The organism is Halomonas sp. MMSF_3323 (genome assembly GCF_030733595.1).
GTDB classification, from domain to species: Bacteria; Pseudomonadota; Gammaproteobacteria; order Pseudomonadales; family Halomonadaceae; genus Halomonas; species Halomonas litopenaei.
In genome coordinates this window covers 57,672-115,342 of record NZ_JASHIT010000014.1, presented here as the reverse complement: position 1 = coordinate 115,342, position 57,671 = coordinate 57,672, and the positions used below count along the sequence as shown (strand labels likewise).

Sequence of the window (57,671 nt, the reverse complement as noted above, 5' to 3'; positions counted from 1 at the left end):
CGACTCGGGCGGCGGCAACTGGCGCCAGCGCGGTCGAGCGCTGGCCAACATGGCGCCGTTCTCGATCATCATCTTCTCGGTGCTGGGGCTGATGATGCTGGGGGTGGCGACGCCGTCTGAGTCCGCCGCCACCGGTGTGCTCGGGGCCATTCTGGTGGCCTTCTACTACCGCAAGTTCAGCCTCAAGATGGCCGGACAGGCGCTGCTGTCGTCGCTGTCGATCAGCGCCATGATCATCACCATCCTGGCCTGCTCCAAGCTGTTCAGTCAGCTTCTGTCCTTTACCGGGGCCACCTCCGGGCTGGTGGCCGCCGCCACCGCCATGGACCTGGACACCGGCCTGATGCTGCTGCTGTTGATGCTGATCCCGCTTATCGCCTGCATGTTCATCGACCAGATCGCCTTCATGATGGTGGTCATCCCGATCTACGCCCCGCTGGTCAAGGCCTACGGGTTCGACCCGGTGTGGTTCTGGACGCTGTTTCTGATCAACCTGGCGGTGGGCAGTCTGACCCCGCCGTTCGGCTACAACCTGTTCGCGGTCAAGGGCGGGGCACCCTCGGTGTCGATGCCGACCATCTACGCCGCCGCCTGGCCGATCGTGCTGTGCTTCCTGTTCGGCATGCTGATGCTGTACTGGGTGCCGGGACTGATCACCTGGCTGCCGAGCCTGATATAAGGAAAAACGCTGTGTACACCATCGCCGACCTGCCCGCCCCGCTGGACCCCGCCCGCCATCAGCGCCTGCTCGAGTGCGAGACCGCCACCATCGGCCACTTCCGCGAAGAGGGCTTTATCGACCCCGAGATCCGCTGCCAGCTCGACGCGGTGCGGGTAGCCGGGGTCGCCGTGACCCTGTCGCTGCCGCCGGGAGACGGCACCCTGCTCAACCACGCCATGCGCCTTCTGCGTCCCGGCGATGTGCTGGTGATCGATCGCCAGGGCGATCGTCGTCACGCCTGCTGGGGCGGGGTGCTGACCGAGGTCGGCTCGCACCTGGGACTGGCCGGGGTGATCATCGACGGCACCGCCACCGACCTTGCGACCCTGCGCGCAAAGCGCTTCCCGGTGTGGAGCCGCGGCGTCTCGTCGCTGACCACCAAGCTCGACGACCAGGGCGGCGCCATGAACCTGCCGGTCAGCGTCGGTGGGGTGGTGGTGTCCGCCGGCGACGTGGTGCTGGCCGACGAGAACGGCGTGGTGGTGCTGCCACCGTCGGAGGTCGACGCGGTGATCGACCACACCCTGGAACTGCAGCGCCAGGAAGAACGCATCCTCGAGCGACTGGCCCAGGGGGAGTGCCTTCCGGACATCAGCGGAGCAAGTTCAATGGTGGAACGTCGACTGACGCCGTCGAACTGACATTGGTCTCTCCTGCACGACCAACAGGCCAAAAAAAACTGCCCCGAAGGGGGCGGCATGTGTCCTGTGTCGGGGATGCGCTGAAGTGATGTCGACCGTCGTCAAGCAGGGTGCCGTGACACACCATCGTGATGCTACGGCGTACTGGTGGACGGCGATCAATAACCAAAAAAAACCGCCCCGAAGGGCGGCAGGCTAGTCACGACCTTCCTGGTCGTGGACACCGCGGCCAGGGAAGCCAGACGGTGTCTTCAGGGAACACGGCTTTGTCGTGGTCGGGGGCTCGACCTTACTGACGAATCAGGTAGTCGAAGGCGCCGAGGGCGGCGGTGGCACCTGCCCCCACGGCGATGACGATCTGCTTGTAGGGCACGGTGGTGACGTCGCCGGCGGCGAAGATACCGGGGACCGAGGTCATGCCGTGGGCGTCGGTGATGATCTCGCCGCGTTCGGACAGCTCGATCGGCGAGTCCTTGAGCCATTCGGTGTTGGGCACCAGGCCGATCTGCACGAACACACCTTCCAGCTCGACCTGCTTGAGCTCGCCGCTGGCGCGCTCTTCATAGCTCAGGCCGGTGACGCGGTTGCCGTCGCCGTTGATCTCGGTGGTGCGGGCACCGGAGATGATCTCGACGTTGGGCAGACTTCGCAGCTTCTTCTGCAGCACGGCGTCGGCACGCAGCTCGTCCATGAACTCGAACAGGGTCACGTGGGCGACGATGCCGGCCAGGTCGATGGCCGCCTCGACGCCGGAGTTGCCGCCGCCGATGACCGCGACGCGCTTGCCCTTGAACAGCGGGCCGTCGCAGTGCGGGCAGTAGGCCACGCCGCGGTTGCGGTACTCGGCCTCGCCGGGCACGTTCATCTCGCGCCAGCGGGCGCCGGTGGCCAGGATCAGCGTCTTGGCGCGCAGGCTGGCGCCGGAGGCGAAGCGCACCTCGTGCTCGCCGCCCGGCTCGCTTGACGGCACCAGAGCTTCTGCACGCTGCAGGTTCATGATGTCGACGTCGTACTGCTTGACGTGCTCTTCAAGCGCGGTGGCAAGCTTGGGCCCTTCGGTCTCCTGCACCGAGATGAAGTTCTCGATGGCCATGGTGTCGAGCACCTGGCCGCCGAAGCGCTCGGCGGCGACGCCGGTGCGGATACCCTTGCGCGCGGCATAGATGGAGGCGGCTGCTCCGGCGGGACCGCCGCCGATGGTCAGCACCTCGAAGGACTCCTTGGCGCTGATCTTCTCGGCTTCACGCTTTTCGGCGCCGGTGTCGACCTTGGCCAGGATCTGCTCGAGGGTCATGCGGCCCTGGTCGAAGGGCTCGCCGTTGAGGTAGACACTCGGCACCGACATGATCTCGCGGGCCTCGACCTCATCCTGGAACAGGGCGCCGTCGATGGCGTCGTGGGAGATCCGCGGGTTGAGAATGGCCATCAGGTTCAGCGCCTGGACCACGTCCGGGCAGTTCTGGCAGGACAGCGAGAAGTAGGTCTCGAAGTGCATGTCCGCGTCCAGCGCCTGGATCTGTTCGATCACCTCGGCGCTGGCCTTGGGCGGATGCCCGCCGACCTGCAGAAGTGCCAGCACCAGCGAGGTGAACTCGTGGCCCATGGGGATGCCGGCGAACACCACCCCGGTGGGGGCGCCATCACGATAAAGGGCGAACGACGGCGTGCGTGGGTCCGTGCCTTCGGTGGACAGGCTGATGTGGTCGCTGAGCGCGGCGATGTCGCTGAGCAGGCCGTGGAGTTCCCTGGACTTGTCGCCGTCATCGAGGGTGGCGACAAGCTCGAAGGGGCGGGTGACACGTTCGAGATAGGCTTTCAGCTGTTGCTTGAGAGAGTCGTCCAACATGACAGCGGCAATCCTGATAAAAATCGGAAAATGGTAGTCTGCGGCGGGAGCGTAGTGCCGGTATCGGCGAACTGGCCGATCATTGGGCCGCAGAATCCCCACCGGGCCGAAGGGCCCGATCTCGCATAAGCGACTGGTAGGACGACCGAGACGAACGACCCGGTGGGGAAAAGGGTGTCACCTCAGGGGTGACGGGCGCCTCTGGCGAGGCGCCGTGACTGCGACAAGGGACACTAAGGCTGAGTCAGCCAGCCTTGGCGCAGTCACATCTTGCTCAAGACACTTTCGGTCAAGTGTCAGATCTGGCGGACAAGTGTCAGATCTTGCGGACAAGGCTTAGATCTTGCCGACGAGGTCCAGGGACGGCGCCAGGGTCTCTTCGCCTTCCTTCCACTTGGCCGGGCACACCTCGTTGGGGTGGGCGGCGACGTACTGGGCAGCCTTGACCTTGCGCAGCAGCTCTTCGGCGTTGCGGCCGATGTTGCCGGCGTTGATCTCGACGATCTGGATCTTGCCCTCGGGGTCGATGACGAAGGTGCCACGCTCGGCCAGGCCGTCTTCCTCGATCAGTACCTCGAAGTTGCGCGAGATGGTCAGGGTCGGGTCGGCGATCATCGGGAACTGCAGCTTGCCGATGGTCTCGGAGCTGTCGTGCCAGGCCTTGTGGGTGAAGTGGGTGTCGGTGGAGACGCTGTAGATCTCGACGCCCAGCTTCTTGAATTCTTCGTAGTTGTCCGCCAGGTCACCAAGCTCGGTCGGGCAGACGAAGGTGAAGTCGGCCGGGTAGAAGAAGACGATGCTCCACTGGCCTTTCATGTCGTCGCTTGAGACGTCGACGAACTCGCCGTTGTGGTAAGCGGTGGCCTTGAACGGCTTGACTTCGGTGTTGATCAGGGACATTCCCGTCTCCTTTGAGCGATGGGTGTATTGTCTGAAGACAGGGCTCACCTTACGCAGAAACGAGCAATTGGATAAATTGAATGGTCCGATAATCCTGATAAGAGATGGCTATGGGGTGGCTGTTCCCTTTAGTCGGCCGCTCTTTCTAACCTGCCGTTTTGCCGGTGGTTTTCTTCTTTCGCTTTCTTCTTTCGCTTTCTTCGCTGAGTTGTCGGAGCGGCTCAGTGCTCGCTTAATCGCGCGCGCAGTCGGCTCACCGCCTGGCTATGGATCTGGCACACCCGGGACTCGCTGACTCCCAGCACGGCGCCGATCTCCTTGAGGTTGAGCTCCTCCTGGTAGTAGAGCGCCATCAGCAGTTTTTCCCGCTCGGGCAGCTCGGCGATGGCGGCGACCAGCGCCTCGCGGCGTTCGCCGTCGAGCAGTTCGGCCAGCGGCGCCATGCCGATCTGGTCGCTGAAGCGATGCTCGTTGCCTTCGGCGAGCAATTCCTCGAAGGGCATCAGCTGGCCATTGTTGACGTCGCTCAACAGGCGTCGGTAGCTGACCAGGTCCATGTCCAGCGCCTCGGCGATCTCGTGTTCCTCCGGGGGGCGGCCGAGGCGCTGCTGCAGCTCGCGGGTGGCCTCGTCCAGTGCCCGGGCCTGGCGGCGTACGCTGCGCGGCAGCCAGTCGCGGCTGCGCAGTTCGTCGAGCATGGCGCCGCGCACCCGCTGGCTGGCGAAGGTCGTGAACTGGGCGCCCTGGCTTGCATCGAAGCGCCCCAGCGCCTCCAGCAGGCCAACGATGCCGGCCTGGATCAGGTCATCCAGGTCGACCCCGGCGGGCAGCTTGACCTGCAGCGCCAGGGCCTGGCGACGCACCATGGGGAGGTAGGCTTCGAGCTGGGACTGATGCTCCATTCTGCCTTGTGCGGTGTACATGGCACTTTCCTCTGGGACAGCCTCAACGGTGGTTGACGATCACGCTCATGCCGTCGACAACGAGCGGCGACTCACCATCCAGGAGACGAAAACGAAAGACGAAGGGGCCGGCGGCGTCGAGGCCGGCGAAGTGTTCGGTGCTGCCGTGGGCGGCCTTAAGGCGAAGGCAGCGCTGTCCATGGCACAGGCGACCCTGCAGGCGGGCGCCAGGCGCTGCGTGGTAGCGCCACACCACCCGTTCGATCACACCCTCGACGCTGGCGGAGGGCGGGCTCAGCGGTCGCGACGACTGGTCGAGCTGGCTCGAGGCGACGGTCATGCGCGGGGCGTTGGCGGTCCAGGCACCGGGGAAGGCCTGGGCGCCGCTGGCGATCAGCCACAGTGCCAGCAGGGCGAGTGTCGCCAGGCGTCTCGGCGTAATCCGGGTTCTCCGGGCAAGGATCAAGGTTGGGAGCATGGTCACATTCCCCCGACCTGATGGGTGACGCGCAGCATGCGGTCGTCGGGGATCTCGGCCTGGGACATCACCACCAGGTGGCGCAGTCGACGGCGCAGGAAGCGTGCCAGCACCGGGCGCAGGCTCGGGGTGACCACCAGCACCGGCGGCTCGCCGGTGGCCTCGTGGCGACCCAGCGCCGCCTCGGTCTGGTCCATCAGGGTCTGGGCCAGGCCCGGCTCCAGGGCGCCGTTGCCGTTCATGGCCTGGTGCAGCACCTGTTCGAGCTGGGGCTCGAGGCCGATGACGTTGAGCGATTCCTGGCCGGCGAACCACTGCTGGGTGATGGCGCGGCCGAGCGCGATGCGCACCAGGGCGGTCAGCTCGGTGGGGTCCTGCTGATGGGGTGCGTGCTCGGCCAGGGTATCGAGGATGGTGCGCAGATCGCGGATCGACACGTCCTCGTCCAGCAACTGCTGCAGTACTCGGGTGAAGGCAGTCAGCGACAGCGCCTTGGGCACCACCTCCTCGACCAGCGACTTCTGCTCTGCGCTGAGCTTGTCGAGCAGCTTCTGCACCTCCTGGCGCCCCAGCATCTCGGAGGCGTGGCGGTGCAGCAGGTGGTTCAGGTGGGTGGCGACCACGGTGCTGGCGTCGACCACGGTGTAGCCGTAGACCTGGGCGCGTTCGCGCTGGCTGGCGTCGATCCACACCGCCGGCAGGCCGAAGGCCGGGTCCTGGGTCGGGGTGCCGTCCAGCTCGCCGGACACCTGGCCGGGGTCGATGGCCAGCCAGCGCCCGGGCCAGGCCTCGGCGCGGCCGATCTCGGCGCCCTTCAGGGTGACCCGGTAGGTGGAGGCGTCCAGCTCCAGGTTGTCGCGGATATGCACCACCGGTGGCAGGAAGCCGACCTCCTGGGCGAACTTCTTGCGCACGCTCTTGATCCGGCCAAGCAGTTCGCCCTGCTGGCGCGCGTCGACCAGCGGAATCAGCCGGTGGCCGACCTCCAGGCCCAGGGTATCGACCAGCTGGACGTCGTCCCAGCTCGCCTCCGGGGCTTCCGGGGGTGGCGGCGGGGCGGCGCTTTCCTGCTCTTCGACCAGGCGCTTCTCGGACTGGCGGGTCAGCCACCAGGCCAGGGTCGCAAGCAACCCGGTAAACAACAGGAACACCAGGTTGGGCATGCCCGGCACCAGGCCCAGCAGACCCATCACCCCGGCCGCCAGGATCAGCACCTTGGGATTGACGAACAGCTGGCTGATCATCTGCTGGCCGACGTCCTGGTCGGTGTTGACCCGGGACACCGTGACGCCGGCGGCGGTAGAGATCACCAGCGCCGGGATCTGGGCCACCAGGCCGTCGCCGATGGTCAGCAGGATGTAGGTGCGGGCGGCGTCGGAGAAGGCCATGTCGTACTGCATCAGGCCGATCATCAGCCCGCCCAGCACGTTGACCACCATGATGATCAGGCCGGCCATGGCGTCGCCGCGCACGAACTTGCTGGCGCCGTCCATGGAACCGTAGAAGTCGGCCTCCTGGGCCACCTCGGCGCGCCGTCGCTTGGCGTCTTCCTCGCCGATAAGACCGGCGTTGAGGTCGGCGTCGATGGCCATCTGCTTGCCCGGCATGGCGTCGAGCATGAAGCGTGCGCCCACTTCGGCGATGCGCCCGGCGCCCTTGGTGATGACCATGAAGTTGATGATCACCAGGATCAAGAACACCACCAGACCCACCGCGAAGTTGCCGCCGACCAGAAACTGGCCGAAGGCCTCGATGACCTTGCCGGCGGCGTCGCCGCCTTCGTGGCCATTCATCAGCACCACCCGGGTGGAGGCCACGTTGAGCGATAGCCGCAGAAGGGTGGTGAACAGCAGCACCGCAGGGAAGGCGGCGAAGTCCAGCGGCTTTTCGGTGAACATGCTGACCAGCAGCACCATCACCGCCAGGGCGATGTTGAAGGTGAACAGCACATCCAGGGCGAAGGGCGGCAGCGGCAGGATCATCATCGCCAGGATCATGATGATCAACAGCGGGCCGGCCAGCACCTTCATCGGGATCTCGGCCATCCAGTCGCGGCGGGTCAGGTACTGGGACAACGGCTTCATCCGTGGTCTCCCGCCGGGCTGGCGATGGCGCTGTGGTCAGGCGCTGGGGTCATGGTTGTCTCTCGTCTGCTGTCACATTGCGCTCTGGCGTGGAGGCGGCCACGGCAAGCTCTGCCGGCACCTGGATGGATTCTGGGGCGGGCGGCGGCGTCTCGCCTTCGCTGGCGGCGCGTTTGAGGCCGAAGGCCCAGGCCAGCACCTCGGCCACCGCGGTGTAGAGCTCCATGGGAATCTCGCGATCCAGATCCACGTGGCGGTACAGGGTGCGCGCCAGGGGCGGCGCCTCGAGCAGTGGCACGCCGGCCTCACCGGCCAGCTCGCGGATGCGCGCGGCCACCGCGTCGGCGCCCTTGGCGACGACCCGTGGTGCGCCCATGCTGCCTTCGCGGTAGCTCAGCGCCACCGCGTAGTGGGTGGGGTTGGTGACCACCACGTCGGCGTCGGGCACCTGGCTCATCATGCGGCCTCGGGCCATGGCCTGCTGCTGCTGGCGGATGCGGCCCTTGACCTGGGGGTCGCCCTCGGACTCCTTGTGCTCCTGCTTGATCTCTTCCTTGCTCATGCGCAGCTTCTTGGCGTGGCTCCATAGCTGGTAGGGCACGTCGATCAGGATCACCACCACCAGGGTCAGCACCATCAGCGCGCTTGCCTCGGCGGCCAGCTTCATCGATGCCGCCAGCGCCGCCGCGATGGGCAATTCCATCAGGCTCAGCGCCTCGCCCCGATGCAGGTAGACGAAGCCCAGGCCGACCCCGCCCACCAGCACCGACTTGGCGATGGCCTTGCCCAGCTCCGCCAGGGCCTGGGTGGAGAACATGCGCTTGAGGCCCTTGACCGGGTTCAGCTTCGACGCCTGGGGCTTGAGCGCCTTGGCCGACACCAGCCAGCCGCCGAGCAGCGCCGGCGCCACCAGCGCGATCAGGGTCAGCAGCAGAAACAGCGGAATCAGGCTAAGCAGGGTGCGACTGCCCAGGTCCAGCGCCTGGGACAGCATCGGCATGGTCTCCATGGCCTCGCGGCGCTCGAACAGGAAGGCCTGCTCCATCACGCTGCCCAGCTGGCCGTAGAGCATGGCACCCATGGACCACAGCCCGACCACGCCGCCGAGCAGCAGCATGAAGGTGGCGAGTTCCCGCGAACGCGCTACCTGGCCTTCCTCGCGCGCCTTCTCAAGGCGTCGCGGGGTGGCCTCTTCGGTCTTTTCCTGATCGCTGGAGCTGTCGGCCATGGGGGATCAACGGGCACAAGTTCTGGTATGGCCCATTGTCCCTTGGGCAGGCCAGTTCAAAGGCCCGAAAAGGTGACGAGAAAGAGGGCTTACCCCCTGATGGGGGAAGCCCTGTGTGATCCCGGGAAGGGATGGTAGGCGCGCGGCCCTTGGCGAGGCGGCTAGAAACCCAGTTCGTCGAGCAGGTCGTCGACCTGGTCCTGGCTCGCCACCACGTCGTTGCTCTCAGGCTTGACCTGGGGGCCGTTGAGCAACGAATCCTCGTTGCGCCGGCGCAGGCTGTCACGGGCTTCGCTCTCGGGCACGCTGTCGATCAGCACCTGCACCAGCTGGTCCTCGATCTCGCGGATGACGTCCATCATGCGCTTGATCACCTGGCCGGTCAGATCCTGGAAGTCCTGGGCCATCAGGATCTCCAGCAGCTCCTTCTGGGTGGCCTGGGTGTTCTCCGGCACCATCGTCAGGTAGGCACGGGTGTCGCTGACCAGGTCGCGGGCCTCGTCGAGCTCCTTGGGGGCGTCGAACCACTGCTGCCAGCGATCGTCCAGCGCCTTGGCGTGTTCGCTCAGACTATCCTGCAGCGGCTGGGCGCGGTCGATGGCGTTGAGCGAGCGTTCTGCCGCCTGTTCGGTCATGGTGGCAACGTAGCTAAGGCGGTCACGGGCGTCGGGGATGGCCTCTGCGGCCTTTTCGATCTCCTTGTCCAGGCCCAGCTCGCGCATGCTTTCACGCAGCATGCGGGTCAGTTGGCCGATGCGCTGGACCAGGTCGTCGCCCTGGGCGTTGGGCCCGGGGGCGGCGCTGGCGATCTGCTGTTGTGTCATCGTTGTCTCCTCGTGGCGCCAGGGCGTCACATACCGAGCTTTTCGAAGATCTTGTTGAGTTTTTCTTCGAGGGTGGCGGCGGTGAACGGCTTGACCACGTAACCGTTGGCGCCGGCTTGCGCCGCGGCGATGATGTTTTCCTTCTTGGCCTCGGCGGTCACCATCAGGACCGGCAGTGACTTCAGGGCATCGTCGCCACGGATGGCCTTGAGCATCTCCAGGCCGTCCAGGTTGGGCATGTTCCAGTCGGAGACCACGAAGTCGAAACCGCCTTCACGCAGTTTTGCCAGGCCGTCCTGGCCGTCCTCGGCCTCTTCCACATTGGTGAAGCCCAGCTCCTTGAGCAGGCTGCGCACGATGCGGCGCATGGTGGGAAAGTCGTCCACCACCAGGATGCGCATGTTCTTGTCGGCCATTGATACGGGTCCTCGTCGTCGTTATCGCTTGGGGTGGAGGCCTAGAAGGCCTCCCATTCGGTTTCGTCGTGTCGCTGGCTCGCGCGGGCCTCGGGCTCGCGGCGACCATCGCTGCTGTCTGTGCTGCGGCCATCGTTATCAAGGTCGTCAGGGCCGCTGCCAGTTCTCGCGGTCAGCGGCTGCCCCGGCGCGCTTGACGGCATGTCAGGGCCATCTGTCTCGAGCCCTGCTGGCAGGCGGAACACTTCCACCTCGGCGGCCAGCTGGCGCGCCTGCAGTGCCAGGTCTTCGGCGGCGCGTGACACCTGCTGCACCAGCGAGGCGTTCTGCTGGGTGGTCTGGTCCATCTGTACTACCGCCTGGCCGATCTGTCCGATGCCGTCGCTCTGCTCGCGGGAGGCCACGGCGATCTCGTCGACGATGTCGAGCACCCGGCGCACCGAGCTGACCACCTCTGCCATGGTCTCGCCGGCCTGGCGGGCGAGTCGGGTACCACCGTCGACGCGGCTGGTGGAGGTCTCGATCAACGACTTGATGCGACCGGCGGCCTCGGCGCTGCGACTGGCCAGGCTGCGGACCTCGCCGGCGACCACCGCGAAGCCGCGGCCCTGTTCGCCGGCCCGTGCCGCCTCCACCGAGGCGTTGAGCGCCAGGATGTTGGTCTGAAAGGCGATGGCATCGATCATCCCGGTGATCTCGCTGATCTGGCGCGAGTCCTGGCTGATGGTTTCCATGGTCTCCACCACCTGGCTGACCACCTGGCCACCCTGCTCGGCGGTGGTTGAAGCCTGGCTTGCCAGATGGCGTGCCTGGCCGGCGTTGTCGGCGTTCTGGGACACCGTGGTGGTGAGCTGCTCCATGCTGGCGGCGGTCTGTTCGATGGAGGCCGCCTGCTGTTCGGTGCGGGTCGCCAGATCGACATTGCCCGAGGCGATCTCGTGGCTGCCGCTGGCCATGCGGGTGCCGCCCCGGCGAACCTCGCTGACGGTCTGGCCAAGCTTGTGCTGCATTTCCTGCATGGCACGAAATAGCTGGCTGATCTCGTTGTCGCCCCGCACCTGGATCGGTCGCGACAGGTCGGCGTGGGCGATGGCGTCCAGGCTCTCCACCGCCCGTGCCAGCGGCTTGATCACCAGGCTTTTCAACAGCAGGTAGGCGCCGGCGATGGCCAGCAGGATCATCGCCAGGGCCGCCAGCTCCAGCCCGCGGTCCAGGCGTGACTGACGCTCGAAGTCGCTGACGATGGTGTTGCCGCGGGCGTCGGCGTAGCTGCTGAACGCATCGAGTGCCTGGTTGAGCTCGGCAAGTTCGGGGGCAAGCGCCAGGCTACCGGCCTCGAAGCCTTCGCTGTTGCCCTCGCGCAGTGCCTCGATCAGCTTGACGGCGCCGTCCATGACCACCGGGTAGCGGTCCTCGATGCGCCCGCCGACGGCCTCGCCCTGGGGGGTGCGCGGCACCGCTGCGAAACGGTCGAAGTGGGACTCGGCACTGACGATCAGCTCCTGGGCCTTGTCCAGCCGATCCAGTTGCTGGCTGGTGGCGGCGACCTCGATCTCCAGCAGTGCCTCATTGAGCAGGGCGTCACCGCGATTGACCGCGTTGAGCTGCTCGACGTTGATGCGGTTGAGCAGCGACAGGGTGTCGGCAGCCTTGTGACTGCTCAGCATGCCGATCCCCAGGCCGATGACCGAGGCGACCAGCAGGCTGGCCAGCATCACGACCATCAGGGTGTGCAGGCGAATATTGCGTAGTAGTGACACGGTGAACTCCTTGAGCGAATACGCCCGTCCCTGGGCGACCATCAGACGCGCTGGGCACGGCCAGCGGCGGCGACCAGCGCGAGAATCCTCGGCGCCACTTCAGGCAAGGCGACGGTTTCGTCCGCCCCTCCCAGGGCGATGGCTTCCCGCGGCATGCCGAACACCACGCAGCTGGCTTCGTCCTGGGCCAGGGTGGAAGCGCCGGCCTGGCGCATCTTCACAAGGCCGGCGGCTCCGTCCTTGCCCATGCCGGTGAGCAGTACGCCCACCGCGTTGGCGCCCGCCAGGCGTGCCACCGAGTCGAACATCACGTCCACCGAGGGGCGGTGGCGATTGACCGGCGGTCCGTCGTGCAGCCGGGCGATGTAGTTGGCGCCACTGCGGGCCAGCTCCAGGTGCATGTCACCCGGGGCGATGTAGGCGTGGCCGGGCAGCAGGCGCTCGCCGTCGCTGGCCTCCTTGACCGAGATCTGGCACAGCCGGTCCAGGCGCTCGGCGAAGGAGCGGGTAAAGCCGCCGGGCATATGCTGGGTGATGATGATGGCGGGGCTCGCCGCCGGCAGCGGCTCGAGCACCTGGCGGATGGCCTCGGTACCGCCGGTGGAGGCGCCGATGGCGACCAGCTTCTCGCTGCCGATGATGGGTGCCGACAGGCGCCTGGGCGGCTCCTGGTTCGGTCGCGTCTGGCGGGGGCGCGAGCGTGCCGCGGCGCGGATCTTGGCGGCGATGTCATTGGCGTAGTCGAGCATGCCGTCGCGGATGCCCAGGGTCGGCTTGGCGACAAAGTCCACCGCACCCAGCTCCAGCGCGCGCAGGGTGATGTCGGAGCCGGCCTGGGTCAGCGACGACACCATCAGTACCGGCATCGGGCGCAGCCGCATCAACCGCTCGAGAAAGTCGAGGCCATCCATGCGCGGCATTTCCACGTCCAGGGTCAGCACGTCCGGGTTATGGCGCTTGATCAGATCCCGCGCCACCAGCGGATCGGGCGCCACCGCCACGACCTCCATGTCCGCCTGGGACTGGATGATTTCCTTCAACAGGTTGCGAATCAGGGCCGAGTCATCGACGCACAACACCTTGATCTTGGGGGCGCTCAAGCAGCTCTCCTAGGGGGATGGGCCAGTATCTGTGTTATCGGCTGCCGGGGAGGGATCTTTAGGCGTCGTTCAGCGCCCGGCCAGTCGATAGACGGTCTGGCCACGCAGACGGAAGGCGTCGCTGATCTGGGAGAAGTTCTCTGAATGGCCGGCGAACAGCAGGCCGTCGGGCTTGAGCAGCGGTGCAAAGCGTTCGAGGATCCGCGTCTGGGTCGGCTTGTCGAAGTAGATCATCACGTTACGGCAGAAGATCGCGTCAAACTTGCCTTCCAGGCCCCAGCTCGGGGCGAGCAGGTTGAGCGACTGGAACGCAACACGTTGGCTGACGTCGGGATGAATCCGCGCCATGCCCTCGTGGCGGCCCTTGCCGCGCAGGAAGTGGCGCCGCTTGAGGCCCTCGTCCAGCCGCGCGAGCTGCTCGATGCTGTAGACCCCGGCGCGGGCCCGGGCCAGGGCGTCGGTGTCGATATCGGTGGCGATGACCTCGAACTTGCCGGTATTGCCGCTGAAGGCGTCGCTCAATGTCATGGCGATGGAGTAGGGCTCCTCGCCGGTGGAGGCGGCGGCACACCACACTCGGTAACCGCCGGTACGGCCACTGGCGTGCTCGGCCAGCAGTGGAAAGTGGTGGGCCTCACGGAAGAAGGCCGTCAGATTGGTGGTCAAGGCATTGGTGAACGCCTCCCATTCCCTGGCATCCGGACGTCGTTCGAGTCTTTCCAGATAGTCGCTGAAGCGGGTCAGACCATGATGGCGCAGGCGCTTGGCCAGACGGCTGTAGACCATCTCGCGCTTGTGCTCGGCCAGCACGATGCCGGCCCGCTCATGGATCAGCTGACGAATGCGGCTGAAGTCGCGCTCGGTCAGCAGCAGGTCACGCTCGAGCGAGGGGATCCCCTCGCTCGTGCTCCAGCTGCCTGGTGGTGCCAGGGGCTCGTTCAAAAGGCTTCCCACTCCTCATGGTGTGTCTGGGTGGCTGGCGCCGGCTCGCGTCGCGGCGCACTGTCGTCGGTGCGTGGGTCCTGACGCTCGCGCTTCTCGCTCACCGTTTCCTGGGCCGAGCCCTTCAGGCGGAAGGCGCGAATGGCGAAGGCCAGTGCCTCGCTGTGGGCGCGCAGCTGGTAGGCGGCGGCGGCGGAGGTCTGGACACGGGCGGCGTTCTGCTGGGTCACCTGGTCCATCTCGGTCACCGCCTGGTTGATCTGGACGATGCCGTTGCTCTGCTCGTTGGAGGCGGCGGTAATTTCCGCCATGATGTCATTGACCCGGGTGGTGGCTTCCATGACCTCGGTCATGGATGCCTCGGCCTGGCGCACCAGTTCGGCCCCGCCGTCGACCCGCTGGTTGGCGTCGTCGATCAGCCCACGGATCTCGCTGGCGGCGTCGGCGCTGCGGCCGGCCAGCTTGCGTACCTCGCCGGCCACCACCGCAAAGCCACGACCCTGCTCGCCGGCCCGGGCGGCTTCCACCGAGGCATTCAGCGCCAGGATATTGGTCTGGAAGGCGATGGCATCGATGGTGGAGATGATCTCCGCCATCTTGCGCGAGCCCTCGGTGATCTCGCCCATATTGCCCACCAGGCGCTGCATCAGCTCGCTGGTGGCCTGGGTGCGCTCGGCGTTGTCCGAGGCCAAGCCGCTGGCCTGACGCGCGTTGTCGCTGTTGTGGGCGACGGTGGTGGTCATCTCTTCCATGCTGGCGGCGGTCTGCTGCAGCGACGACGCCTGCTGCTCGGTACGCGCCGACAGGTCCTCGTTGCCCCTGGCGATATCGGCTACCGCCGGGGTGACCTGGCCGATGGCCTTGTTGACGTCGCCGATGATGCTGCCGAGGCTCTTGCGCATCACGTCGAGGCCGGCGATCACGCGGCCCATCTCGTCGCGCCGGGCGCTGGGCACTTCGGCGCCCAGGTTGCCTGAGGCGATCTGCAGGCTGAAACGCTCCACTTCGCGCAGCGGCTTGAGCATGGCACGCAGGGTCAGGCCACCGATCAGCACCAGCAGCAAAAGGCCCGCACCGAGCACCCCGGCCAGCACCATCAGCATGGTCTGCTGCATCTGGCTGGCTTTTGCCGCCAGGGCGTTGGCGGCGGCCTGCTTGTCCTGGATCAAAGTGGTGACCCGGTCGGACAGCGCCTTGCCCTCGGCCTCTACCACACCGATGTGGTTGGGCAGGGCGACGAACACCTCGTAGCTGTCTTCACCCGTGAGGATCTCGATCGACTTGCCCAGGGAGTTCTCCAGGTACTCATTGAGCTGGCGCTCGAAGATGTCGGCCAGGGCGGTCTGGTTGACCTCGCGCTCGCGATAGCGCTCCCACAGTCCGCCGAGGCTCTGCTGGATCACCGAAAGCTCGGCGGCGTGCTCCTCACGCTTGTCCATCAGCGCCATGCGCTCCTTGCCCACCAGCGACGAATACCCCTGGGTGATCAGTTGATCCATGCGCTGCAGGCTGGCCACGTCCTGCAGGCCGTCCTGGTGGATGGACGCCAAATAGCCCACCGACTGACGCTCGGCGTAGAGCCCGATCGCACCGCTGGCCGCCAGCAGCACCGCCGCCACCCCGATCAGCCCGATCAGACGCGCCTTCATGCTCTTGAGGTTCAGTCGTCCCAGGGCACCGAAAAGCCCGCGCCGGCGCAGCTGGCCCTGGCGCAGGGCGTAGCGGGGGCGGCGCTTGCCGGCGCGGTAGTCGGCGTAGGCGCGCTCGGCCAGGGCGATCTCGTCGCTAGATGCCTTGACCCGCACCGAGGCGTAGCCGACCACCTCGCCGCCTTCTTCCAGCGGCGAGACGCTGGCCCTGACCCAGTAGTAGTCGCCGTTCTTGCGGCGGTTCTTGACCAGCCCCTGCCAGGTCCTGCCGGCCTGCAGGCACTTCCACAGGTCGGCGAAGGCGGCCGGCGGCATCTCGGGGTGGCGCACCACGTTGTGGTGTTCGCCGATCAGTTCGTCGCGGGCAAAGCCGCTGACCTCGACGAAGGCCGGGTTGGCGTAGGTGATCCGGCCCTGGAGGTCGGTGCGGGAGATCAGGAAATGATCGTCGTCGAGCACGAATTCCCGCTGGGTGGTCGGTTGATTGTTTCGCATCTTGCCCCCTGCATGGTCGTTTTCTTGTGTGGTTGTCGCGGGCGCTGCCCGGGGTCGTTAGGGGCGACCCCGGGCAGCCCGGAGTGAGGTCGTCAGAACGACTCCCACTCGTCGTCGCTGCTGCTGTCGTGCTGGCTGGTGCTGGTGCTGGTGTTGCTGTTGGTCTGGCCGGCTCCGGGTCTTTGCCCGGCGTGGCGGCTGGCCTCGGCGTCGCGCTGGTTCGATCGCAGTGCCGGCATCCAGCGGGCCAGTTCGTCCTGGCTGTTGTCGGCATCGGCCCCGCTGTCGGCCAGCTGGAAGCGGCTCATGGTGGCGGTCAGACGGCTGGCCTCGGCCTCGAGCTGGTTGGAGGCCGAGGCGGCCTGCTGCACCATCTGGGCGTTCTGCTGGGTCACCTGTTCCATCTGGTTGATGGCGTCGTTGACCTGGCCGATGCCGTGGCTCTGCTCGCTGGTGGCCGAGGCGATCTCGTCCATGATGTCGCTGACGCGAGTGACCGAGGTGACCAGTTCCTGCATCACCTGGCCGGCCTCATCCACCAGCTCCGTGCCCGAGCCGACCTGATTCAGCGAGGCGTCGATCAGCTCGCGAATCTCGCGGGCCGCCTCCGACGAGCGGCTGGCCAGCTTGCGCACCTCCTCGGCGACCACTGCAAAGCCGCGGCCGTGCTCGCCGGCACGCGCCGCCTCCACCGAGGCGTTCAGCGCCAGGATGTTGGTCTGGAAGGCGATGGCGTCGATGGTGCCGACGATGTCGGCGACGCGATGAGAGCCCGAGCGGATGTCGTGCATGGTGGTGACCACGCTTTGCATCACCTCACCGCCGCGGCCTGCGGCGCTGCTCGCTTCGTTGGCCAGTTGGCTGGCCTGGCGGGCGTTGTCGGCGTTCTGGCTGACGGTGGAGGACAGCTCCTCCATGCTCGAGGCGGTCTCCTCCAGCGAGGCGGCCTGCTGTTCGGTGCGGGCGGACAGGTCGTTGTTGCCGCCGGCGATATGCTGGGCACCCTGGTAGATCAGGTTGCCGCTGTCGCGTACCGCGCCCACGGTGCCGGCCAGCCCCGCCTGCATCTTGGCCAGCGAGGCGTAGAGACGGCCGATCTCGTTGTTGCCGCGCTCGGGAATCTGCAGGTCCAGGCGGCCGGATTCCACCGCCTCGAAGTAGCCGACCAGCCGCCCCAACGGACGAATCACGTTGACCGTGACACCCCACAGCACGCCGCCGATGGTCAGGGCGGCGACGATCAGCACGGCGACGATGGCCCACTGCAGCAGACCCATGTTCTCGAGGAAGGTGTCGTAGAGCGCGGCGCCGTTGCTCTCGGCGGCGACGAAGAAGTCCACGGCTGCCTTGTAGAAGGCGTCGCTGAGCGCGATCAGGCCTTCACGATTCTGGGTGAAGGCGTCGGTGTCGCCCTCTGCCAGCGCCGCCCGCTGCGGGATCATCCCCTGGTCGATCAGGGCGCGGAAGGCCGCTTCCACCCCGGCGATGCGCTCGGCCTGTTCGGGGCGGCTCGGCAGCGCCATGAACTCGGCGAAGGTGGCCTCCAGGGTGGCCAGGTCGTCGTCGAGGGCAGCCGCCGCCTCGATCAGCGGTTCGCGCTCCTCGGGCCACACCGCGTCGAGCAGTCCGGCCTGGATGTCGCGCAGTTCGAGCTGCAGGAACAGTTGCTGAGAGTTGGCCCGGTTGAGGGCGGATTGCTGGTCGACGTTGACCTCGTTCAGGCGCTGGATCGAGTCTTCGCTGAGCGAGGTGATATAGAGGCCGAGGGCGCTGAGCAGCGCCACCAGCAGGGCGAAGGTGCCCAGTACCAGCGTCCAGCTCAGCCTTACCGTCATGTCATTGAGTCGCTTCACGTGCCTTTCCTGTACGGGCGTCGTTTCAAGGGTCCAGGGACCGGATAGATCGGGAGCAGAGGGCGTCAGGCGCCGTCACCGGCGTGTTCGACCAGGGCCATTTCGTCGCTGGTCAACAGCTTGTCGATGTCCACCAGCACCAGCATGCGGTCCTCGAGGCTGCCCAGGCCGCTCAGGTAGTCCGACGACAGGGTCACACCGAACTCCGGGGCCGGCTTGATCTGTTCCGGGGCCAGGGTCATCACGTCGGACACCGCATCGACCACGATGCCCACCACGCGGGTGCCCACGTTGACCACGATCACCACGGTCTGGCCGCCGTACTCGACCCGCTCCAGGCGGAACTTGATGCGCAGATCGACGATGGGAACGATGACCCCGCGCAGATTGGTCACGCCCTTGATGAAGGCCGGGGCGTTGGCGATGCGAGTGACGTTCTCGTAGCCGCGGATCTCCTGGACCTTGAGGATGTCGATGGCGTATTCCTCGTCGCCCAGGGAGAACACGAGGAATTCACGGTGGCTCAGGTCGGTGGCCGCCTGTGCTGCCAGATCGGTGTGCTGGTTCATGCTGAAAGGTCCTCCGTCAGGGGCTGGGATTCAGGCAAAAGGTGGGCGCCGCGAGTATCGTGGTGGCGTCGCTGTTTCTTCTCGCGGTCGAGGCGGTGCAGGTCGGCGATGTCCAGGATCAGCGCCACGCTGCCGTCACCCAGGATGGTGGCGGCGGACACACCCGGCACCCGCCGGTAGTTGGTTTCCAGGTTCTTGACCACTACCTGCTGCTGGCCGATCAGGTCGTCCACCAGCAGGGCGTAGCGGCGCCCTTCGCCCTGGACGATGACGGCGATGGTCTCGGTGATCTTGGTGCGGGCATTGGCCACGTCCAGCGCCGAATGGACCGCCACCACCGGCAGGTACTCGTCGCGCACCTGCAGCACCTGGTCGTCGCCGGCCATGGCGTAGAGGTTGTCGCGGGAGGGCTGCAGCGACTCCAGCACCGCCGACAGCGGCAGGATGAAGGTCTCCTCGCCGACCCGAATCGACATGCCGTCGAGGATCGCCAGGGTCAGCGGCAGCACGATGCGGGTGGTGGTGCCCTGGCCCTGGCGCGACAGGATCTCGACGTGACCGCCCATGGCCTGGATGTTGCGCTTGACCACGTCCATGCCGACCCCGCGGCCGGAGACGTCGCTGACCTGGGCGGCGGTGGAGAAGCCGGGGGCGAAGATCAGCTGCCACACCTCGTCATCGCTCATCGCGTCGGAGACGTTCAGGCCGCTTTCGCGGGCCTTGGCCAGGATGCGCTCGCGGTCCAGGCCGGCGCCGTCGTCGATCACCTCGATCAGGATGTTGCCGCCCTGGTGCTGGGCCGACAGGGTCAGCCGCCCGGTCGCCGGCTTGCCGGCGGCAAGACGCGCCTCGGGCGACTCGATGCCGTGGTCCAGGCTGTTGCGTACCAGGTGGGTCAGGGGGTCGATGATGCGCTCGGTCAGGCTCTTGTCGAGCTCGGTGGACTCGCCCTCGGTGGTCAGTTCCACGTCCTTGTCGAGCTTGGAGGCCAGGTCGCGGACCAGCCTTGGGTAACGGCTGAAGACGTAGTCCATCGGCACCATGCGGACCGACATCACCGCCTCCTGCAGATCCCGCGCATTGCGCTGCAACAGGCTCATGCCGTTGAGCAGGCGCGGATCGGCGGCGGCGTCGAGCTCGCTGACGGTCTGGTCGAGCATCGACTGGGTGATGATCAGCTCACCGACCAGGTTGATGATCTGGTCGACCTTGTCCACCGAGACGCGGATGGAGCTGGCCTCCTTGACCGGCTTGGCGCTGGTCTTGCGCTGCTGGCGCGGCGGGGGCGAGCCGGCATCCGCGGTCGTAGCAGCGGCGGCGGCGGGGCCGGCATCAGTGGCGGGCGTCGCTGGGGCTGGCTCGGCCGCAGGCGCTGGGGCGGCGGTGGCTTTTTCAGCGGTATCGCCGGCGCTTTCCGGGGCGCTGTCAGTGCCGGTAACAGGGGCTGTGCCAGCGACACTCTGGCATGGTCGTATCTCGACCTGGTCGGCCTCGGCGATAAAGCACATCACCGCCTCGATATCCTCGGCGCTGACGCTGGTGGACAACACCACCTCATGGCGCTGGGCGTCGCCGCGTCGCTCCAGCACCTCGCCGAGCTGGGCCAGCTCTTCCACCAGCAGCTCGCGGTCCTTGTCGGCGACGCCGATCAGCGCCACCACCAGGGCCGTGCCGTCGTCCTGTGCCGGCGTTTCGCTGGTGGCGGCCTGATCCGCGGGCGAGTCGGCGGGCGCAGCCGTCGCCGCCGGGGCGGGGGCCGGATCAGCCGCTGCCGCCGCCGCAGGTGCCGCAGGCTCGGCGCCGCCGTCCAGCGCCTGGCCGATCTCTTCCAGCGCCAGGGTCTTCAGGGTCTGACAGATGCGCTCGTAGGCCTCCTGGTCCGGCGCCTGTTCGTTGCGGTAGGCGTCGAGCTGGTCGTTGAGCATGTCCTTGGTTTCCAGAAAGGTGTCGACGATGTCGGGGCGAAGGCGCAGCTCGCCGCGCCGGGTATGGTCGAGCAGGTTCTCGAACAGGTGGGTGGTGCGCTGCAGGATCTCGAAGCCGAACGTACCGGCGCCGCCCTTGATCGAGTGGGCGGCGCGGAAGATGGCGTTGAGCTGCTCGGTGTCCGGCGCTGCTGGGTCCAGCTCCAGCAGATGGCGTTCCATGTCCGCCAGCAGTTCTTCGGCTTCCTCGAAGAAGGTGTCGTAGAAGTCGGTGATATCCATGCCTGTGTCACCCTTGTTCTGGTTCAGTGCGGCTCGTCTGGCGGCGACGCTGGGGAATTGGCCAGGGCGGTGTGAAAGCGTGCCTCGATGTCCTCGAGGGGACCGGCGAGCTGGGCCTCACCGCCGCCCCTGGCGGGCCTGGGGGCTCGCGGATCCAGGGTGCCGGGGTGGCGAATCAGCTCGGCGACGCTGGGAAACAGCACCACCAGTTCGATACGTCGATTGATCGGGTCATCGGCGTCGGTGCCAGGCATCACCACCTGGTCGGCGAGGCCTGCCACCCGCAGCAGCTTGTCGCCCTCGAGGCCGCCATTGAGCAGCTCCCGGCGCGAGGCGTTGGCGCGGTCCGAGGAAAGCTCCCAGTTGCTGTAGCCGCCCCGGCCGTTCAGGTAGGCCAGGCTGTCGGTATGGCCACTGATGCTCAGGTCGTTGGGCAGGTCGTTGAGCAGCGGCGCCATGGTGCGCAGCAGATTGCGCAGGTAGGGCGCCACGCGGTCGCTGCCGAGGGCAAACATCGGCCGCTGCTCGTCGTCCAGCAACTGGATGCGCAGCCCCTCCTGGGTCATCTCGAAGCGCAGCTGGTCACGCAGTCCACGCAGGCTGGGGTCCTGCTGGATGGCCAGCTCGATGCGCTGCTGCAGGTCACGGAAGGCGCGTCGTTGCTGCTCGCTGGGGCGGGTCTGGCGCTTGAGGTCGATGCGCATGCGCTCGCCCTGCTGGCTGGTCACGTCGGGCCCACCACCGGGGATGACCTGGGGGCTCATGGCCACGCTGTCGCCATTGGTCATGGCGGCCAGCAGCGGCATGCTGAAGTAGTCGGCCACGCCCTCGCGGGTCTCGCGGCTGGCGGAAGACAGGATCCACATCACCAGAAACAGCGCCATCAGCGCCGTCATGAAGTCAGCCAGGGCAATCTTCCAGCTACCGCCATGGTGGCGATGCACCACCTTCTTGCGGCGGATGATGATCGGTCGGCGCTGGTTGGGGCTGCTCATGCGGCCCCCGCGCTGGCCTTGGCGTCACGCACATGGTCCTCGAGCTCCTTGAAGCTCGGGCGTTCGCTGGTGTGCAGCGCCTTGCGGCCGAACTCCACCGCCAGCTGCGGCGGATAGCCGTGCAGGCTGGCCAGCAGGGTGACCCTCAGGCACTGCAGCATCTTGATCGACTCGCCGGTCTGGCGTTCGATGCGGTAGGCCAGCGGGCTGATGAAGCCATAGCCGAGCAGGATGCCGAGGAAGGTGCCGACCAGGGCGTGGGCGATCATCACCCCCATCTCGGCGGGATCGGCGGCGGTGACGCTCAGCGCCTTCACCACCCCCATCACCGCGGCGACGATGCCGAAGGCGGGCATGGAATCGCCGACCTTGGCGATGGCGTCGGCAGGAATATGCGCCTCCTGCTCGAACATCTCGATCTCGTGGAGCATCAGCTCGTCGATTTCCATCGGGTCCATGCTGCCGGCCACCATCAGGCGCAGGTAGTCGGTCAGGAAGTTCATGATCATCGGGTCGGCGACGACCTTGGGGTACTCGCTGAACAGCGCACTTTCGGCGGGGTTGTCGATGTCGCGCTCGATGCCCAGCATGCCGTCGCGGCGCACCTTGGCCAGCAAGCGGTAGAGCAGCGCCATCAGCTCCATGTACATGGCCTTGTCGTAGCGCTTGGAGCGCCTCAGACGAGGAAAGATGCGGAAGGTCGCCTTGAGCGCCTTGCCGTGGTTGGAGGCGATGAAGGCGCCAACGCCGGCGCCACCGATCATCAGCAGTTCGGTCGGCTGGAACAGCGGGCCGAGGCTGCCGCCGGAGAGCACGAAGCCCCCGAACACCGACAGCAGCACGACCGCGAATCCAATAGGTATCAGCACGACGACTATCCTTTGCAGAGACGTGGAAGACGTTCTGCTTCAGTTATCGGCGTGCCGGCGACAGACTTGAGCCGTGAAATCACCGTTCAACGAAAAAATATGCAGGATCGGTGGGCCCAAGGAAGAAGGGGGAGAGAGTAAAGACAGAGTGAAGGTAGAGAGGTAGAGAGCGGAGAAAGAGAGGGTAAGAGAGTGAGAGGGCGAGGGGGTGGGGCCTAGCGAGAAGTGAGTAGGGAGAGTGAAACAGGGCGGATAACCGCGGACTGGACTGCCACAGGGCGCTCCGACGAGGAGTCGCCCTGCGGCCTGCGGTGGTAAAGAGGGGTCAAGCCAGATGCTTGACCGGCCCTGCAATCGCTGGCGTCTCTGCCGCCTTGGCGGCCTCGTCCTTCTGCGCCTGGCGACGGCGGGTCTTGCCGGCGCGGGACGGTGGCTGGCAGATGCCGCAGACGTAGTCGTGGCTCGGCGAGTGAGCGTGGGCCACGAAGTTGCCATGACAACGGGTGCAGGGCGTCAACTGCAGCAGGTCGCTTTCAAAAAAGCGGATCAGCGTCCAGGCCCGGGTCAGCCCCAGCACCGGCTCGGCGGCGTCGATGTCGATCTGCTCGGTGTACAGCCGGTAGGCCTTGACGAAGGCCTCCATGCGCTCGCATCCCTGGTCCTGCAGGCGCTGATAGAAGGCGTAGAACAGCGACGAGTGGATGTTCGGCAGCCAGGTGATGAACCAGTCGGTGGAAAACGGCAGCATGCCCTTGGGCGGTGACATGCCGCGGACCTCCTTGAACAGCCGGATCAGGCGGGCCCGACTGAGGTCGGTCTCGGTTTCCAGGACCTGCAGACGCGCACCGAGTTCGATCAGGTCGATGGCGAGCTGCACCTGATGCATCTCCTGGACCAGGCTCTTGGTGCTCATGTCAGCGCGCCTCCGGTAGAGGCCGCGCTGCAGGCCATCAACAGCGAGGAGTGGAGGTGAGCCAGGCCCTGTTCCCGCGGGTTGTCCACCACCTGACGCAGTTGCTCGGTGGAGCCGAGCCCCAGTTGGCAGAGCAACTGGTTGGTGCGTGACAGCCGGGTCAGCTGGCGTGCATTGAAGCTTTCCAGCAGCTCGGCCTGTTCTTCGCTGATGTTCAGACGCAGACGGGCGGTGGTGCGGTCTTCGGCCAACAGACGTTGGGCCAGCAGAAGATAGGCAAGATTCAACTCCTGAATCTCGTCGATCAGTGACTGATTGCTCATGGGTTCCCTGCCTTGATCGTTTTTTTTGCTGATCATCGCCAGCTTTAGGTATTGCCGATATACCTGAATAGGTGCGGACGGACACTATCGGAACTTTTTGACGTTTAAGTGTCAGGTCCGTGTCCACCATTCGAGGTATTGTCGATTGCTATCAGTGTGGCGCAAGCCAGGAGGGAGGAAAAAGCTTCAACGGTGTCCGTTTGATGTGTATCAAGAAAAGTGAATATTCAAAGAAAACCGATATTTACGACGCCAAAAAAACCCAAGTTTAATTAGTCCTGTACATTTTATTACATTCTGTTTCGCGAGTCGCTCGCATTTAGCTCGCCTACCCACACCAGCAGTTCGGCGATCACCTGGTAGAGACGAGGCGGAATCTGCTCGTCCAGATCGAGCTGCATCAACAGGCCCACCAGCGCCGGTTCATCATGGACGTGGATTCCCTGGCGGCGGGCTTCGTCGATGATGCGCTCGGCGATATCACCGTAGCCCTTGGCGATCACTCTCGGTGCCTGATCATTTTCACCATAGCTCAGCGCCACCGCATGGCGGCGTGAGGGTGCGGGTTGGTCATCGCTCACTTCGGAAGCTCCTCGGCAGACCTGCTGTCACCTTCGGTGATGGTCAGCTCCACCCGGGCGAAGCCATGGCCCTCAAGGCGCTGTATCAGTGTTTCGCGCCCTTGCTCGAGTCGATCCCTCAGGCCCTCGGCGGACGTCGCCAGGCGCAGGCTCAGGTGCTCTTCACCGAGCAGCGCGGACACCCTGAGCGAGCCATGTTCGGCCAGCTCCAGTTCCAGCTCGGTGCGCCAGGCGTGTTCCTCGTCCTTGTTGTCATCGCGGCCCTTGCCGCCGCCCTGATGATCCGGCTCCCGTTGCGGGGGATGAATGGCGAGCGCCATGAACAGTCCGCTCCAGACGTCGCCTTCCCAGCGCAGCACCGGGGTGGCCAGCATCTCGAGCTGGTGGCGCACCAGCGGAGCGAGGCTCTCGTGGACGCCGCTTGGGGATGCGCCCTCGCGACGGGCGGCGGCGGCATCGTCCGACGTGCTCGAGACGCCCTGGGCATCGGCGGCGATCGTCGTCGCCAGGCTGGGCAGATAGCCGGCCGGCTGGGAGCTGCGCCAGGGCGCCAGCGGGAAGGCGGGCGCCATGTTCTGTCGAGAGCTCGGTTGAGTGCCCGGTTGAGAGCTCGGTTGAGCGCTCGGTTGCCCGGCCATTGCGCCCGCTTGAGTAGAGAGCCGACCAGAGCCTGAAGCGGGGGAGTGCCCAGAGGTCTGAGCATTCGCCTCGCTGGCCATTGGCCGAAACACCAGGGCGCGCCACATCTGGGGCTCCCGTGCCAGCTGGGCGCGGTCCAGGTTGCCGTGAAACCAGCGATTGAGGTGGGACTCGTAGAACAGGCCGCTGTCGCGCACGCGCTCGCCCAGACGCTCGGCGAGCATCGTGACGGCGGGCCCTGACGGGCCAGTGGCCAGCCCGGCCGTTGCGCTGGTCGCCGTGGTTGCCGTGGTGGCCGGGGCGCCGTGTGTGGCGCCTAGCGTCGACGGCGACGCGCTCTGGGGTGCTTGTTGGGCGGGGCTCGCCGTCAGCAGGGGACCCGTCGATGTCAACGCCGAGGGCGGCGCCGGAAAACGCGCCAGCAGCTCGGCGATGCGAGCGCCCGGTGCGCTCAATCGGGTGATGGTGGAGGCGGGACGATCGCTGTCGGTGGGGACCTCGGCGTTCGGTGTTGCCGGGCGCTGGCCGGTGGTGGCGGCGGCTTGCTGCGGCCGCCGTGCGTCCAGGCGCGAGTCGCTATGGACCGCGCCTGGCCCCCGTCCCGGGTCCACCGGCTGGACCGGGGCGTTGGGGTCCTTGGTCGGGGGCACGTCGACACGCTTGCCCAGCACCTGGTGGAGCAGGGTATCGATCAGCGGTGTGATGCCGCTCACGGCGTCTCGCGTCGAAAGCGGGTGCCGGCGTTGACCACCCGGCCACCGGCGTAGGCGCGGTGCAGGTCCTGCTGGTTGCGCGACACCTTGAGCAGTTCGCCGAGTTCGTCGCGGCGGTGAACCAGCTTTTCTCGCAGCGCCAGATCATTGACCAGAATGGCCTCCAGCAGGCTGCCCAGGCGCTGGCGCTCGTCGGCGTCGAGGCTTGCCATCGGTGCCGCGCCATCGAGTGTCGCTCCATCACGTGCAGCGCTGTCGAGAGCGGCAACCTGGCTGACATAGTCGCCCTCAATAGCAATCAGCTCGTCCCAGGCGTGGTCGGCGGCCAGCGACAGCATCCGTTCGGTCATCGCCAGCAGTGCCTCGTAGCGAGACAGCAGGGGGCCTTGGGTATCTGGGCCTTGGGTATCTGGGCCGTGGTACTCGGCAAGCGGTGGCATCTAGGACCTCAAGCGCTCAGGAGTGGGTGGTGGTGCCGATCTCGCGCCAGGCCGAGGCGATATCCTCGATCAGGCGTTCGGCTTCGTCGAGGCCACTGGCGTCGTTGCGCAGGTTGGCGTCGAGCAGGCGGCGCGCTATGTAGTCATAGAGGCTGTCGAGCTGCAGTGCCACCTCGCCGCCCTGCTCGCCGTCCAGCACCGCGCGCAGGCCGCTGTTGACGATATCCAGTGCCTTGGAGATGGCGGCGCCCTTGGCCGGAATATTACCGTCTTCCAGGTGCAGGCGGGCGGCGCGAATCGACGCCTGGGCGCCGTCGAACAGCATCACGATCAACTGGTGGGGGCTGGCCGACATCACGCCGCTCTCCACCCCCATGCGGGCGTAAGCGCCGGCGCCGCGGCCATAGGTGGCCTGTGCTTGTGTCATTGGTTGTCTCCTCGGCTGGGTCTGGCGGGCTCAGGGCTATTGGTTCAGCTGGGCGTTCAGCGCATCGAACTGCTGGGTCAGGTAGCTGCTGGTCTGGTTCATGCTGGCGATCATGCTGTCCAGCTGTCCGAATTGGCTGCGGTAGCGCTCCACGGTGGCATCGATGCTCTGCTCGGTGCGCTCGTACTGGCGGTCGAGGCTTTCCATGCGGGTCTCGAGCCCGCTGGTAGCATTGTCGAGCAGGCCGCCGTCATCGAGGATGGCGCCCAGGGTGTCGTCGAGGCTGTCGGCAAGACCTACCCCGTCCTCGCCACCGGTAAAGAAGTCGGCCAGGTCGCCGCGCTCGCTGGAGATGACCTCGTCCAGGCGCTCGTCATCGAGTTCAAGGGTGCCGTCGAGCTGCAGGGTGATGCCGATATCGCTGAGGGTGCGGAAGTCACCCTGGGCCACGCCGCCGGACAGGGTGCCGCGCAGCCGCGATTCGATGCTGCGCAGGGTGGCGTCGCCAAGCAGTTCGCCCGAGGCACCGCTCTCGGCGTCGAAGCTGGTCAGCGTGCCCATGGTGTCCTTGAGCTCGTTGTAGCTGTCGACGAAGCCGCTGACCGCCTCACGCAGGGCCAGGTTGTTGTACTCGACCTTGACCGTGGTCTCGCCGACGTCCGTCAGGGTCAGGTCGACGCCCTCGATGGCCCCCTCGACGCTGTTGGAGGCACTGGTGATGGCGATGCCGTTGACCGTCAGTGCCGCGTCTTCACCGGCCACCGACTGGTGCATGCCGGCGCCGGTGTCGTCGGGGTCGGGGCTTGCGATGTCGAAGGCCAGCTTGGTCTGCAGCTCGGTATCGGCAGCGTCATCCGGCACGAAGCTCACGGCGCTGATCGACGCCTCGGCGCCGGTCTTGTCGCTCGACAGCACCAGACGGTAGGGATTGTCGGCGTCGCCGGTGTTGATGATCGAGGCGCTGACGCCGGCCTCGGCGTCATTGATGGCGTCGCGCAGTCCCTCCAGGGTGCTGTCTTCCTGGCTCAGGCTGATGCTGACGTCTTCGCCACCCACGGTAAGGCTCAGGGTACCGGCGCCCAGCTCGCTGTCCCTGGCGTCGAAGCCATCGCTGGCCAGGCTCTGGGCTCGGGCCAGCCGGGTCACCTCGACGTCGTAGCGGCCGGGGCTCGCCAGTTCGCTGGCGCTGGCACTGATACCCTCGCCCTCGACGCTGCTGGACAGGCTCTGGTAAAGCGCCGGGTCGCCGAGCTTGTCGACCGCCTCCTGGAAGCTGTTCAGCGCGCCTTCCAGGGTGCCGTAGGCGGAGATCTTGGCCTGATAGCTCGCCTGCTGGGCCACGATGGGCTCCAGCTGCTTTTGCTCCGCCGCCTCGAGCTGATCGAGCAGCCCGTTGAGGTCGAGACCGGAGCCGATGCCGAGCGATGAGATCGAGGCCATGTCGTCCTTCCTGTGTGATGGGGGCAGTGTGACAGAACGCCGGCAGGCCAGTGGCTCGAACAGGCGTCCTTGTGCTTGGTATATCGGGTTATCGGCGGGTGCTCATCGGACTTGAGCGTCAGGCGCCGATGATCACCTCGGCCTGGATCTCGCCCAGCGCGGCCAGCGTCTCGCCTTCCACCAGCGGGCCGATCAGCGGCTCCCGCGGGACCTGGCTGGGCGGCTTGCCGGCCATGCGCTGTACCCGCGAGGGCCGGCCCTGGTCGTCCAGCGCCAGTACCCAGCCGAGCGAGGCGTCGTCAAAGCGCACCAGCGAGCCGATCGGGTACAGACCGAAGCGCCGGATGAAGCGCTTGACCCAGCTGGTGTCGAACTTGTCGGGGTGGTCGAGCAGGTAGCGGTAGATCGCCGCGAGACGCCAGGGCGGACGGTCGGGGCGCTGGGCACGCATGGCATCGATGGCGTCGACCACGGCGCTGGCCCGGGCCAGCTCACGTAGCTCGTCGTCGCGGATGCCGGCGGGATAGCCGCTGCCGTCGAGGCGCTCGTTGATCTGGCAGGCGGTGGCCTCGAACACCGAGGCGTTGATCCAGGCGCAGTGGCTGAGGCGCTCGCGCAGCCAGCCCACGTGCTTGATCAGACGATTGCGTTCGGCGTCGCCGAAGGTCGGCGTCAGGCGCAGGGGCTCGGGCAGCAGCACCTTGCCCAGGTCATGAATCATGGCGCTGGCGACGATGGACTTGCGTAACTCGCCGGGCAGGCTGTCTTCCAGCAGGTCGATCAACAGGATCGCCACCGACAGGCCATGGCGTACCGGCCAGGACTCGCGGGTCAGGAACCTCAGCGCGAACAGCACGCCGTCGCGGTCCTCGTCGTACAGGGCCAGCAGGTGGTCGGCCTGGCGCGACAGGCGCGGGCCGTGGATGCAGCCGCCCTGAATCAGCTCCATCGCCTGGGCGTGCAGGTAGCCGGCTACCCGCGACAGCCGCTGGGTCATGACGGTGGGGTAGGCTTCCGCCTCGCGACGGCCAAGGCGCGGGCCGCGGCGCCCTGCCGGTAGCTGAAACAGCGGCGATGGTGGACGCCTGGAATCCACCCCTTCGGCGATGCGCGCGGCCTCACGCTCGACCTCGCGTACCAGCTTCCACAGGGTGCGATCCTGGTGGGCACCGACGCCGATGAAGCGAAAGCCGGCCTCGACCAGCCGCCGTTCGGGGTCGAAGCGATGATGTTGCACGACGGCCTGGAGCGCCAGACGGGTACCATCGGGAAAGCCCAGCTCCAGCGGCACCGGCAGCTCTCTGTTGGTCAGCACAGGAGCGGCGGTGCGCGGGAGGTCGAGGCGACAGCCGTCCACCGACAGATCGATCAGGTCGCCGTGCAAGTCCTGGCTATCGCCGTCTCTGAGCACCGCCTCGGCGGCCATGCCCAGGCGCAGGCGCGCGCGAAAGCTCTGACGGCGCTGCAGCCGCTCCAGCTGGTTCGGGTAGGGGCAGCGCCACAGCCGGCGCAGCGGCACGCCCTGGCCGGGGGAGCGGCTGGCTTCCCGCGACAGTTCCGCCTCACTCGGCGCCGTGGTCACCTCACCGTCCGCGGCCGTGATCGCCGGAGTGCGGGTGATCATGCCCTCGCAGTAGCCGACCAGACGAAAGGGCTTGCCCTGCTTAAGCTGGCGGTGAAGACCCTCCACCGCGGTGATGTCCAGGGTGATGGACTCCCCCGGGGCAACCTCCATCAGCAGCACTGGTGTCGGCGTTCCATTGCCTTCCTCCCACGCCAGTGCGGCCCCCTGGGGGCCGCTCAAGCAGTCCAGCAGCCTGGCGATTTCCTGGGGGGCGCGTACTTCCTCGAATTCTTGTTGGTCCGGCACCAGCGGGACTCCTCGACGACATCTGGCATACGTTGTCTCGGAGTATCGGCCGAATGTGCCGGATCTTTAGGCTGACAACCTTGTTCAGGCTAGACACTCGGCGGGGGCGTGACACCGATCAAGCGTTGTCAGGCCTGGGAGTGACGCTTGCGCCGCGAGCGGTCGATGGCGTCGCGCTGGCTGGCCAGGCGATGCTCGCCGAGAAAGCGGGTCAAGCGCTCGAAGGGCATGGGGTGGGCCAGGTGGAAGCCCTGGAAGGCGTCGCAATGATGCTGCAGCAGGAACTCGTGCTGGGCCTCGTGCTCGATGCCTTCGGCCACCACCATCAACTCCAGGTGGTGGGCCATGGCGATGATCCCCTGAAGGATGGCGCCATCCTCCTGGTTGTCCGGCAGCCCTTGGACGAAGGTGCGATCGATCTTCACCGTGCTGACCGGCAGGTGCTTGAGGTAGCCAAGGCTCGAGAAGCCGGTGCCGAAGTCGTCGATGGCCACCTCGACGCCCATGTCGCGCAGCGACTGCAGCGTCTCGATGGCGTTCGGGGTGTCGTGCATCAGGATGCCCTCGGTCAGCTCGAGGGTGAGCTGGTGGGCCTCGATGCCGGTCTGGTTCAGGGTGTCGCGTACGGTCTCGAGGAAGTTGGCCCGGCGGAACTGCAGCGGCGACAGGTTGACCGCCACCGCCAGGCCCTCGAAGCCGGCCTCGTTGAGGAGCTGCAGGTCGCTGCAGGCGCGGGTCAGCACCCAGTGGTTGATGGCGATGACCTGGCCGGTTTCCTCGGCCAGGGCGATAAAGTCCTGGGGCGGCACCTGGCCGCGTACCGGATGTTCCCAGCGCAACAGCGCCTCGACTCCGATGATCGCCCGGTGGTTGTCGAACACCGGCTGGTAGTGCAGGCGTAGCTGCTCACCGTCGATGGCGGCCTGCAGGTCATGGCGCATCGCCACCCGCTCGTTTACCCCCCAGGTGATGTCCTGGCTGAAGTGCTGCAGCGCATTGCGTCCCTGGTGCTTGGCCTGGTACATGGCCATGTCGGACTGCTGCAGCAACTGCATCGGTTCGATGGTGACGTCGCTGGACACCGCCACCCCGATGCTGGCGGTAACGTGCAGCTCATGCTCGCCGACCCGGTAGGCCTGGGCCACCTTCGGCAGCAGACGTTCGGCCAGGGTCACCGCCTGCTCGGGCTCGTCGAGGTCCGGCAGCAGCACCACGAACTCGTCGCCGCCGAAGCGGGCCACGGTATCCCCGGGCCTGAGCGCCTCGGTGAGCCGCTGGGCGACCTGGATCAACACCTTGTCGCCGACGTCGTGGCCGAGGCTGTCATTGATCGGCTTGAACTCGTCCAGGTCGATGAACAGCACGCCAAGGTGGTGGGACTGGCGCTTGGCCAGGGCGAAATCGTGGCGCAGACGATCCTCGAACAGGGCGCGATTGGCAAGGCCCGTCAGGGCGTCGTGGCTGGCATGGTAGGCCAGGCTTTCCTCGTAGGCCTTGTGCTCGGAGATGTCGTGCTGGACGCCGACGAAGTGAGAGACCTCGCCATCGGTGTCCATCACCGGCGAGATGTAGAGGTCGTTCCAGAAGGCCTCGCCGTTCTTGCGGTAGTTGAGCAGGGTGGCGCGGACTTCGCTGTGGTTTGCCAGCTGGCGGCGAATACGTGCCACCACCTGTGGATCGCTCTCCTCACCCTGCAGGAAGCGACAGTTGCGCCCCAGCACTTCTTCCTCCGGATAGCCGGTCATGCGCATGAAGGCCGGGTTGGCGTAGATGATCGGCAGCTCCGGCGAGCGCGCATCGGCGATCACGATGCCATTGATGCTGGCCTCGACGCTGCGCTGCAGGATGCGCAGCTGGGTCTCCTGGGCGTGGCGCTCGGTCACGTCCTTGGCGATGCCGAAGGTTCCACTGATGTCGCCGTCGATGATGATCGGCAGGTTGGTGATGTCCATTACCCGCCTGCCCAGCGGAGTAGTGATGGGCAGGGTGTAGCGGGTGACCTCGCCCTTGAGCGTCTTGCGCACCGCGTCGCGCACCCAGGAGCGATCCGATTCCTTGACGAACACCTCGTAGTGCCGCCCCAGGATGTCGCCCAGCGGCACTCCGGTGAGGGTCGAGCAGGTGGTGTTGGCGGCGACGAAGATGCCTTCGTGGTCGAGGGAGTAGATGGCGTCGGGGTTGTAGGTGAACAACGAGCGGTAGCGCTGTTCGCTCTGGAACAGCGCCTGGCGGTCCTGGTCGCGTTCCACCGCCAGGGCGACCAGCTCCAGGCAGCGCTCGATACGCCTGCTGGGCTCGGCCTGCTGTGCCGGCGAGTGTCGAAAGAACAGGCTGACCACCCCCAGCAGGCGTTCATCGCTGGCGACGACCGGATAGGCCCAGCAGGCCATCAACTCGCCGTCGCGCAGGCGCGGGTGCACGCCGGCGCAGGCCGGGTCCTCGGTGATGTCGTCGCTGGCCCGGGGGGCCCTCGCCGCGGCGGCGCTGGCCCAGGTGCCGAAGGTGCCGCCCACCGGGGTTCTGGCGAGCAGCGGTGCCATCTCCGATGGCAGGCTGTGGCCCGCCGCCAGGCTCAGGGTCTCGCCGCCGGGGTCCAGCGTCAGCACGGTGGCAATGGCATTGGGGAGGTGGCCCTCGAACAGTCTGCAGCAGGCCTCCAGGGTCTCGGTCAGTGGCGCCTCCCTGGCGATCATCGACTGGATGCCCTGGTAGCTTTCGAGCTGGTCCTGGGCGGCCACCAGGCTCTGGGTCTGCCACAGCAGGGTGCGCATCAGTGACAGGCTGATGGCCAGGCTGTAGGACATGACCAACCCGATCAGGGTGATCAGCGCCGGCAGGCTACCCGCCAGCCACCAGTCACTGTCCGGGCCTGGCAGTGCACGCAGGGACAGGGTGCGCCCGTCCAGCTCCAGGGTCTGCTCGGCCAGTCTGGGTAGGGTCGGGTCCTTGACCTGCCAGGTGTCTTCGCCAAAACCGCACCACCAGACGCCCTGGCTGTCGGTGACGGCCAGCAGGGTGCGGTCGGCAACGCTGCGGTTACTGGGGGCCAGGGTGCCGGGCAGATCGATGCAGGCGACCAGGCGCAGGTCGTCATCGGCCAGGGTCCTGACCATACGTGCCGACGTCGCCAGCGGGTTGTCGGGCAACTCCAGCCGTAGTTCGCCGCGGGCCGGCCTGGGCAGTGCCTCGCTCAAGCGGCAGACGCTGTCCTGAGCACGCCGTGAGCGCAGCCATAGCCGCTGGTCGCCGCGATACAGCGCCAGGCTCTCCAGGCTTTGTACGTCTCGCAGATAGAAGGTGATGACGTCGGCCAGGGTATTGGCGTCGGTCGTCTGCTCGCCGGCACGGTTGGCCAGGCGGTCGAGCCAGCGCTGGTGTAGCGCCATCTGGCCGCGTGCGCGCTCTTCGATGTTGGTCAGGGTATTGGCGGCGTCCTGCTGGACGTGGCTCTGGCGCACATGGTTGAGCGACAGCCAGGCCAGGCTGCTGAGCAGTACCCCGGCACAGGCCACCGCGATGCTGGCGCGTTGCAGGCGCAGCGGGCGGTTGGGCGGGCGTGAGGCAGCCACCAGCGAGGCCGGGCCGGCGATCAGGTAGAGCAGACACACCGCCATGGGCGAGGTGCTGCGGGTCACCTCCCAGACTTTGGGTGCCTGGCCAGGAATCACCAGCCAGACGGTAAAGATCGCGCCGATCAGCAGCAGCAGCCCCCCCGACAACCGCCACCAGAAGGAGCCCTGGCGATGCTCCACCCCGATCATCAGGGCCACGCAGCCCGGCAGCATCGCCAGGCCCGCCCAGCTGGTCATGCGCGGACCGCCGGTCAGCAGCGACTGCACGTCGGCAGGGCCGCTGGCGACCAGGTCATGGACGATGGCGTACAGCGCCAGCAGCAGCATCATCAGGCCGCAGACGCTGCGGCCACGCGGTCTGCGCAGTACCTGCAGCAGAACGCCGCCGCCGCCAGCGAGGCTTGCCAGCGCCACATCGGGGACCAGCAGCGGCTGTTCCACCGGGTGGATCAACCAGGCGGCGAGACCCGCAGCGCCGACCATCAGCAGTCCGCTGGAGGCCATCAGCAGCCAGGCATCTTCCGCCACATCGCGCAGTCTAAACGGCATCCTACCCACGACCCCCTTGGCGACCCTGCTTCCGGGCGCTCATTTCCTTGTCCTTCCGACGCTATGACGAAGACTCGCCATCCTCACAGCATGGCAGGCGACAGCGTTGATAGCGGCCACCGTGGTGCGTCTACCGCCCGAGGCAAAGGCGCCTTTGGACGGGCGGTCCGGTATCCCTGGACGCGTTTGCTCGAAATGGCACCAAAACAGTCTTCAACATACCTCAATCAACCGCGAGTGCTAGCCCCTGATGTCAGCATCCACTACCAGAGTCAGCGTCCAGCAAGGGCGAGAGGGGGACAACCGTAGAGAAGATGCGTCAGCGAATAGGCACAAAGAAGGCACAGGAAAGCATGCAGAACAGTCACAGACCCGATGGGAGGCGGGTAGCGAGCCGGTAAAGAGCAGGCGCAGGCCTGATGCAGACCTGATGGAGAGCGGGTGCAGACCCGGTGAAGAGCCGGCGCAGACCCGGTGAAAAGCAGCCGTAGACGGCCCAGCAGGCGGTCAAGCAAGCCCCCAGGCAAGAGTCCAGGAAGAGCCCAGGCAGGACCCCTGGAAAGAGGCCTTCCAAAGAAATTTGCAGGCCAGGGCTAAAGCTTTTCGGCGAGCCACCGATAAAGAGGGTAACGGCCAACGGCGCCGTTGCGGCAGGCCAAGACGGTCCGCCAATGGAGCCCAACTCTTTAAGGAAGGATGACACCATGTCCGTGATCAATACCAATATCACTTCCATGATTGGTCAGCAGAACCTCAACGCGTCCAAGAGCGCCCTGACCACCTCCATGGAGCGCCTGTCCTCCGGCCTGCGCATCAACAGCGCCAAGGACGACGCCGCCGGCCAGGCCATCGCCAACCGCATGAGCGCACAGATCACCGGTCTGTCCACCGCTCAGCGCAATGCCAACGACGGTATCTCTGTCGCACAGACCGCGGAAGGTGCTCTGAATCAGGTCAACGACAACCTGCAGCGTGTGCGTGAACTGACGGTTCAGGCGCAGAACGGTACCAACTCATCGTCTGACCTCTCATCCATTCAGGATGAAATTACCGCACGTCTCGACGAGATTGACCGCATCTCAGAACAGACCGACTTTAACGGTACCAAGGTGCTGGATGGTTCTAAGACAACTATCGATATCCAGGTAGGCTCTGAAGATGGCCAGACTATCACCATCGATTTGCAGAAGATGGATGCTGAATCTCTCGGTCTGGGTTCCTTCAATGTAGCAAATGCCCTCACTGAAAGTGACGTTGCATCTGCGGCCTCCACGCAAGCGCGCATTGGTGATGACGTTACACTTGATTCTTCTGGTTTTACAGCGCCCGGAACCGGTGATGGCTCCTTCGGTGACTTTGAACAGGACGACGCTGGGAACTATTACGTCACATACTCTGGCGATACTACCGGATCAGCTAACGGTAAATACGACGTAACTGTAGCCGCTGATGGCGGCGTCACTCTTGGTTCGATTAACGCTTCTCCCGGCGCTGGACTTGAGACCGTCACTACAGTTAAAGAAGCTGTAACTTTGACGGGTTCAGACGCTAGTAACACTTTTGCGTACTCCGGTGCGGAGGAAGGTGCGCCTGACTATGTGGTGAAAGATACTAGCGGTACTGAAACCAAGTACTATGAAGCAATAATTGATAGCGATTCTGGAGAGGTTACACGTGGTGATGAACTTTCCACTGTGGCTAAAACGACTGATCCGCTTTCAGCCCTTGATGATGCATTGAGTCAAGTCGACAACCTGCGCTCCGACCTTGGTGCCATCCAGAACCGCTTCGAATCTGCGATTACCAATCTGAGCACCAACGAGACCAACCTGTCTGCCGCCCGTTCGCGTATCGAAGACGCCGACTACGCGGTGGAAGTGGCCAATATGACTCGCGCCCAGATCCTGCAGCAGGCCGGTACTTCCGTGCTGGCCCAGGCCAACCAGGTGCCGCAGTCCGTGCTGTCCCTGCTGGGCTAAAGGCTAGGTGGGTTGTCAGCCCTTGGCTGACTTGCTCCTCCGCGGGTCGCTCCTTTGCGGCCCAACCCCGACAGGCGCCTCTGGCGCCTGTCGGCATTTATAGGCCCGGCCAACCTTGTTGCGGCTATCTCGGTTACGGCAGGCTCGGTCACAGCAGTCTCGGACACAGGCCCCCATCAACAGCCGTCTTGGCCCCAGGAGTCACGAATGAATAACACCAACCCGTCAAGCGTTTCGCAGGATGTCCTGGTCGAAGATGTCCTGATCGATAGCGCCGTGGAGGTGGTCTCCGACGAGGCCCTGTTGGACGCGCTTTCCCGGTATCAGGAGGTGGTGGCCTGGGCGAGTGAGTTACTCGAACGCTTTGAGGCGACGGGTATGCAGGACGCCCTTGGCGAGGACTACCGTCATCTGCTCGATATTCATCGGCAGGCCTTGGTGGGGCAGGCGGAGCTGGCATTGCGACTCTCCTAGGGCTTGCCTGAAAAGTGCCTGCGCTCCTCGAGCCTTTTCCCGTCCCAGCGTGACGCCTCTGCATCCCTGCTTCTCTTCCCACTCTTCTTGCACCCTCTCTTCTCTCGCTCTCTACTCAGGCCCTGTCTTCTCGCGCCCCTGTCTTTTCTCCCCCTCTCTCTCATCTTTCTCTCCTCTTTAGCCCCCCCCCGCGTGGCGATAGCCAGCCAGGCTGACCTATTCATCGTATCTATCTCTCGCGAAGGTCAGTGAGCAATGCCTAAGCCATTCGCCTGGCGCACTTGGTGCTGTTCCCTCGTTGAGCTTTTTTGCTCCACGCCTTAGCGATAAAAACTCGCTTTAAACAGTGAATTGCAATGGTTTTCGCCAAGCCTCCTAAGACGTTTGTCTTATCCGTCATTCCTTGTATTCACGTGGCCCCTCGACTAGTTTCTCCCTCACTAGCTAAATTCATCTGATCAATTGTCTCGATAACCACATACAAATACATACAAGGAGTCACTTGTGGATGCATCCTCTACCGCGGCGGCTGAGCAACAGTCGGCGCCGGAAAAGTCCTCTTTTCTGCACAGGGGCATGACCGTGCCCTTTGTGCTTATCGTCACCTGCTTTGCCGCCTGGGGTCTCGCCGGCAATCTGACCGACCCCCTGGTGTCGGTGTTCGGCTCGGTGTTCTCGATGAGCGCGCTGCAGGCGTCACTGGTGCAGTTCGCCTACTACGGCGCCTATTTTGCCCTGGCGATCCCGGCGGCCTGGATCAATTCGCGCCTGGGTTACAAGGGCGGCGTGCTGATCGGCCTCCTGCTGGCGGCCACCGGCGGGCTTCTGTTCATGCCGGCCTCCCAGATGATGACCTACTCAATGTTCCTGGTGGCGCTGTTCACCCTGGCGGCCGGGCTGTCGATCCTCGAAACCTCCGCCAATCCCTACGTGATGGCGATGGGCCCGCGTGAGAACGCCACACGGCGGCTGAATTTCGCCCAGTCCTTCAACCCGGTGGGGTCGAACCTGGGGGTGCTGCTGGCCGCGGTGTTTATCCTGCCCCACGTCAATCCGGCCACCGCCGAGCAGCGCGCCTCGCTGACCCAGGAGGCGCTGACCGAGATGCAGTCGGCGGAATTGCAGGCGGTGATGGGCCCCTACATCACCCTGGCGCTGGTCTATGTGGTGATCGCGATTGCTATTGCCATGGTGCGGGTGCCGCGCCACGAGGCGCTGATGGCGGACCGCAAGAGCGAGACGGTGGCGCTGTCGGGGAGTCGCCTCGGCCGGCTGGTGCGCAACCGTCGCTACGCCTTCGGGGTGGTGGCGCAGTTCTTCAACGTGGCCGCCCAGACCTGCACCTGGACCTTCACCATCCACTACGTGACCGAGGCGCTGGGCGTCGGCAGCGAAGAGGCCGGCTACTGGCTGCAGGCCTCCTTGCTGGTCTTCCTGGTGTCGCGCTTCGTCATGGTCGGTGTCATGGGTCGGGTGGACCCGCGCAAGCTGATGACCGGGATGTGCGTGCTCGGTGTCGCGCTGTCGCTGGTGGCGGTGTTCAGCGGCAACCTGATCGGGGCGGTGGCCCTGGTGCTGCTGAGCGCCTGTATCTCGCTGCTGTTCCCCACCATCTACGGCATCTCGCTGGAGGGGCTGGGGCAGGACACCAAGTACGGCGCCGCAGGTCTTGTGATGGCGATCGTCGGTGGCGCCCTGGTGCCGCTGGCCCAGGGCTGGCTGATCGATATCACCTCGGCCCAGACCAGCTACCTGGTGGTGGCGGTGTGCTTCGCGGTGATCGTGGCCTTCGGCGTCTATGTGCAGCGTCATCCGCGGCCCGAGACCAGCAACGAGGGTGATCTGGCCTGAGCTGGCGTCTCTTGAACTGGCAGCGCCTTAACGCGAATCGGGGGTGTCCCGCAGCACCACGGCGACCTGAGCGAGGTGAGTCTGCATGGCGGCATGGGCGCCCCTGGGGTCGCCGGCGACAACGGCATTGAGGATGGCCAGGTGCTCCTGGTGGGTGATGGCGATACGACCGCCGAGGTGGATCGATTGCCACAGCCGCATCCGCAGGGTCGGCCGCGACAGTGCCTCGAGCAGGGCGACCAGCACGGGGTTGCGGGAAATCCTCGCCAGGCTGAGGTGGAACTCCAGGTCGGCGGCCATGGCGCCTTCGTGGTCCAGCGCCTGGATGGCGGGCTCGGCCTCGGCCAGTACGGCCTTCAGGCGCTCGATGTCCTCGTCGGTTCGGCGCAGCGCCGCCACCGCCGCGGCCTCCACCTCCAGCGCCTGGCGCACATTGTGCAGGTCGCGGGACGAGGTCCCGGCCTGGATGCCCGCCCAGAACTCCAGGGGCTTCAGCAGCAGCCCCGGGTCCAGCGAGGTAACGGTGGTGCCGGAGCCCTGGCGGGTCTCGAGGATGCCCATGGCGACCAGCGCCCTGACCCCTTCACGCAGTGAGCTGCGCGAGACAGCGAAGCGGGTGGCGAGGATCGACTCGACGGGCAGGCGGTCGCCGGAAGCGATTTCACCGGAGACGATCATCTCCTGGATGCCTTGCACCACCACCTCGTACTGGGAGGGGCGGCGTTGGTCGCTTTCGGACGGGGGCGGCGGCGTCATGGCAGGGGCTCCGGCTCGGAAGGGGTGATCGAATCCCGCCATTCTATCGAAAACTTCGGCAGCACTTTAATACATCTGATGAATCTGGAGGACGATACGTGTCCGTCATCACCTCAATCGAACTGGTGGATCTGCGTTTTCCCACCTCTGACAGCAGCGACGGCTCCGACGCGGTCAACAAGGACGCCGACTACTCGGCGGCCTATCTCAGGCTGGTCACCGATGACAGCGCGCTCTATGGGTGCGGCTTCACCTTCACCATCGGTCGCGGCAACGAGATCTGCCTGCAGGCCATGGAGGCCCTCGCCCAGCCGCTGGTCGGCCGGGACGCGGCCGAGGTCTGCCGGTCTCCGGGGGCGGTCTATCGTGAACTCGCCGCGGATTCGCAGCTTCGCTGGCTGGGCCCGGACAAGGGGGTGGTGCACCTGGCGCGGGCGGCGGTGATGAACGCCGTCTGGGACCTGGCGGCCCGGCATGCGGGAGTGCCGCTGTGGCGTCTTGTCTGCGAGATGGAGCCGGAGGTGCTCGTCGAGCAGTTGGATCTCAGCTACCTGGGTGACGTGCTGAGCGCCGAGGAGGTGGTGGCGATGCTCAAGGAACAGCGGCCCTTCCAGCAGGAGCGCATCGCCGAGCTGAGCGAGCAGGGCTTCCCCTGCTACACCACTTCGGCGGGGTGGCTCGGCTATTCGGACGAGAAGCTGGCCCGCCTGTGCCGGGAAGCGATGGACGATGGCTACCGCCATATCAAGCTCAAGGTCGGCGCCAATCCCGAGGACGACGAGCGTCGCCTGGGGATCGCCCGCTCGGTGATCGGCCCCGACGTGGCGCTGATGATCGACGCCAACCAGATCTGGGAGGTGCCCGAGGCCATCGAGCGGGTCGAGGCGCTTTCCCATCACGACCTTTTGTGGATCGAAGAGCCCACCAGCCCGGATGACGTGCTGGGGCATCGCAGCATCGGCGATGGCGTGCGTCCGCTCGGCATCGGCGTCGCCACCGGCGAGCATGGCATGAACCGGGTGCTGTTCAAGCAGTTGCTGCAGGCCAACGCGGTCGACTACGTGCAGATCGACTCCTGCCGTCTTGCCAGCGTCAACGAGATCATCCCGGTGCTGCTGATGGCCAGGAAGTTCGGCAAGCCCGTCTGCCCCCACGCCGGCGGGGTGGGGCTGTGCGAGCTGGTCAATCACCTGGTGATGATCGACCACATCGCGGTGTCGGGTCCCGTGGACGGGCGGGTGGCCGAATTCGTCGATCACCTGCACGAACACTTCGTCGACCCCTGCGTCGTGCGAGATGGCGCCTATACATTGCCGCGTGAGCCGGGGTATTCCGCCGAGATCAAGGCCGAGACGCTGGCGGCCTGGGCCTGGCCGAACGGCACCGAGTGGACCCGTCGGCGCCAGGCGGTGCCGGCATGATCCGCGGCCCGCTGCTCAATCCGCCATTGCTCGAGGGCCTGGCCGCCGCCGGACACGGCGCCAGGGTGCTGGTGGCCGACGCGCTCTATCCGCATTCGACCGGTGCGCCGCCAGCGGCGAGCCGGGTCTACCTCAACCTGTGCGAGGGCATGGTGCCGGTGCTGTCGGTGATGGAGACGCTGGCCCAGGCGGTGTTCGTGGAAGAGGTCGCCTACATGGCCGACGCCGAGGGCGGCGCCTCCGAATCGGTGGTCGAGTGCCGCCAGCGGCTGGCCGACCACCGCCATGGGGGAGGCCAGCAGATCGCCTGGTCGAGCCTGGATCGCTGGGCCTTCTATGACGCCTGCCGCGGCCCCGAGGTGTGCCTGGTGGTGGCCACCGGCGAGTGCCGCCCCTACTCCAACTTTCTGCTGACCATAGGCGTTCCGTGATGATCGATACCCACCTTCACGTCTGGGACACCGGTGCGGTGCGGATTCCCTGGCTCGCCGATGCGGGCCTGCCCGCCAGGGCGCCGATTCCCGATGGCCAGGGCCGCCGTTACGTGCTGGTCGAGGCCGACGCCCCGGACCCCGCCGAGGAAGCCGCCTGGCTGATCTCGCTGGCCGAGCAGGACCCGCGGGTCCACGGCGTGGTGGCGAGCGTCGCGCTGGAGCTTCCCCAGGCCGAGCGGGCGCTGGCGAGTCTGGCCGAGGTGCCCCAGGTGGTCGGCGTCAGACGCCTGCTGCAGGACCGCGAGCTGTTTGATTCGGCGGCCTTGGTCGAGGGCCTGAAGCGTCTGGCCGACTGGGGCCTGCCCTTCGATGCCTGCGTCAGGGACCGGGAGCTGCCGCGCCTGTTGGCGTTGCTCGAGCGGGTGCCGGAGTTGACGGTGGTGCTCGACCATATGGGCAAGCCGAACCCGCGTGATGGCGTCGCGCGAGAGGCCTGGCAGCGCAATCTGGCGCGCCTGGCCGAGCTCGACAGGGTCCACTGCAAGCTGTCCGGGCTGCCGGCGGAGTGCCGCGACGCCGATGAGCTCGAGCGCCACGCCGCGGACATCGTCGACGTGGCGCTTGAGACCTTCGGTGCCGAGCGCTGCCTGCTCGGCAGCGACAGCCCGATCAGCCAGGACCCGAAGGACTGGTGCGAGCGGGTGCTGGCGCGGGTGCCCGCAGAAAAGCGCCAGGCCGTTGCCGAGGACAACGCCTTGAACATCTATCACAGGAGGGATGCCGGATGACGACATCGCCGATCGCCAGCCGTCTGCCGCCCAAGCTGCGCCGTGCCTTCGAAGGCCTCGGCGTCGGTGCGGCGCAGTTCGGCAACATGGGCAAGGTCACCCCCGAACAGGACTGCCTGGCCGCCGTGGACACCGCCTGGGAGCTGGGGTTGAGGTTTTATGACACGGCCCCGCACTACGGGCTCGGGCTGTCCGAACAGCGCCTGGGCAAGGCGCTCAAGGGGCGTTCGCCGGACGACTACGTCATCTCCACCAAGGTGGGGCGCCTGCTGGAATCCAATCCTGCCCCGCAGGGCAGCGACGAGGCCAACGGCTTCCACGTGGCCGATGACCTGACCCGGCGGCGTGACTACACCGCCGATGGCGTCAGGCAGAGCCTGGAGGCCTCGCTTGCGCGCCTCGACATGGCGTCGGTGGACATCCTCTGGATCCATGACCCGGAAGAGCCCACGGACCGCTTCGAGGAAGCCCTGACAGGGGCAGTACCCGAGCTCGAACGCCTGCGCGAGCAGGGCAGGATCGCGGCCTGGGGCGTGGGCTCCAAGGACGCCGGCATGCTCAAGCGCTTCGTCGATCAGGCCAGGCCCGACCTGATCATGCTGGCCGGTCGCTACACCCTGCTGGAGCAGGAACAGACAGGACTGATGGCCGCCTGTCTCGAACACCAGGTCGGAGTGGTCGCCGTCGGCGCCTTCAATTCGGGCCTGCTGGCGCGTGACGAGCCTCCCGCCGATGCCTGGTACGAGTACGGCCAGGCCCCTGAGGCGGTGCTCGAGCGTGCCCGCGAACTCGCCGCGGTGGCGCGAGCCCACGGCGTCAGCCTGCCGGCGGCGGCGCTGGCCTTTCCGTGGCGCCACCCCGCCGTGGTCAACGTCATGGCCGGAATGCGCTCGCCTGAGCAGGTGAAGCGAAATCATGCACTGGCCTCGTGCCATATTCCCGAGGCCTTCTGGAACGAACTGCAGACGCGAGGCCTGCTGAAGGAGAACACATGAAGCTGTTGCGCCGTGGAACGATGGGTAACGAGATGCCGCTGGTCGAGGTCGAAGGCGTGCTCTACGACGCCTCGCCGGTGGGCGACTTCGCGCCAGGCTTCTGGAAGGACAACGGCGTGGCGCGTCTTCGCCGGCTGCTGGACGCCGGACGGCTGACCGCCGTCGAGCTTGCCGACGAGGTGCGCCACGGCTCGCCGGTGGCGGCGGTGGGCTCGGTGATCTGTATCGGTCAGAACTACGCCGCCCACGCCGCCGAGTCCGGCGCCGAGCCGCCGAAGCAACCCATCGTCTTCTTCAAGACGCCCAACACCGTCGCCGGCCCCGACGATACCGTCACCATCGCGCGCGGTTCGGAAAAGACCGACTGGGAGGTCGAACTCGCCATCGTGATCGGCAGCACCGCCAGCTACTGCGACTCGCTGGAGGAAGCGGCCAGTCACATCGGTGGCTATGTGCTCGCCAACGATCTGTCGGAGCGCAAGTTCCAGCTCGAGGTCTCCGGCGGCCAGTGGAGCAAGGGCAAGTGCAGCCCGGGCTATATGCCGCTGGGCCCCTGGATCGTGACCGCCGACGCCTTCGATCCCGCCGATGTGGGCCTGCGCTCCTGGGTCAACGGCGAGCCGCGCCAGGACTCCCGCACCTCGGACATGATCTTCGGCTGCGCCGAGATCGTGCGCGATCTGTCGCAGTACATGCAGCTCGAGCCCGGCGACGTCATCTCTACCGGAACCCCCGAAGGGGTAGCGGTCTCGGGGCGCTTCGACTACCTCAAGCCGGGCGACGTGGTCGAGGTGGAGATCGACGGCCTGGGCCGCCAGCGTCAGACCTTTCGTGCCTGGGAGGGCTAATCCATGACAGCTCGATTCGAAGGACGGGTGGCCATCGTCACCGGCGGCGCCTCTGGCATCGGCGCGGCGATCGCCGACTGCCTGGCCGCTGAAGGCGCCCGCGTTGCCGTGCTGGATCGCGAAGATCCCGCCAATCAACACCACTGGGAAGCGTGCGATGTCGCCAGCAGTGAGCAGGTAGAGCGTGCGGTGGCGGCGGTCGCCAGTGCGTTGGGGCGTATCGATATCGTGGTCAACAACGCAGGCATCGGCGCCCAGGGTGATGTCGCGGGCAACCCGGATGAGGAGTGGGCGCGTGCCTGGGAGGTCAACGTCGCCGGCATGGCGCGGGTGTCTCGGGCGGCGCTGCCTCATCTGCGCGAGTCGGACGCCGCCGCCGTCGTCAATATGGCGTCCATCGCCGCCACCGCGGGGATTCAGCAAAGGGCCCTGTACTCGGCGACCAAGGGCGCCGTGCTGGCCTTGACCAGAGCCATGGCGGCCGATCACCTGCAACAGGGCATTCGGGTCAACTGTGTCTCGCCCGGCACCGCGGATACCCCCTGGATCGGCCGCTTGCTTGCGCAGGCGCCTGACCCCGAGGCCGAGCGTGCCGCGCTGGAGGCCCGCCAGCCCCACGGACGGCTGGTCGCCGCCGCCGAGGTGGCCCAGGCGGTGGCCTATCTGGCCGATCCCGCCAATCGCTCGACGGTGGGGGTCTGCCTGCCGGTGGACGGTGGCATGGACGCCCTGCGCCTGCGTCCGCGCTAGCCCTGTTCATGTAAAAACCGTTCATGTCGGTCCTCAAGAGTACGCCGGCCTCGCCGATAGTGGTTATATTAGGTAATGCGCACCGCTTACCTCTATCTGGGCAGGGCTCATGGCTAAGGATCGATCAGCGGGCTTGGGCCCGACGTCGCTGTTGCAGGCGGCTTCCGCCGGCAAGGTCGCCCGGCATCCCTCCGTGGTGGCGGGGCTGGTGCTTGACCGCGCCCCGGTGGGGCTGGCGCTGATCGATGCCAATGACCGCCTGTTATGGGCCAACACCGCGCTGACGGAGCTGGCCTGTCCCACCGGTGGCGAGCTGCAGGGCCGCAACCTCAACGAGCTGTTTCGCCCCTTCGTCAATCTGCTGGGGGAGCGGGGCAGCTACCATACCCTGTCACCCGGCGAGGACTGGCAGCAGGCCTGGCTTGCGGTGGATGACAGCGCCAGCGCCAGGCTGGGGCTGATGTCCTGCGTAGCCTTCGACCGAGGCGCCGATGCGTCCCTGGACGCCGGCACCGATCCGCTGATGTGGCTGGTCACCTTCGTCGATCTCGACGCCGACGCCGACGCGGTACTGGATCGCCGCCATGCCGATATCGGCAACGTGGCCAGTACCTGGATCTTCGAGGACCGCCTGTCCCACGCTTTCGATCGCGCCGACCGTCTTGGTCAGCGCCTCGGCGTGATGCTGGTCGAGCTGCACGGCCTGTCGCGCATCCTGGTGGACCATGGTGGCGAGATGGCGTCGCGGGTGTCGCGCCGGGCCGGACGCCGACTGGTCAACGTGCTGCGCCGGGAAGACAGCGTGGTGCAGATCGATCGCGAACGCTGGGGGGTGCTGCTCGAGCATCCGGTCACGCCGGAGACCATGCAACTGGTGGCCGACCGCTGCCTCGAAGCGCTGGAACCGCCCTTTACCCTACCCGGCTATCAGCCCGCCTTGATCGAGCCGCGCATCGGCATCGTCCTGTGTCCGGAAGACGGCGAGGAAACCGGCGAGCTGCTGGCCCACGCCGAAAAGGCGCTGGAAGAGGCCGTGCCCGGAGGTTTCGCCTTCTACGACGGCAGCCTGCAGCGTCTGATGGAGCGCCAGCAGCGCTTCCGTCACGAGCTGCAGGAAGCGCTGATGTTCCCCGATCAGCAGCTCTATCTGGTGTATCAGCCCCAGTTCGATCTGCTCACCCGGCGCTGCTGCGGGCTCGAGGCGCTGGTGCGCTGGCGCCATCCCCAGCGTGGCGAGGTCGCGCCGGGGGAATTTGTCGCACTCGCCGCCGAAATGCAGCTGGTCGACCGGCTAGATCGCTGGGTGCTCAAGGAAGTCATGGCCCAGCGCAGGCGCTGGCGCGAGGCCGGCTCCGAGCTGGGTGACTGGGATATCTCGGTGAACATTCACCATTGCCTGCTGGATCAGGACGGCTTCGATGGCCGCGCCCTGGATCTCTACCTGCGCCAGCTATGCGAGTCTGGCGCGAAGGGGGAGGCGGGTGCCCAGGAAGAGGCGGGCGGCCACTATCGCCACGAGTGCCTCGACTGGTTGTGCCTGGAGGTGGATGGCGCGGGGTTGTTCGAGGTGGGCCACCGCCAGTCCCACCTGTTAAGGCGTATCGTCGCTTTGGGCGTGCGGCTCGGCGTCGATGGGCTGGGCCGCTCCCCGGTGGACCTGTTCGGCATGGCCTCGCTGCCGGTGACCCTGGGCAAGCTGGGGCCGGAGACCCTCAAGACCCTGGCCGATCCCTCCACCAGCATGCGCCAGAGCGTGGCGGCGCTGATGCGCTGCCTCGAGGCGCTGGAGTTCGTCGCGGTGGCGGTGGGGGTCGAGACCGCCGAACAGCTCGATACCGTCAAGGCGCTGGGGCTTGTCCGGATTCAGGGGCGTCTTGTCGGTGCGCCGCTGGAAAGCGAGGCCCTGGTGGGCTGGGCGGCCTCCGGCGCGCATCCCGCGATAGCGATCTGAGCCAGGCATTGATGCCGGCAAGGTGGCAGAGCCGGGCAGGTGTTTCCGAGAGGAGGCGTCAGGCCCGATGTCGAGAGTCCAAGCGGCGAGCCAAGACCTTGAACCAGGAAATCAGGCCGAGACGTTGAGCCGAGAGGGCTGCAGCCGGGTGCGGCCGTCGGGCTGGTAGACGCTGGCGTTGGCGATGCGGTGGATCTGGTCGAGCATGCGCTGGTTGTGCTCCATGCGCAGGGCCAGCAGTTCGCCACAGCGCAGATTGGCGCGGGAGACTTCCCTGGCGAGTGCCATGGTGGCCTGCCAGGCGGCTTCGCAGCCGGCGTCACGGGCGGCTTGCAGGGTGCCCTCGCGGTCATCGGGGTAGCCCAGTCGGCACTGCACCTGATGGCGGCGCGCTTCCGTCTCGGCAAGCCTTTGCTGGATCTCGGACTTCTGGCCGGCGAGCGCCACCAGCGCCTCGCTGTCGACCTGGCCCTGAACCAGGCACTCCTGTTCCTCGCCCAGCAGGGCCAGCAGCTCGGCGAGTCGCTCACGCTGCTGGTCGAGCAGTCGGGCAAGACTCACGACTGCGAGCCCTCTGAACCATCGCCGAGCATGTCGCGGACGCTGTCGATCAGGCCGTCGGCGATGCGTTCGGGATGGATTTCCAGGCGTCCTTCGCGGATGGCGTCACGAATCTGTTCGACCCGGGCGCTGTCGATGTCCTGGCTGGTGTCCGCCGCCGGGCGGCTCAGGTGGGCCTGGGCACCGGCTTCGACACCGGCGCCAGCGGCTTTTTGTGTCTCGCTTTGCTGGAGCTTGTCGCTCTGCTGCGGCCCCTCGCTTTGGGCGGGGCGGGTCAGAGGATGTTGCGAATCGATCTTCACGGGCAAGGCCTCACGAGAATGGCGATGGGACCAGGCGCTGGCTGTCGCCGTTGATCCGAATGTCTGCGTCTATGTACATCATCGGCCGCAAGAACAAGAACTTTAGGTCTGGCGCATCAGCCAAATTTTTAACACCGTATTGCCGAGCGCAGCCGCTTCGTGGACATGTCCTGAGCGTTTTACGAAAAGTCGCCGAGCGAAGGTTAGACAAGGCAAAAGTCGGAGAGACAGCGCAGTTTACTAGCAGTAAATGAGTATGTTGACCGGGCTGGCGCACCAGCCGGTTTTTAACGCCGTATTACCGAGCGCAGGCACTTTTCATCAACGTCCTAGTAGGTTATCGCCAGCCGGCCGTGTTCCACCACCCGGGCGTCGAGGATCTGGCGCCGATCCACCCTTACCCGCACGATATCGCCGAGGCCGCCAGCCTCCAGCGCCTCGCCCTGGCGGCTGATGCGAAAGCCTCGGCCACTGGCTTCCACCGCGACCTGCTCGCCGCGCCTCACCAGCTTGGGTGATGTCAGCTGATGGGCCGACAGCGCCTGACCCTGGCGAATCCCGCGTCGTGCGATCTGACCGATGGCCGCTTGTGGATCGGTCAGCGCCTGGGACGGCAGTCGGCTTACGTCGAAGCGCTCGCTGGTCAGCATGTCCGCGCTCAGGCGCTCGCCGGGGGCGATGTCCCGCGCCGCCACCAGGCGCTCGCCCAGCCGGGTGATCTCGGCCTGCAGATAGCGGCTGCGATGACGCTCTCCCTCGCAGCGAAGCCCCACCGAGACGCGTCCGGCCAGTCGGCTCCCCGCCCGGGGCAGGAAGGGTTCGGGCTGGCGGCAGTCGGCCAGGCTCGCCGCCGGCGGGAATACCTGAATCTCCAGATCGCCCGGCCGGGCGCCATCGGCCAGGGCCTGCTCGAACAGAAAGCTCTCCACCCGTGTCAGCGCTTCCCCGGTGCCCGCATCGACACCGCCGTCATCGACCGCCTGGCTGGCGGCCTGGGCGGTACTGGCGGCAAAGCCTGTGCTTACACACAGCACCAGCGCCGCCCGGGCGATGATCCAGGACAGGGAAGCAGTGGCTTGTACAAGAGATGAGGATCGAGACATCGGGATACCGGTGGTCGGTGCGATCTTTAGCGCCCGGGGCCGTTTGAAGGGCGCTTTCCTGGCCTTTCAAGGGCGCTTGCCTGGCCATTCAAGGGCCATGGCACACCAGTGTAGAGAAGCCGGCATCGACGCATGGTCTGAAATGGGCGTGGTAATGGGGGCTGTTCACGGCTTTGTGCAGACAGGGGCCTGGGTATTCTTCATCGTCGAACCCCTTGTCTCTTTGTTCCCTTGCTTACGGAGCGCACCGGGATGATCGATCAGCTCGAGGCCTCGCTCGCTTTTCACCAGCAGGCCCTGTCGCTTAGACAGGAACGCCAGAAGGTCCTGGCCAGCAATATCGCCAATGCCGATACCCCCGGCTACAAGGCACGCGACATGGACTTTTCCCAGGCCCTGGAAGCCGCGACCAAGGGGGCGAATCAGCCCGGTCTGGCCCTGGCGCGGACGTCCAGTCACCACCTGTCGGGTCATGGCCAGGCCATGTCGCTTGGCGGCAGCGAGCTCAAGTACCGCGTACCGGAGCAGGCCAGCCTCGACGGCAACACCGTGGACATGGACCGCGAGCGGGCCGCCTTCACCGACAACTCGGTGCGTTACCAGGCTGCGCTGACGATCCTCAACAGTCGCATCCAGGGCCTCAAGCAGGCCATGCAGCCCGAGCAGTAAGCCCGGTCCATCTCAGTTTCCAAGCAGGGAGAGCGCCCCATGTCGATGTTTTCGATCTTCGATATCTCCGCCTCGGCGATGTCCGCCCAGGCCCAGCGCATGAACGTCACCGCCAGCAATATGGCCAACGCCGACAGCGTGGCCGGCCCCGACGGCGAGGCCTACCGCGCCCGCCAGGCGGTGTTCGAGTCCCGCGCCGCCAGCGACGGCATCGGCGGCGTCGGTGTGCGCGAGGTGGTCGAGGACCCCTCGCCGCTGCGCCAGGAGTATCGCCCCGAGCATCCGCTGGCCGATGACGCCGGCTACGTGGCGATGCCCAACGTCGACCCGGTGGGCGAGATGGTCAACATGATCTCCGCCTCCCGCTCCTATCAAGCCAACGTCGAGGTCATGAACACCAGCAAGCAGCTGATGCTCAAGACCCTGACCCTGGGCGAGGGCTGATCCCATGGCCAACACCATCGATGCAAGCGTTTACCAATCGGTCAACGCCGCCACCGCTCAGGCCAGCTCCAAGCAGGCGTCCGACGAGCTCGGCGACAACTTCATGACCATGCTGGTGACCCAGCTGCAGAACCAGGATCCGCTCAATCCCATGGACAACAGCGAGATGACCTCGCAGTTGGCCCAGATCAACACGGTTTCCGGCATCGAGTCGCTCAACGAGACCATGTCGTCGATCACCGGCCAGATCAACGCCGGCCAGGCGCTGCAGGCCACCGGGCTGATCGGCAAGGGCGTGCTGGTGCCGGGGGATCGCATCGTCATGGCCCACAACGATGAAGGCGCGCCGGTCTCCACGCCCTTTGGCGTCGAGCTGGAAAGCCCCGCCGCCGAGGTCAAGGTGACCATCACCAACGAGTCCGGCGAGGTCATCAACAGCTACAACCTGGGCCCGGCCTCCGCCGGGACCGAGTCGTTCCAGTGGGACGGCATGACAGGTGAAGGCGTGGCGGCCCCCGAAGGTGCCTATCACGTCAGCATCGAGGCCACCGGTGTCGAGGGCGAGGAGCTTGCGGTGACCGCGCTCAACTACGCCCAGGTCGGCGGGGTGTCCCCGGCGGATGACAGCGGCCAGGTGCAACTCGATCTGGGTGCCGTCTACGGGCAGGTGGCGCTGAGCGATATCCGCCAGATTCTGTAGCGAACGCAGGATGACCGTCGGGTCATCGACGCAGGGAAACGTATAAGGAGAGTGACATGGGTTTTTCACAAGCGCTGAGTGGTCTGAACGCCGCCGCCGACAGCCTGGACGTGCTGGGCAACAATATCGCCAACTCCCAGACCGTGGGCTACAAGAGCGGTAGTGCGCAGTTCGCCGACGTCTTCGCCAACTCCCAGATCGGCCTGGGTACCAAGGTCTCCACCGTGCTGCAGGACTTCAGCGGCGGCAACCTGGAGTCCACCAACCGACCGCTGGACCTGGGCATCAGCGGCGACGGCTTCTTCCGCATGGAGCAGAACGGCCAGGTGGTGTACAGCCGCAACGGCCAGCTGACCATGACCCCGGACGGCTACCTGCAGAACGCCCAGGGCGCGCGCATCATGGGTTACGGCGTCAACGCCGCCGGTGCGGTCCAGGTGGGCGGCCAGCCAGAGGTGCTGCAGATCGAGGCCGACGAGATGCCGGCCAGCGCCACCACCGAGGTGTCCACCACCTTCAACCTAGACTCGCGCAAGGTTGTCGGCGAAGACCTCAACAGCGTCACCCTGGCGGGCTCCGACGGCTCCGCCAGCGTCCCGGTCGACTACCACTACTCCAACAACTTCACCGCCTACGACTCGCTGGGTAACCCGCGCAATGTCACCGTCTACTACCAGAAGACGGACGCGAAGACATGGACCGGCACCATGGCAATGGATGGCAAGGTGTTGATGGACGAGACCGCGACACCTGTCGCAGCGCAGACCCTCTCCATGGAGTTTGACACCAATGGTCAACTGGTCACCCCTGCTGATGGCAAGTTTCCGGTCACCTTTGCCTCGGCCGACTACTTCAATGGCGCTGCCAATGACATGACGCTGGACTTCGATATCTCCGGCTCCACCCAGTTCGGCAATAACGCCAGCACCACCGCACTCAACCAGAACGGCTACACCTCCGGCGCCCTGGTCGGCATCAGCATCGACAGTGACGGCACCGTAGTGCGCAGCTACTCCAACGAGCAGACCCGCCCGGCCGGCCAGATCGCCCTGGCCAGCTTCCGCAACCCCGAGGGCCTGTCACCCGCCGGTGACAACACCTGGGCCGCCACCGACGCCTCCGGCCAGGAGCTGGTCGGTGCCCCGGGTACCGGCCTGCTGGGCGGCATCCAGTCCGGCGCCATCGAGACCTCCAACGTCGACATGGCCAAGGAGTTGGTCAGCATGATCGTCACCCAGCGCGCCTACCAGGCCAATTCGCAGACCATCAAGACCCAGGACGAAGTGCTGCAGACCGCCATCAACCTGCGCTGATGACCACGCCGGCCGCTGCCTCGGGCGGCGGCCTCTCACACCTTCCAGGGGAGTCGTAGATGGATCGCATGCTCTATACCGCCATGAGCGGCGCACGCCAGACCATGGAGCAGCAGTCGGTGGTCAGCCACAACCTGGCCAACGCCTCGACCACGGGCTTTCGCGCCCAGCTTCACGCCATGCGCGCGGTGCCGGTCGAGGGCGAGGCGCGTCTCGACACCCGGGTGTCCACCGCCGCCTCGACCCCGGGAGCGGACTTTTCCCCCGGAGCCATCACCCGTACCGGTCGCACCCTGGACGTGGCCATCGACGGTGACGGCTTCTTCGCGGTGGAAAGCGACGACGGCAGCGAGGCCTATACCCGTCGCGGCGACCTGCAGGTGGACGGCAACGGCCTGCTGACCTCGGTTGGGCGCCCGGTGATCGGCGAGGGCGGACCGATCCAGGTGCCGCTGGAGGCCGAGCTGTTCCTCGGCGCCGACGGCACCATCAGCGCCATCGGCATGGGCCAGGACCCCGACGCCCTGGCCGAGATCGGCCGGCTCAAGCTGGTCGAGCCGCAGCCCGGCGAGCTGACCCGTGGCGGCGACGGTCTGTTTCGCTCCATCGGAGAGAATGGCGAGCCTGCCGCCCTGGCGGCCTCCGACCAGGTACGGGTGGTCAGCGGGGCGCTGGAGGGCAGCAACGTCAATCCGGTGGAGTCCATGGTGGCGATGATCGATGTGGCGCGGCGCTACGAGCTGCAGACCAAGATGATCAGCACCGCCGACGAGAACGCCCAGAAGGCCAACAGCCTGCTGTCGTTGAACGGCTGACCCCTTCAACCGACGGCCAGGGCCGAATTATTGAGCGGTCAGGGGAGCCTCCTGACCGAGGGAGAGAAGAACGATGATCAAGTCGCTGTGGACGGCCAAGACCGGACTCGAATCCCAGCAGGTCCAGCTGGACGTGATTTCCAACAACCTGGCCAACGTCTCGACCAACGGCTTCAAACAGTCCCGGGCGGTGTTCGAGGACCTTCTGTACCAGAACATGCGCCAGCCCGGCGCCCAGAACAACGTCCAGGACCGCCTGCCCTCGGGCATGCAGATCGGTTCCGGCGTGCGTCCGGTGGCCACCGAGCGCCTGCACACCCAGGGTGGGCTCGAGGCCACCGAGAACTCGCGTGATCTGGCGATCAACGGCAAGGGCTTCTTCCAGGTGCTGATGCCCGACGGTACCACCGCCTTCACCCGTGACGGCAGCTTCCAGCTCGACGAGAACGGCCAGATGGTCACCGCCAACGGCTACCCGCTGGAGCCGGCCATCATCATCCCCGACAACGCCCTGTCGGTGGACATCGGCGAGGACGGCGTGGTCTCGGTGACCCAGCCCGGTACCAGCGAGTCCGACGAGGTGGGCCAGATCACCATTTCCACCTTCGTCAACGCCACCGGCCTTCAGTCCATCGGCGGCAACCTGTACCTCGAGACCAGCTCGTCCGGGCCGCGCAACGAACTGATGCCGGGCATGAACGGTGCCGGCCGACTGCTGCAGGGCTATGTGGAGACCTCCAACGTCAACGTGGTGGAGGAGATGGTCAGCATGATCCAGACCCAGCGCGCCTACGAGATCAACTCCAAGGCGGTGCAGACCAGTGATGAGATGCTGGCACGCCTGGCACAACTCTAGGGCTTGTCTGAAAAGTGCCTGCGCTCATCGACCCTTTTCGGATAGCGCCTAGTCACGACTCTGATAATAAATTCTGCGGTGGCACTGGAGACGGCCATGCACCCTGACACGACCTCATCATCTGGCGCGCCACACGGTGGGGCTCATGCTGTTCTGCGCCTGGCGACGCTGACGCTGGCCCTGGTGCTGCTGACGCTTGCCGGCTGCGCCCAGATTCCCCACGCCTCGGTGGTGGGCGAGCAGGAGCAGATCGAGATCCCCGATCGGCCGCTGCCGGTGGCCAATGGTTCGATCTTCCAGAAGGCCCGGGGCTACCAGCCGCTGTTCGAGGATCGTCGTCCGCGCAGCGTCGGCGACATCCTGACCATCGTGCTGGACGAAGAGGTCAGCGCCAGCAAGAACTCCCGCTCCAACGCCGACCGTGACGGCGGCTCCAGCCTGACCTTCTCCCAGGTGCCGGAAGGCCTGGAGGAACTGATGGACTACGGCTTCGAGATCGACGGCGATACAGATTTCGAGGGCGGCGGTGGCTCCGAGGCCAATAACTCCTTTACCGGCACCATTACCGTCTCGGTGATCGAGGTGATGAACAACGGCAACCTCAGGGTGCGCGGCGAGAAGCAGATCGCGATCAACCAGGGCACCGAGTTCATCCGCTTCGGCGGGGTGGTCAATCCGCGTTTCATCACCACCCAGAACACCGTGCCGTCCACGGCGGTGGCCGATGCGCGCATCGAGTACGTGGGCAACGGCTACATCAACGAGGCGCAGCACATGGGCTGGATGCAGCGGTTCTTCCTGAACGTTTCCCCCTTCTAGGCCGAGCATGATGAGAAACCCTGTCTCCCGTCGCCCCACCCTGACCCTCGGCAGCCTGATGCTGGTGTTGCTGATCGCGCTGTCGGCCTTCTCCCACCTGGCTCGCGCCGAGAAGGTCCGCGACCTGGCCAGCTTCGCCGGGGTGCGCGACAACCAGCTGGTGGGCTACGGCCTGGTGGTGGGCCTGGACGGCTCCGGTGACCAGACCATGCAGGCGCCGTTCACCGGCCAGAGCCTCAACAACATGCTGTCCCAGCTCGGCATCACCGTGCCGCCGGGCACCAACATGCAGTTGCGCAACGTGGCGGCGGTGATGGTCACCGCGGACCTTCCTCCGTTCGCCCAGCCCGGCCAGCGCCTCGACGTGGTGGTGTCTTCCATCGGTAATGCCCGCAGCCTGCGCGGCGGTACCCTGTTGATGACGCCATTGAAGGGCGCCGATGGCGACGTCTACGCCCTGGCCCAGGGCAACCTGTTGATCAACGGCGCCGGCGCCGAGTCCGCCGGCTCCAGCGTGCAGATCAGCCACCAGGCGGCCGGGCGCATCGCCGGTGGCGCCATGGTCGAGCAGACGGTGCCGCTGGCGCTGGGCAGCCGTGACGGCGTGCTGGAACTGCAGCTCAACCAGGCCGACTTCGGTACCGCCGAGCGCGTGGTCCGTGCGATCAACGACACCTTCGACTACCCGGTGGCCTCGGCCAGAAACGGCGGGGTCATCGCCCTGAACGGGCCGACCAACGCCAACTCCCGGGTCAACTTCATGGCCCGTGTCGAGAACGTCGACGTCACCCCGATGCCGGCCCGGGCCAAGGTGGTGCTGAATTCGCGCACCGGCTCCATCGTGCTCAACGGCAGCGTGACGCTAAAGCGCGCCGCCGTGGCTCACGGCAACCTGTCCATCGTCATCGACACCGCCTTCGGCGTCAGCCAGCCGGCGCCCTTCAGCCGTGGCGGCGAGACCACGGTGGTACCGGACTCCGATATCACCATCGACGAGGGTCAGGGCACCCTGCAGGTGGTCGAAGGCGCCAATCTGCTCGACGTGGTGGACGCCCTCAACGCCCTCGGCGCGACCCCCAACGACCTGATGTCGATCCTCGAGGCGCTCAAGGCCGCGGGATCGCTCAGAGCCGAGCTGGAGATCATCTGATGGCTATCTCTGATCTTTCATCTGGGCCCATGACAGGGCTGGCTTCGGGGCCCACAACAGGGCTGGCTTCGGGGCCCACAACAGGCCTCTCGGGTTCTGCCCTGTCCGGCGCCAGCCGGGCCACCGGCAGCGTCGGCCAGGCCGGCTTCGCGCTGGACATGCAGGGGCTGGCGCGACTCAAGACCAGCGCCCGCCAGCAGGACCCGGCGGCGGCGGCGGAGGCGGCGCGCCAGTTCGAGGCGATGTTCATCAACATGATGATGAAGAGCATGCGCGACGCCGTGCCGTCTTCTGGCCTGACCGACTCGAAGCAGACCCAGTTCTACCAGACGCTGCTCGACCAGCAGTGGTCCCAGACCATGGCCAGCCGCGGCATCGGCCTGGCCGACCAGCTCATGGCCCAGCTACGTGGCCCCGAGGCCAGCCAGGCCAAGGATGTCGAGGCATTGATCGCGGGGATTCCCCGTGGCACGCCGCGTCCGCTGTCCAACGCCCTGAGAGCGGACGCGCCGGCAGACAGCGAGGTCGAGGCGCCGACCAACTTCCTCGACGAGCTGGGCGCCGTCAGCCAGGGCATGACCACCGCCCAGGCCGAAGAGCGCATCAGCGGACGCGAGGCCCGCGACACCCCGGCCCACGTCCAGGCCTTCCTCGACAAGCTGGCCGCCCCGGCCCAGGCCGCCAGCCGCGCCTCCGGCGTGCCGGCGGAATTGATCCTGGCCCAGGCGGCGCTGGAGACCGGCTGGGGCCGCCACGAGATCGCCACCGCCGACGGCAACAACAGTCACAACCTGTTCGGCATCAAGGCCGGCAGCAGTTGGGACGGCCCCACCACCCGTATTACCACCCATGAGGTGGAAGACGGCCAACGCCAGCGTATTCGCGATGACTTCCGGGTCTACGGCTCCTTCGAGGAAGCCTTCACCGACTACGCCAGGCTGATCAGCAACAACGCCCGCTACGCCGAGGTCACCACCGCGCCGGACGCCGAGGCCGCGGCCCACGCGCTGCAGCGGGGCGGCTACGCCACCGACCCGGCCTACGCCGCCAAGCTGATCGCGGTGATGCACACCTTCGGCCCGATCGATGACGGCGCAGGCGCCACCCGCGTGGCGGCCGGCGAGGCTCGACCCGCGAATGTCGGCGCATCGCCTACCGGTGCCGCCGAGAAGGTGGATGCGGGTGCCACCGCGGGTGAGCGTGGCAGCGACTGGCTGGCCAGGGCGGATATAAGCGCCAACCCCACCCAGGTCTTCTAGGGCTTGTCTGAAAAGTGCCTGCGCTCGGTAATACGGCGTTAAAAATCGGATCAAAATGCTCATTTACACCCCGTAAACTGCGCTTTCTCACCGATTTTTGCCTTGTCTAACCTTCGCTCGTCGACTTTTCGGACAGCGCCTAGTCGCTCGGAAAATTAATGGTTTTTGCGGCACCGAGGCTCTCAAGCCAGCGGCCATTCGGCCGATAAACAGGCTATCGGCGAAAGGAATTCCACCATGAGCATGTTCTCCATCGGCTTGAGCGGCCTGAATGCCGCCCAGAACGCCCTGACCACCACCAGCAACAACATCAGCAACGTCTATACACCGGGCTACAACCGCGAGATCACGGTGCTGGGCGAGGGCAGCGGCGGGACCCAGGGCGTCCAGGTCAACGACATCGAGCGTCAGTTCAACCAGTACGTGGCCGACCAGCTCAATGGTGCGGTGAGCTCTAGCTCGGCGCTGGACGCCTACCAGACCCAGATCAACCAGATCGACAGCCTGCTGGCCGATCAGGACGCCGGTCTGGCACCGCTGATGCAGAACTTCTTCTCGTCGCTGGAAGACCTGGCCTCGGCCCCCTCGGACCCTGCCGCCCGCCAGGGCGTGCTGGGCGCGGCGGACACCCTGAGCGCCCAGTTCCGCGCCTTCGACAGCTACCTGCAGGATATGCAGGACGGCATCAACAGCCAGATCCGTGACGAGATCACCCAGATCAACAACCAGAGCGAGCAGTTGGCCTCGCTCAACCGCGAGATTTCCCTGGCCAAGGCCAAGACCGGCGAGGCCCCCAATGCGCTGCTCAACCAGCGTGACCAGCTGGTCACCGAGATGAGCGAGCGTATCGGGGTGGAGCTGACGGTGCAGGACGGTTCTTCCTATCGGGTCAGCCTGCCCGGCGGACAGCCGCTGGTGGCCGGCACCGAGTCCTACCAGTTGAAGGCGGTGGCCTCGGCCAATGATCCCCAGCGGGTGGTGGTGGGCTACCAGGACCCCGGCGGCGGCCTGCAGCGACTCGACGAGGACAGCCTCCAGGGCGGCTCGCTCGGTGGGCTGATCCAGTTCCGTTCCGAGACCCTGGATCGCACCCAGAACCAGATCGGCCAGCTGGCGGTGTCCATGGCGGTCGCCTTCAATACCCAGCACGCCGAGGGCTACGATCTGGATGGCAAGAGCGGTGGCGACATGTTCGACATCGGCAAACCGCGGGTCTTTGCCAACGACGCCAACAGCGGCGGCGCCACGGTCACCGCGAGCTTCAACATCGACAAGATCGAAGACCTCGAGGCGGCCGACTACGAGGTCAAGGTCAGCGACGCTTCGGCCTCGCCGCCGACCTTCGAGGTCACCCGCAAGGACACCGGCGAGGCGGTGGACGCGAGCTTCGACGCCACCGAGAACACCCTGACCTTTGGCGGCGTGACGCTCGGCATCGATGACCCCAGCGCCCTGGCCGACGGCGATCGCTTCGAGGTGCAGCCGGT

Annotated in this window: 52 protein-coding genes (2 of these 52 cut by a window edge); 22 read left to right on the top strand and 30 right to left on the bottom strand. The window is 66.2% G+C overall.

Features of this window, described 5'->3' with window-relative positions:
- Window positions 1–679, top strand: the 3' portion of a protein-coding gene (locus RBB39_RS09415) for a TRAP transporter large permease subunit (RefSeq protein ID WP_108132012.1). It extends 626 nt beyond the left edge of the window; the window shows 679 of its 1,305 coding nt (coding positions 627–1,305); its start codon lies beyond the left edge, outside the window; its stop codon occupies window positions 677–679.
- A gap of 11 nt (window positions 680–690) precedes the next feature.
- Complete coding sequence (locus tag RBB39_RS09410; protein ID WP_240184207.1) at window positions 691–1,362, top strand: RraA family protein; 672 nt, start codon at window positions 691–693, stop codon at window positions 1,360–1,362.
- A 289-nt stretch (window positions 1,363–1,651) separates the two neighbouring features.
- Here the strand turns inward: RBB39_RS09410 and ahpF are convergent, their stop codons facing one another.
- The 26 genes from ahpF to RBB39_RS09280 all read right to left on the bottom strand — a co-directional run bounded on the left by ahpF (window position 1,652) and on the right by RBB39_RS09280 (window position 33,946).
- Window positions 1,652–3,208: an alkyl hydroperoxide reductase subunit F gene (gene ahpF / locus RBB39_RS09405; protein ID WP_045992347.1), complete on the bottom strand. Its 1,557-nt coding sequence runs from the start codon at window positions 3,206–3,208 to the stop codon at window positions 1,652–1,654.
- A gap of 336 nt (window positions 3,209–3,544) precedes the next feature.
- Window positions 3,545–4,108 carry an alkyl hydroperoxide reductase subunit C gene (gene ahpC, locus RBB39_RS09400; protein WP_045992348.1) on the bottom strand — a complete coding sequence of 188 codons (564 nt, stop codon included), beginning with the start codon at window positions 4,106–4,108 and terminating at the stop codon, window positions 3,545–3,547.
- A gap of 221 nt (window positions 4,109–4,329) precedes the next feature.
- Entirely contained in the window at window positions 4,330–5,031 is a 702-nt protein-coding gene (locus RBB39_RS09395; RefSeq protein WP_108132021.1) for an RNA polymerase sigma factor FliA, read from the bottom strand.
- Between the two features lie 22 nt (window positions 5,032–5,053).
- Window positions 5,054–5,488, bottom strand: coding sequence for a flagellar protein FlhE (locus tag RBB39_RS09390; RefSeq protein ID WP_306169051.1), 435 nt, complete (start codon window positions 5,486–5,488; stop codon window positions 5,054–5,056).
- 2 nt (window positions 5,489–5,490) lie between these two features.
- Window positions 5,491–7,572, bottom strand: coding sequence for a flagellar biosynthesis protein FlhA (flhA, locus tag RBB39_RS09385; protein WP_213231730.1), 2,082 nt, complete (start codon window positions 7,570–7,572; stop codon window positions 5,491–5,493).
- Window positions 7,573–7,621: 49 nt separating this feature from the next.
- Complete coding sequence (gene flhB, locus RBB39_RS09380) at window positions 7,622–8,800, bottom strand: flagellar biosynthesis protein FlhB (protein WP_045992351.1); 1,179 nt, start codon at window positions 8,798–8,800, stop codon at window positions 7,622–7,624.
- Window positions 8,801–8,961: 161 nt separating this feature from the next.
- Entirely contained in the window at window positions 8,962–9,624 is a 663-nt protein-coding gene (cheZ, locus tag RBB39_RS09375; RefSeq protein WP_213231734.1) for a protein phosphatase CheZ, read from the bottom strand.
- Between the two features lie 26 nt (window positions 9,625–9,650).
- Window positions 9,651–10,040: a chemotaxis response regulator CheY gene (cheY, locus tag RBB39_RS09370; protein WP_045992353.1), complete on the bottom strand. Its 390-nt coding sequence runs from the start codon at window positions 10,038–10,040 to the stop codon at window positions 9,651–9,653.
- Between the two features lie 41 nt (window positions 10,041–10,081).
- Entirely contained in the window at window positions 10,082–11,800 is a 1,719-nt protein-coding gene (locus RBB39_RS09365) for a methyl-accepting chemotaxis protein (RefSeq protein WP_052704318.1), read from the bottom strand.
- A gap of 41 nt (window positions 11,801–11,841) precedes the next feature.
- Window positions 11,842–12,900: a chemotaxis response regulator protein-glutamate methylesterase gene (locus RBB39_RS09360; protein ID WP_045992355.1), complete on the bottom strand. Its 1,059-nt coding sequence runs from the start codon at window positions 12,898–12,900 to the stop codon at window positions 11,842–11,844.
- A gap of 69 nt (window positions 12,901–12,969) precedes the next feature.
- Window positions 12,970–13,842, bottom strand: coding sequence for a CheR family methyltransferase (locus tag RBB39_RS09355; protein WP_045992356.1), 873 nt, complete (start codon window positions 13,840–13,842; stop codon window positions 12,970–12,972).
- Window positions 13,839–15,986, bottom strand: coding sequence for a methyl-accepting chemotaxis protein (locus tag RBB39_RS09350; RefSeq protein ID WP_045992357.1), 2,148 nt, complete (start codon window positions 15,984–15,986; stop codon window positions 13,839–13,841). The genes RBB39_RS09355 and RBB39_RS09350 overlap by 4 nt, the downstream gene beginning before the upstream one ends.
- A gap of 92 nt (window positions 15,987–16,078) precedes the next feature.
- The gene (locus tag RBB39_RS09345) at window positions 16,079–17,839 is read right to left on the bottom strand and encodes a methyl-accepting chemotaxis protein (RefSeq protein WP_260425364.1); all 1,761 of its coding nucleotides are present in this window, start codon (window positions 17,837–17,839) and stop codon (window positions 16,079–16,081) included.
- A gap of 65 nt (window positions 17,840–17,904) precedes the next feature.
- A complete protein-coding gene (locus RBB39_RS09340) occupies window positions 17,905–18,408 on the bottom strand; it encodes a chemotaxis protein CheW (protein ID WP_045992359.1) in 504 nt (167 codons plus the stop codon).
- Window positions 18,405–20,615, bottom strand: coding sequence for a chemotaxis protein CheA (gene cheA / locus RBB39_RS09335; protein ID WP_306169050.1), 2,211 nt, complete (start codon window positions 20,613–20,615; stop codon window positions 18,405–18,407). Before cheA ends, RBB39_RS09340 begins: the two co-directional genes overlap by 4 nt.
- Before the next feature lie 23 nt (window positions 20,616–20,638).
- Window positions 20,639–21,610 carry a flagellar motor protein MotB gene (gene motB, locus RBB39_RS09330; RefSeq protein WP_287163758.1) on the bottom strand — a complete coding sequence of 324 codons (972 nt, stop codon included), beginning with the start codon at window positions 21,608–21,610 and terminating at the stop codon, window positions 20,639–20,641.
- Window positions 21,607–22,479 carry a flagellar motor stator protein MotA gene (motA, locus tag RBB39_RS09325; protein WP_045994770.1) on the bottom strand — a complete coding sequence of 291 codons (873 nt, stop codon included), beginning with the start codon at window positions 22,477–22,479 and terminating at the stop codon, window positions 21,607–21,609. The genes motB and motA overlap by 4 nt, the downstream gene beginning before the upstream one ends.
- Window positions 22,480–22,804: 325 nt before the next feature.
- Window positions 22,805–23,392 carry a flagellar transcriptional regulator FlhC gene (flhC, locus tag RBB39_RS09320; RefSeq protein WP_045994769.1) on the bottom strand — a complete coding sequence of 196 codons (588 nt, stop codon included), beginning with the start codon at window positions 23,390–23,392 and terminating at the stop codon, window positions 22,805–22,807.
- Window positions 23,389–23,715 carry a flagellar transcriptional regulator FlhD gene (locus RBB39_RS09315; RefSeq protein ID WP_045994768.1) on the bottom strand — a complete coding sequence of 109 codons (327 nt, stop codon included), beginning with the start codon at window positions 23,713–23,715 and terminating at the stop codon, window positions 23,389–23,391. Before RBB39_RS09315 ends, flhC begins: the two co-directional genes overlap by 4 nt.
- 290 nt (window positions 23,716–24,005) lie before the next feature.
- Window positions 24,006–24,296 carry an EscU/YscU/HrcU family type III secretion system export apparatus switch protein gene (locus RBB39_RS09310; RefSeq protein WP_045994767.1) on the bottom strand — a complete coding sequence of 97 codons (291 nt, stop codon included), beginning with the start codon at window positions 24,294–24,296 and terminating at the stop codon, window positions 24,006–24,008.
- A complete protein-coding gene (locus tag RBB39_RS09305) occupies window positions 24,293–25,648 on the bottom strand; it encodes a flagellar hook-length control protein FliK (protein WP_287163763.1) in 1,356 nt (451 codons plus the stop codon). The genes RBB39_RS09310 and RBB39_RS09305 overlap by 4 nt, the downstream gene beginning before the upstream one ends.
- Complete coding sequence (gene fliT / locus RBB39_RS09300; protein WP_045994765.1) at window positions 25,645–26,088, bottom strand: flagellar protein FliT; 444 nt, start codon at window positions 26,086–26,088, stop codon at window positions 25,645–25,647. Before fliT ends, RBB39_RS09305 begins: the two co-directional genes overlap by 4 nt.
- Before the next feature lie 16 nt (window positions 26,089–26,104).
- A complete protein-coding gene (gene fliS, locus RBB39_RS09295) occupies window positions 26,105–26,515 on the bottom strand; it encodes a flagellar export chaperone FliS (RefSeq protein ID WP_045994764.1) in 411 nt (136 codons plus the stop codon).
- Window positions 26,516–26,551: 36 nt separating this feature from the next.
- Window positions 26,552–27,955 (bottom strand): flagellar filament capping protein FliD, encoded by a 1,404-nt coding sequence (gene fliD / locus RBB39_RS09290; RefSeq protein WP_045994763.1) that lies wholly within the window; start codon window positions 27,953–27,955, stop codon window positions 26,552–26,554.
- Window positions 27,956–28,073: 118 nt separating this feature from the next.
- Window positions 28,074–29,825: a PilZ domain-containing protein gene (locus RBB39_RS09285; RefSeq protein WP_306169049.1), complete on the bottom strand. Its 1,752-nt coding sequence runs from the start codon at window positions 29,823–29,825 to the stop codon at window positions 28,074–28,076.
- 128 nt (window positions 29,826–29,953) lie between these two features.
- Window positions 29,954–33,946, bottom strand: coding sequence for an EAL domain-containing protein (locus tag RBB39_RS09280; protein WP_306169048.1), 3,993 nt, complete (start codon window positions 33,944–33,946; stop codon window positions 29,954–29,956).
- A 704-nt stretch (window positions 33,947–34,650) separates the two neighbouring features.
- On the opposite strand from RBB39_RS09280, the gene RBB39_RS09275 reads away from it, so the two are divergent.
- The 3 genes from RBB39_RS09275 to fucP all read left to right on the top strand — a co-directional run bounded on the left by RBB39_RS09275 (window position 34,651) and on the right by fucP (window position 38,250).
- Window positions 34,651–35,925 (top strand): FliC/FljB family flagellin, encoded by a 1,275-nt coding sequence (locus RBB39_RS09275; protein WP_306169047.1) that lies wholly within the window; start codon window positions 34,651–34,653, stop codon window positions 35,923–35,925.
- A 207-nt stretch (window positions 35,926–36,132) separates the two neighbouring features.
- Window positions 36,133–36,399 carry a hypothetical protein gene (locus tag RBB39_RS09270; protein WP_306169046.1) on the top strand — a complete coding sequence of 89 codons (267 nt, stop codon included), beginning with the start codon at window positions 36,133–36,135 and terminating at the stop codon, window positions 36,397–36,399.
- Window positions 36,400–36,903: 504 nt separating this feature from the next.
- The gene (gene fucP, locus RBB39_RS09265) at window positions 36,904–38,250 is read left to right on the top strand and encodes an L-fucose:H+ symporter permease (protein ID WP_287163772.1); all 1,347 of its coding nucleotides are present in this window, start codon (window positions 36,904–36,906) and stop codon (window positions 38,248–38,250) included.
- Window positions 38,251–38,277: 27 nt separating this feature from the next.
- Here fucP and RBB39_RS09260 read toward each other — a convergent pair whose 3' ends face one another.
- Window positions 38,278–39,006: a FadR/GntR family transcriptional regulator gene (locus tag RBB39_RS09260; protein WP_222568663.1), complete on the bottom strand. Its 729-nt coding sequence runs from the start codon at window positions 39,004–39,006 to the stop codon at window positions 38,278–38,280.
- A 98-nt stretch (window positions 39,007–39,104) separates the two neighbouring features.
- On the opposite strand from RBB39_RS09260, the gene RBB39_RS09255 reads away from it, so the two are divergent.
- From RBB39_RS09255 to RBB39_RS09225, 7 genes are all read left to right on the top strand, one after another.
- Complete coding sequence (locus RBB39_RS09255; RefSeq protein ID WP_306169045.1) at window positions 39,105–40,427, top strand: L-fuconate dehydratase; 1,323 nt, start codon at window positions 39,105–39,107, stop codon at window positions 40,425–40,427.
- A complete protein-coding gene (locus RBB39_RS09250) occupies window positions 40,424–40,858 on the top strand; it encodes an RbsD/FucU family protein (RefSeq protein ID WP_287163775.1) in 435 nt (144 codons plus the stop codon). The genes RBB39_RS09255 and RBB39_RS09250 overlap by 4 nt, the downstream gene beginning before the upstream one ends.
- Window positions 40,858–41,649: an amidohydrolase gene (locus RBB39_RS09245; RefSeq protein ID WP_306169044.1), complete on the top strand. Its 792-nt coding sequence runs from the start codon at window positions 40,858–40,860 to the stop codon at window positions 41,647–41,649. The genes RBB39_RS09250 and RBB39_RS09245 overlap by 1 nt, the downstream gene beginning before the upstream one ends.
- Entirely contained in the window at window positions 41,646–42,644 is a 999-nt protein-coding gene (locus RBB39_RS09240; protein WP_306169043.1) for an aldo/keto reductase, read from the top strand. Before RBB39_RS09245 ends, RBB39_RS09240 begins: the two co-directional genes overlap by 4 nt.
- The gene (locus tag RBB39_RS09235; RefSeq protein WP_306169042.1) at window positions 42,641–43,492 is read left to right on the top strand and encodes a fumarylacetoacetate hydrolase family protein; all 852 of its coding nucleotides are present in this window, start codon (window positions 42,641–42,643) and stop codon (window positions 43,490–43,492) included. The genes RBB39_RS09240 and RBB39_RS09235 overlap by 4 nt, the downstream gene beginning before the upstream one ends.
- Window positions 43,493–43,495: 3 nt before the next feature.
- Entirely contained in the window at window positions 43,496–44,242 is a 747-nt protein-coding gene (locus RBB39_RS09230; protein WP_306169041.1) for an SDR family NAD(P)-dependent oxidoreductase, read from the top strand.
- A 109-nt stretch (window positions 44,243–44,351) separates the two neighbouring features.
- Entirely contained in the window at window positions 44,352–46,193 is a 1,842-nt protein-coding gene (locus tag RBB39_RS09225) for an EAL domain-containing protein (RefSeq protein ID WP_124804604.1), read from the top strand.
- 111 nt (window positions 46,194–46,304) lie between these two features.
- On the opposite strand, the gene flgN is transcribed toward RBB39_RS09225, so the two are convergent.
- The 3 genes from flgN to flgA all read right to left on the bottom strand — a co-directional run bounded on the left by flgN (window position 46,305) and on the right by flgA (window position 48,159).
- Window positions 46,305–46,754 carry a flagellar protein FlgN gene (gene flgN, locus RBB39_RS09220; RefSeq protein WP_045994752.1) on the bottom strand — a complete coding sequence of 150 codons (450 nt, stop codon included), beginning with the start codon at window positions 46,752–46,754 and terminating at the stop codon, window positions 46,305–46,307.
- Window positions 46,751–47,056, bottom strand: a complete 306-nt coding sequence (gene flgM / locus RBB39_RS09215) for a flagellar biosynthesis anti-sigma factor FlgM (protein WP_253029273.1) — start codon at window positions 47,054–47,056, stop codon at window positions 46,751–46,753. Before flgM ends, flgN begins: the two co-directional genes overlap by 4 nt.
- A gap of 329 nt (window positions 47,057–47,385) precedes the next feature.
- A complete protein-coding gene (gene flgA, locus RBB39_RS09210) occupies window positions 47,386–48,159 on the bottom strand; it encodes a flagellar basal body P-ring formation chaperone FlgA (RefSeq protein ID WP_306169040.1) in 774 nt (257 codons plus the stop codon).
- Window positions 48,160–48,411: 252 nt separating this feature from the next.
- Between flgA and flgB the strand changes: the two genes are divergently transcribed.
- The 10 genes from flgB to flgK form a co-directional block, all read left to right on the top strand.
- On the top strand, window positions 48,412–48,828 hold the full coding sequence (gene flgB / locus RBB39_RS09205; protein ID WP_108132049.1) for a flagellar basal body rod protein FlgB: 417 nt from the start codon (window positions 48,412–48,414) through the stop codon (window positions 48,826–48,828).
- A gap of 39 nt (window positions 48,829–48,867) precedes the next feature.
- Window positions 48,868–49,272 (top strand): flagellar basal body rod protein FlgC, encoded by a 405-nt coding sequence (gene flgC, locus RBB39_RS09200; RefSeq protein WP_045992584.1) that lies wholly within the window; start codon window positions 48,868–48,870, stop codon window positions 49,270–49,272.
- 4 nt (window positions 49,273–49,276) lie between these two features.
- A complete protein-coding gene (gene flgD, locus RBB39_RS09195; RefSeq protein ID WP_045992585.1) occupies window positions 49,277–49,972 on the top strand; it encodes a flagellar hook assembly protein FlgD in 696 nt (231 codons plus the stop codon).
- Between the two features lie 56 nt (window positions 49,973–50,028).
- Window positions 50,029–51,285, top strand: coding sequence for a flagellar hook protein FlgE (gene flgE / locus RBB39_RS09190; RefSeq protein ID WP_108132051.1), 1,257 nt, complete (start codon window positions 50,029–50,031; stop codon window positions 51,283–51,285).
- Between the two features lie 59 nt (window positions 51,286–51,344).
- Complete coding sequence (gene flgF, locus RBB39_RS09185; RefSeq protein ID WP_045992587.1) at window positions 51,345–52,100, top strand: flagellar basal-body rod protein FlgF; 756 nt, start codon at window positions 51,345–51,347, stop codon at window positions 52,098–52,100.
- A gap of 73 nt (window positions 52,101–52,173) precedes the next feature.
- Window positions 52,174–52,956, top strand: a complete 783-nt coding sequence (flgG, locus tag RBB39_RS09180) for a flagellar basal-body rod protein FlgG (protein WP_045992588.1) — start codon at window positions 52,174–52,176, stop codon at window positions 52,954–52,956.
- 96 nt (window positions 52,957–53,052) lie between these two features.
- Window positions 53,053–53,775, top strand: a complete 723-nt coding sequence (locus RBB39_RS09175) for a flagellar basal body L-ring protein FlgH (RefSeq protein WP_124804608.1) — start codon at window positions 53,053–53,055, stop codon at window positions 53,773–53,775.
- A gap of 58 nt (window positions 53,776–53,833) precedes the next feature.
- Window positions 53,834–54,925: a flagellar basal body P-ring protein FlgI gene (locus tag RBB39_RS09170; RefSeq protein WP_274601887.1), complete on the top strand. Its 1,092-nt coding sequence runs from the start codon at window positions 53,834–53,836 to the stop codon at window positions 54,923–54,925.
- 158 nt (window positions 54,926–55,083) lie between these two features.
- Window positions 55,084–56,184, top strand: coding sequence for a flagellar assembly peptidoglycan hydrolase FlgJ (flgJ, locus tag RBB39_RS09165; protein WP_239452540.1), 1,101 nt, complete (start codon window positions 55,084–55,086; stop codon window positions 56,182–56,184).
- A 237-nt stretch (window positions 56,185–56,421) separates the two neighbouring features.
- Window positions 56,422–57,671, top strand: partial view of a flagellar hook-associated protein FlgK gene (gene flgK, locus RBB39_RS09160; RefSeq protein WP_045994290.1) — the 5' portion only. It continues 394 nt past the right edge of the window; 1,250 of the gene's 1,644 nt are visible here — the first part of the coding sequence; its start codon is at window positions 56,422–56,424; its stop codon lies beyond the right edge, outside the window.

Coding starts and splice junctions, on each gene's coding strand:
- ahpF (WP_045992347.1), bottom strand. CDS start 3,208: ATGTTGGACGACTCTCTCAAGCAACAGCTGAAAGCCTATCTCGAACGT.
- ahpC (WP_045992348.1), bottom strand. CDS start 4,108: ATGTCCCTGATCAACACCGAAGTCAAGCCGTTCAAGGCCACCGCTTAC.
- RBB39_RS09395 (WP_108132021.1), bottom strand. CDS start 5,031: ATGTACACCGCACAAGGCAGAATGGAGCATCAGTCCCAGCTCGAAGCC.
- RBB39_RS09390 (WP_306169051.1), bottom strand. CDS start 5,488: ATGCTCCCAACCTTGATCCTTGCCCGGAGAACCCGGATTACGCCGAGA.
- flhA (WP_213231730.1), bottom strand. CDS start 7,572: ATGAAGCCGTTGTCCCAGTACCTGACCCGCCGCGACTGGATGGCCGAG.
- flhB (WP_045992351.1), bottom strand. CDS start 8,800: ATGGCCGACAGCTCCAGCGATCAGGAAAAGACCGAAGAGGCCACCCCG.
- cheZ (WP_213231734.1), bottom strand. CDS start 9,624: ATGACACAACAGCAGATCGCCAGCGCCGCCCCCGGGCCCAACGCCCAG.
- cheY (WP_045992353.1), bottom strand. CDS start 10,040: ATGGCCGACAAGAACATGCGCATCCTGGTGGTGGACGACTTTCCCACC.
- RBB39_RS09350 (WP_045992357.1), bottom strand. CDS start 15,986: ATGCGAAACAATCAACCGACCACCCAGCGGGAATTCGTGCTCGACGAC.
- RBB39_RS09340 (WP_045992359.1), bottom strand. CDS start 18,408: ATGAACCAGCACACCGATCTGGCAGCACAGGCGGCCACCGACCTGAGC.
- cheA (WP_306169050.1), bottom strand. CDS start 20,615: ATGGATATCACCGACTTCTACGACACCTTCTTCGAGGAAGCCGAAGAA.
- motB (WP_287163758.1), bottom strand. CDS start 21,610: ATGAGCAGCCCCAACCAGCGCCGACCGATCATCATCCGCCGCAAGAAG.
- flhC (WP_045994769.1), bottom strand. CDS start 23,392: ATGAGCACCAAGAGCCTGGTCCAGGAGATGCATCAGGTGCAGCTCGCC.
- RBB39_RS09315 (WP_045994768.1), bottom strand. CDS start 23,715: ATGAGCAATCAGTCACTGATCGACGAGATTCAGGAGTTGAATCTTGCC.
- fliT (WP_045994765.1), bottom strand. CDS start 26,088: ATGCCACCGCTTGCCGAGTACCACGGCCCAGATACCCAAGGCCCAGAT.
- fliS (WP_045994764.1), bottom strand. CDS start 26,515: ATGACACAAGCACAGGCCACCTATGGCCGCGGCGCCGGCGCTTACGCC.
- fliD (WP_045994763.1), bottom strand. CDS start 27,955: ATGGCCTCGATCTCATCGCTCGGCATCGGCTCCGGTCTCGACCTCAAC.
- RBB39_RS09280 (WP_306169048.1), bottom strand. CDS start 33,946: ATGCCGTTTAGACTGCGCGATGTGGCGGAAGATGCCTGGCTGCTGATG.
- RBB39_RS09275 (WP_306169047.1), top strand. CDS start 34,651: ATGTCCGTGATCAATACCAATATCACTTCCATGATTGGTCAGCAGAAC.
- RBB39_RS09270 (WP_306169046.1), top strand. CDS start 36,133: ATGAATAACACCAACCCGTCAAGCGTTTCGCAGGATGTCCTGGTCGAA.
- RBB39_RS09260 (WP_222568663.1), bottom strand. CDS start 39,006: ATGACGCCGCCGCCCCCGTCCGAAAGCGACCAACGCCGCCCCTCCCAG.
- RBB39_RS09250 (WP_287163775.1), top strand. CDS start 40,424: ATGATCCGCGGCCCGCTGCTCAATCCGCCATTGCTCGAGGGCCTGGCC.
- RBB39_RS09245 (WP_306169044.1), top strand. CDS start 40,858: ATGATCGATACCCACCTTCACGTCTGGGACACCGGTGCGGTGCGGATT.
- RBB39_RS09240 (WP_306169043.1), top strand. CDS start 41,646: ATGACGACATCGCCGATCGCCAGCCGTCTGCCGCCCAAGCTGCGCCGT.
- RBB39_RS09235 (WP_306169042.1), top strand. CDS start 42,641: ATGAAGCTGTTGCGCCGTGGAACGATGGGTAACGAGATGCCGCTGGTC.
- RBB39_RS09230 (WP_306169041.1), top strand. CDS start 43,496: ATGACAGCTCGATTCGAAGGACGGGTGGCCATCGTCACCGGCGGCGCC.
- RBB39_RS09225 (WP_124804604.1), top strand. CDS start 44,352: ATGGCTAAGGATCGATCAGCGGGCTTGGGCCCGACGTCGCTGTTGCAG.
- flgA (WP_306169040.1), bottom strand. CDS start 48,159: ATGTCTCGATCCTCATCTCTTGTACAAGCCACTGCTTCCCTGTCCTGG.
- flgB (WP_108132049.1), top strand. CDS start 48,412: ATGATCGATCAGCTCGAGGCCTCGCTCGCTTTTCACCAGCAGGCCCTG.
- flgC (WP_045992584.1), top strand. CDS start 48,868: ATGTCGATGTTTTCGATCTTCGATATCTCCGCCTCGGCGATGTCCGCC.
- flgD (WP_045992585.1), top strand. CDS start 49,277: ATGGCCAACACCATCGATGCAAGCGTTTACCAATCGGTCAACGCCGCC.
- flgE (WP_108132051.1), top strand. CDS start 50,029: ATGGGTTTTTCACAAGCGCTGAGTGGTCTGAACGCCGCCGCCGACAGC.
- flgF (WP_045992587.1), top strand. CDS start 51,345: ATGGATCGCATGCTCTATACCGCCATGAGCGGCGCACGCCAGACCATG.
- flgG (WP_045992588.1), top strand. CDS start 52,174: ATGATCAAGTCGCTGTGGACGGCCAAGACCGGACTCGAATCCCAGCAG.
- RBB39_RS09175 (WP_124804608.1), top strand. CDS start 53,053: ATGCACCCTGACACGACCTCATCATCTGGCGCGCCACACGGTGGGGCT.
- RBB39_RS09170 (WP_274601887.1), top strand. CDS start 53,834: ATGCTGGTGTTGCTGATCGCGCTGTCGGCCTTCTCCCACCTGGCTCGC.
- flgJ (WP_239452540.1), top strand. CDS start 55,084: ATGCAGGGGCTGGCGCGACTCAAGACCAGCGCCCGCCAGCAGGACCCG.